At 67.9% G+C, this 55335-nt stretch carries 55 protein-coding genes, 1 tRNA gene and 1 riboswitch (1 of these 57 only partly in view); of the genes, 19 read left to right on the top strand and 37 right to left on the bottom strand.

Features of this window, described 5'->3' with window-relative positions; genetic code table 11:
- The 4 genes from FZ983_RS28950 to FZ983_RS28935 form a co-directional block, all read right to left on the bottom strand.
- Positions 1-695, bottom strand: partial view of an error-prone DNA polymerase gene (locus FZ983_RS28950; RefSeq protein WP_149227945.1) — the 5' end (the start) only. The gene continues 2548 nt to the left of window position 1, outside the view; the window shows 695 of its 3243 coding nt (coding positions 1-695); the start codon lies at positions 693-695; the stop codon falls past the left edge of the window.
- 221 nt (positions 696-916) lie between these two features.
- Complete coding sequence (locus FZ983_RS28945) at positions 917-1438, bottom strand: hypothetical protein (RefSeq protein ID WP_149227943.1); 522 nt, start codon at positions 1436-1438, stop codon at positions 917-919.
- Between the two features lie 25 nt (positions 1439-1463).
- Positions 1464-2030, bottom strand: a complete 567-nt coding sequence (locus FZ983_RS28940) for a hypothetical protein (protein ID WP_149227941.1) — start codon at positions 2028-2030, stop codon at positions 1464-1466.
- Positions 2031-2165: 135 nt separating this feature from the next.
- The gene (locus tag FZ983_RS28935; RefSeq protein ID WP_149227939.1) at positions 2166-3239 is read right to left on the bottom strand and encodes a diguanylate cyclase; all 1074 of its coding nucleotides are present in this window, start codon (positions 3237-3239) and stop codon (positions 2166-2168) included.
- 297 nt (positions 3240-3536) lie between these two features.
- Here FZ983_RS28935 and FZ983_RS28930 point away from each other — a divergent pair, with 297 nt between their 5' ends.
- A complete protein-coding gene (locus tag FZ983_RS28930; protein WP_149227937.1) occupies positions 3537-5429 on the top strand; it encodes a potassium transporter Kup in 1893 nt (630 codons plus the stop codon).
- A 63-nt stretch (positions 5430-5492) separates the two neighbouring features.
- Here the strand turns inward: FZ983_RS28930 and FZ983_RS28925 are convergent, their stop codons facing one another.
- From FZ983_RS28925 to FZ983_RS28895, 7 genes are all read right to left on the bottom strand, one after another.
- On the bottom strand, positions 5493-6089 hold the full coding sequence (locus FZ983_RS28925) for a hypothetical protein (RefSeq protein WP_149227935.1): 597 nt from the start codon (positions 6087-6089) through the stop codon (positions 5493-5495).
- 103 nt (positions 6090-6192) lie between these two features.
- Positions 6193-6507: a type II toxin-antitoxin system RelE/ParE family toxin gene (locus tag FZ983_RS28920; RefSeq protein WP_149227933.1), complete on the bottom strand. Its 315-nt coding sequence runs from the start codon at positions 6505-6507 to the stop codon at positions 6193-6195.
- On the bottom strand, positions 6504-6779 hold the full coding sequence (locus FZ983_RS28915) for a type II toxin-antitoxin system ParD family antitoxin (protein ID WP_149227931.1): 276 nt from the start codon (positions 6777-6779) through the stop codon (positions 6504-6506). The genes FZ983_RS28920 and FZ983_RS28915 overlap by 4 nt, the downstream gene beginning before the upstream one ends.
- Positions 6780-6894: 115 nt before the next feature.
- Entirely contained in the window at positions 6895-7830 is a 936-nt protein-coding gene (locus tag FZ983_RS28910) for an Hsp33 family molecular chaperone (protein ID WP_149227928.1), read from the bottom strand.
- 302 nt (positions 7831-8132) lie between these two features.
- Positions 8133-9086 (bottom strand): ornithine carbamoyltransferase, encoded by a 954-nt coding sequence (gene argF / locus FZ983_RS28905; protein WP_149227926.1) that lies wholly within the window; start codon positions 9084-9086, stop codon positions 8133-8135.
- Positions 9083-10240, bottom strand: coding sequence for an aspartate aminotransferase family protein (locus FZ983_RS28900; RefSeq protein WP_149228038.1), 1158 nt, complete (start codon positions 10238-10240; stop codon positions 9083-9085). The genes argF and FZ983_RS28900 overlap by 4 nt, the downstream gene beginning before the upstream one ends.
- Before the next feature lie 139 nt (positions 10241-10379).
- A complete protein-coding gene (locus FZ983_RS28895) occupies positions 10380-11183 on the bottom strand; it encodes an ABC transporter permease (protein ID WP_149227925.1) in 804 nt (267 codons plus the stop codon).
- A gap of 166 nt (positions 11184-11349) precedes the next feature.
- Here FZ983_RS28895 and FZ983_RS28890 point away from each other — a divergent pair, with 166 nt between their 5' ends.
- Positions 11350-11928 carry a RecX family transcriptional regulator gene (locus FZ983_RS28890; RefSeq protein ID WP_149227923.1) on the top strand — a complete coding sequence of 193 codons (579 nt, stop codon included), beginning with the start codon at positions 11350-11352 and terminating at the stop codon, positions 11926-11928.
- A 298-nt stretch (positions 11929-12226) separates the two neighbouring features.
- Here FZ983_RS28890 and rpmB read toward each other — a convergent pair whose 3' ends face one another.
- The 10 genes from rpmB to hisN all read right to left on the bottom strand — a co-directional run bounded on the left by rpmB (position 12227) and on the right by hisN (position 24055).
- Positions 12227-12526 (bottom strand): 50S ribosomal protein L28, encoded by a 300-nt coding sequence (rpmB, locus tag FZ983_RS28885; protein WP_012973047.1) that lies wholly within the window; start codon positions 12524-12526, stop codon positions 12227-12229.
- Between the two features lie 233 nt (positions 12527-12759).
- Complete coding sequence (locus tag FZ983_RS28880; protein ID WP_149227921.1) at positions 12760-13476, bottom strand: phasin family protein; 717 nt, start codon at positions 13474-13476, stop codon at positions 12760-12762.
- Positions 13477-13687: 211 nt separating this feature from the next.
- Entirely contained in the window at positions 13688-14686 is a 999-nt protein-coding gene (gene meaB / locus FZ983_RS28875) for a methylmalonyl Co-A mutase-associated GTPase MeaB (protein WP_149227919.1), read from the bottom strand.
- 84 nt (positions 14687-14770) lie between these two features.
- A complete protein-coding gene (locus FZ983_RS28870; RefSeq protein WP_149227917.1) occupies positions 14771-16411 on the bottom strand; it encodes an ABC transporter ATP-binding protein in 1641 nt (546 codons plus the stop codon).
- A gap of 172 nt (positions 16412-16583) precedes the next feature.
- The gene (locus FZ983_RS28865) at positions 16584-17669 is read right to left on the bottom strand and encodes an ABC transporter permease (RefSeq protein ID WP_149227915.1); all 1086 of its coding nucleotides are present in this window, start codon (positions 17667-17669) and stop codon (positions 16584-16586) included.
- Positions 17669-18778, bottom strand: coding sequence for a microcin C ABC transporter permease YejB (locus FZ983_RS28860; protein ID WP_149227913.1), 1110 nt, complete (start codon positions 18776-18778; stop codon positions 17669-17671). The genes FZ983_RS28865 and FZ983_RS28860 overlap by 1 nt, the downstream gene beginning before the upstream one ends.
- A gap of 74 nt (positions 18779-18852) precedes the next feature.
- On the bottom strand, positions 18853-20718 hold the full coding sequence (locus tag FZ983_RS28855) for an extracellular solute-binding protein (RefSeq protein ID WP_149227911.1): 1866 nt from the start codon (positions 20716-20718) through the stop codon (positions 18853-18855).
- Between the two features lie 73 nt (positions 20719-20791).
- Positions 20792-22657, bottom strand: a complete 1866-nt coding sequence (locus FZ983_RS28850) for an extracellular solute-binding protein (protein WP_149227909.1) — start codon at positions 22655-22657, stop codon at positions 20792-20794.
- A 74-nt stretch (positions 22658-22731) separates the two neighbouring features.
- Entirely contained in the window at positions 22732-23238 is a 507-nt protein-coding gene (locus FZ983_RS28845) for a hypothetical protein (protein ID WP_149227907.1), read from the bottom strand.
- Positions 23239-23272: 34 nt separating this feature from the next.
- A complete protein-coding gene (hisN, locus tag FZ983_RS28840; protein WP_149227905.1) occupies positions 23273-24055 on the bottom strand; it encodes a histidinol-phosphatase in 783 nt (260 codons plus the stop codon).
- Positions 24056-24272: 217 nt separating this feature from the next.
- On the opposite strand from hisN, the gene nudC reads away from it, so the two are divergent.
- A complete protein-coding gene (gene nudC / locus FZ983_RS28835) occupies positions 24273-25181 on the top strand; it encodes an NAD(+) diphosphatase (protein WP_149227903.1) in 909 nt (302 codons plus the stop codon).
- A gap of 4 nt (positions 25182-25185) precedes the next feature.
- Here the strand turns inward: nudC and FZ983_RS28830 are convergent, their stop codons facing one another.
- The 4 genes from FZ983_RS28830 to FZ983_RS28815 all read right to left on the bottom strand — a co-directional run bounded on the left by FZ983_RS28830 (position 25186) and on the right by FZ983_RS28815 (position 27771).
- Positions 25186-25389 carry an integrase gene (locus FZ983_RS28830; RefSeq protein WP_149227901.1) on the bottom strand — a complete coding sequence of 68 codons (204 nt, stop codon included), beginning with the start codon at positions 25387-25389 and terminating at the stop codon, positions 25186-25188.
- 113 nt (positions 25390-25502) lie between these two features.
- Entirely contained in the window at positions 25503-25811 is a 309-nt protein-coding gene (locus tag FZ983_RS28825) for a hypothetical protein (protein ID WP_149227899.1), read from the bottom strand.
- A 254-nt stretch (positions 25812-26065) separates the two neighbouring features.
- Positions 26066-26932 (bottom strand): prephenate dehydratase, encoded by an 867-nt coding sequence (locus FZ983_RS28820; protein WP_149227897.1) that lies wholly within the window; start codon positions 26930-26932, stop codon positions 26066-26068.
- 65 nt (positions 26933-26997) lie between these two features.
- Positions 26998-27771, bottom strand: a complete 774-nt coding sequence (locus FZ983_RS28815; RefSeq protein WP_149227895.1) for a 3-deoxy-manno-octulosonate cytidylyltransferase — start codon at positions 27769-27771, stop codon at positions 26998-27000.
- A gap of 314 nt (positions 27772-28085) precedes the next feature.
- On the opposite strand from FZ983_RS28815, the gene FZ983_RS28810 reads away from it, so the two are divergent.
- Positions 28086-28625: a cytochrome c family protein gene (locus FZ983_RS28810; protein WP_149227892.1), complete on the top strand. Its 540-nt coding sequence runs from the start codon at positions 28086-28088 to the stop codon at positions 28623-28625.
- 80 nt (positions 28626-28705) lie between these two features.
- On the opposite strand, the gene FZ983_RS28805 is transcribed toward FZ983_RS28810, so the two are convergent.
- Complete coding sequence (locus FZ983_RS28805; protein WP_149227890.1) at positions 28706-29557, bottom strand: DUF4743 domain-containing protein; 852 nt, start codon at positions 29555-29557, stop codon at positions 28706-28708.
- Positions 29558-29760: 203 nt separating this feature from the next.
- Here FZ983_RS28805 and FZ983_RS28800 point away from each other — a divergent pair, with 203 nt between their 5' ends.
- The 4 genes from FZ983_RS28800 to FZ983_RS28785 all read left to right on the top strand — a co-directional run bounded on the left by FZ983_RS28800 (position 29761) and on the right by FZ983_RS28785 (position 36133).
- Positions 29761-30204: a response regulator gene (locus FZ983_RS28800; protein ID WP_247884023.1), complete on the top strand. Its 444-nt coding sequence runs from the start codon at positions 29761-29763 to the stop codon at positions 30202-30204.
- A 920-nt stretch (positions 30205-31124) separates the two neighbouring features.
- Entirely contained in the window at positions 31125-33071 is a 1947-nt protein-coding gene (locus tag FZ983_RS28795; RefSeq protein ID WP_149227886.1) for a PrkA family serine protein kinase, read from the top strand.
- Between the two features lie 147 nt (positions 33072-33218).
- Entirely contained in the window at positions 33219-34511 is a 1293-nt protein-coding gene (locus tag FZ983_RS28790) for a YeaH/YhbH family protein (protein ID WP_149228036.1), read from the top strand.
- Positions 34512-34579: 68 nt separating this feature from the next.
- Positions 34580-36133, top strand: a complete 1554-nt coding sequence (locus FZ983_RS28785; RefSeq protein ID WP_149227884.1) for a SpoVR family protein — start codon at positions 34580-34582, stop codon at positions 36131-36133.
- A gap of 22 nt (positions 36134-36155) precedes the next feature.
- Here the strand turns inward: FZ983_RS28785 and FZ983_RS28780 are convergent, their stop codons facing one another.
- Positions 36156-37007 (bottom strand): hypothetical protein, encoded by an 852-nt coding sequence (locus tag FZ983_RS28780; protein ID WP_149227882.1) that lies wholly within the window; start codon positions 37005-37007, stop codon positions 36156-36158.
- 184 nt (positions 37008-37191) lie between these two features.
- Here FZ983_RS28780 and FZ983_RS28775 point away from each other — a divergent pair, with 184 nt between their 5' ends.
- The 5 genes from FZ983_RS28775 to FZ983_RS28755 all read left to right on the top strand — a co-directional run bounded on the left by FZ983_RS28775 (position 37192) and on the right by FZ983_RS28755 (position 41965).
- A complete protein-coding gene (locus tag FZ983_RS28775) occupies positions 37192-38313 on the top strand; it encodes a serine hydrolase domain-containing protein (RefSeq protein WP_149227880.1) in 1122 nt (373 codons plus the stop codon).
- Between the two features lie 175 nt (positions 38314-38488).
- Positions 38489-40237, top strand: a complete 1749-nt coding sequence (locus FZ983_RS28770) for a long-chain fatty acid--CoA ligase (protein ID WP_149227878.1) — start codon at positions 38489-38491, stop codon at positions 40235-40237.
- Positions 40234-40524: an acylphosphatase gene (locus tag FZ983_RS28765; RefSeq protein WP_149227876.1), complete on the top strand. Its 291-nt coding sequence runs from the start codon at positions 40234-40236 to the stop codon at positions 40522-40524. The genes FZ983_RS28770 and FZ983_RS28765 overlap by 4 nt, the downstream gene beginning before the upstream one ends.
- 72 nt (positions 40525-40596) lie before the next feature.
- Positions 40597-41466 carry a hypothetical protein gene (locus tag FZ983_RS28760; protein ID WP_149227874.1) on the top strand — a complete coding sequence of 290 codons (870 nt, stop codon included), beginning with the start codon at positions 40597-40599 and terminating at the stop codon, positions 41464-41466.
- Positions 41453-41965 carry a hypothetical protein gene (locus FZ983_RS28755; RefSeq protein WP_149227872.1) on the top strand — a complete coding sequence of 171 codons (513 nt, stop codon included), beginning with the start codon at positions 41453-41455 and terminating at the stop codon, positions 41963-41965. The genes FZ983_RS28760 and FZ983_RS28755 overlap by 14 nt, the downstream gene beginning before the upstream one ends.
- On the opposite strand, the gene lipB is transcribed toward FZ983_RS28755, so the two are convergent.
- Positions 41962-42684: a lipoyl(octanoyl) transferase LipB gene (gene lipB, locus FZ983_RS28750; RefSeq protein WP_149227870.1), complete on the bottom strand. Its 723-nt coding sequence runs from the start codon at positions 42682-42684 to the stop codon at positions 41962-41964. The two genes, FZ983_RS28755 and lipB, sit on opposite strands and share 4 nt — an antisense overlap.
- Positions 42685-42858: 174 nt before the next feature.
- Here lipB and FZ983_RS28745 point away from each other — a divergent pair.
- Positions 42859-42943 (top strand) — tRNA-Leu (locus FZ983_RS28745).
- A gap of 115 nt (positions 42944-43058) precedes the next feature.
- Here the strand turns inward: FZ983_RS28745 and FZ983_RS28740 are convergent.
- Positions 43059-43361 (bottom strand): STAS domain-containing protein, encoded by a 303-nt coding sequence (locus FZ983_RS28740; protein ID WP_149227868.1) that lies wholly within the window; start codon positions 43359-43361, stop codon positions 43059-43061.
- Between the two features lie 369 nt (positions 43362-43730).
- On the opposite strand from FZ983_RS28740, the gene mgtE reads away from it, so the two are divergent.
- On the top strand, positions 43731-45173 hold the full coding sequence (gene mgtE, locus FZ983_RS28735) for a magnesium transporter (protein ID WP_149227866.1): 1443 nt from the start codon (positions 43731-43733) through the stop codon (positions 45171-45173).
- A 34-nt stretch (positions 45174-45207) separates the two neighbouring features.
- Here mgtE and FZ983_RS28730 read toward each other — a convergent pair whose 3' ends face one another.
- From FZ983_RS28730 to FZ983_RS28690, 8 genes are all read right to left on the bottom strand, one after another.
- The gene (locus FZ983_RS28730) at positions 45208-45681 is read right to left on the bottom strand and encodes a hypothetical protein (RefSeq protein WP_149227864.1); all 474 of its coding nucleotides are present in this window, start codon (positions 45679-45681) and stop codon (positions 45208-45210) included.
- A 29-nt stretch (positions 45682-45710) separates the two neighbouring features.
- Complete coding sequence (locus FZ983_RS28725; RefSeq protein WP_149227862.1) at positions 45711-46154, bottom strand: PaaI family thioesterase; 444 nt, start codon at positions 46152-46154, stop codon at positions 45711-45713.
- 106 nt (positions 46155-46260) lie between these two features.
- On the bottom strand, positions 46261-47061 hold the full coding sequence (locus tag FZ983_RS28720) for a thiazole synthase (protein WP_149227860.1): 801 nt from the start codon (positions 47059-47061) through the stop codon (positions 46261-46263).
- A 204-nt stretch (positions 47062-47265) separates the two neighbouring features.
- A complete protein-coding gene (gene thiS, locus FZ983_RS28710) occupies positions 47266-47475 on the bottom strand; it encodes a sulfur carrier protein ThiS (RefSeq protein WP_149227858.1) in 210 nt (69 codons plus the stop codon).
- Positions 47472-48653, bottom strand: coding sequence for a glycine oxidase ThiO (gene thiO, locus FZ983_RS28705; RefSeq protein WP_149227856.1), 1182 nt, complete (start codon positions 48651-48653; stop codon positions 47472-47474). The genes thiS and thiO overlap by 4 nt, the downstream gene beginning before the upstream one ends.
- Positions 48645-48744: riboswitch (TPP riboswitch) on the bottom strand. (Overlaps the previous gene by 9 nt.)
- A gap of 158 nt (positions 48745-48902) precedes the next feature.
- A complete protein-coding gene (locus FZ983_RS28700; RefSeq protein WP_149227854.1) occupies positions 48903-51089 on the bottom strand; it encodes a hypothetical protein in 2187 nt (728 codons plus the stop codon).
- A 110-nt stretch (positions 51090-51199) separates the two neighbouring features.
- The gene (locus FZ983_RS28695) at positions 51200-51439 is read right to left on the bottom strand and encodes a hypothetical protein (RefSeq protein ID WP_149227852.1); all 240 of its coding nucleotides are present in this window, start codon (positions 51437-51439) and stop codon (positions 51200-51202) included.
- Positions 51440-51461: 22 nt separating this feature from the next.
- A complete protein-coding gene (locus FZ983_RS28690) occupies positions 51462-51647 on the bottom strand; it encodes a hypothetical protein (protein WP_149227850.1) in 186 nt (61 codons plus the stop codon).
- Between the two features lie 240 nt (positions 51648-51887).
- On the opposite strand from FZ983_RS28690, the gene FZ983_RS28685 reads away from it, so the two are divergent.
- The 4 genes from FZ983_RS28685 to FZ983_RS28670 all read left to right on the top strand — a co-directional run bounded on the left by FZ983_RS28685 (position 51888) and on the right by FZ983_RS28670 (position 54995).
- On the top strand, positions 51888-52601 hold the full coding sequence (locus FZ983_RS28685; RefSeq protein WP_149227848.1) for a response regulator transcription factor: 714 nt from the start codon (positions 51888-51890) through the stop codon (positions 52599-52601).
- 129 nt (positions 52602-52730) lie between these two features.
- Positions 52731-53345 carry a 2-hydroxychromene-2-carboxylate isomerase gene (locus tag FZ983_RS28680; RefSeq protein WP_149227846.1) on the top strand — a complete coding sequence of 205 codons (615 nt, stop codon included), beginning with the start codon at positions 52731-52733 and terminating at the stop codon, positions 53343-53345.
- A gap of 137 nt (positions 53346-53482) precedes the next feature.
- A complete protein-coding gene (locus tag FZ983_RS28675; protein ID WP_149227844.1) occupies positions 53483-54487 on the top strand; it encodes a potassium channel family protein in 1005 nt (334 codons plus the stop codon).
- A gap of 76 nt (positions 54488-54563) precedes the next feature.
- Positions 54564-54995 carry a DUF1489 domain-containing protein gene (locus tag FZ983_RS28670; protein WP_149227842.1) on the top strand — a complete coding sequence of 144 codons (432 nt, stop codon included), beginning with the start codon at positions 54564-54566 and terminating at the stop codon, positions 54993-54995.
- Positions 54996-55335 lie beyond the last annotated feature (340 nt).

Genomic DNA, 55335 nt, shown 5'->3' with positions numbered 1-55335 from the left:
AGGCGCACCATCTCGACCGCCGGCTTCAGGTGGCGCTCGGCATTGGCGGACAGCCGCCAGCCGGCCTCGTTGATGGTGGTGTGATGGCGGATGCAGGTCATCACGTCGGCCAGCGCCCGCCGCCCGGCGCCGTGATAGAGCACGTCGTTGGTGGCGACCAGCGGCACCCCTTCCGCCTCCGCCAGCCCGGCCAGCCAGCGCAGCCGCCGGCCGTCGTCGCCCTGGTAGCGGTGGCTCGCCGCCAGATAGAGCTGCCCGCGCGCCAGCCCGCCGCGCCAGGCGCGCAGCTCGCGCAGGAACGACTCGTCGCGCCGGTCGGGCGACAGCAGCAGGAACAGCATGCCCTCGGCATGGGCCAGCACGTCGGCGCGGGCGATGAAGCATTCCCCCTTGGGCGCCCGCATCTTGCCCAGGGTCAGCAGCCGCGACAGCCGGGCATAGGCGGCGCGGTCGGTCGGGTAGGCCAGCAGGCTGTCGGCGTCGGTCAGGTCCAGCCGGCAGCCGATCAGCGCCCGGATGCCGGCCTTCTTCGCCGCCGCATGCATCTGCACCACGCCGGCCAGCGAATTGCGGTCCGTCACCCCCACCGCCGCCAGCCCGAGTGCCGCCGCGGTCAGCGCCAGCTCGTCAGGGTGCGACGCCCCCTCCAGAAAGCTGAAGCTGGTGGCGACCTGCAGTTCGGCGTAGCGGATCATGGCAAGGCTCCCCGGCGCTGGCGGATGGGTGCGCGCAGGGATGATAGTCCGGGAATGGGATTGGTGTCATTATTGTGGCGGGGCGTGTTGGCTTCGATTGCCCCCATCCTGACCCTCCCCCGCTGGGCGGGGGAGGGGATTAAGTGCTTGTTCGATAGAGCGGCGGCAGTCCCTCCCCCGCCCAGCGGGGGAGGTTAGGTGGGGGTTATCGAAGCCACACCCTACCCCAGATAGGACTCCACGCCCATGACGGTGAAGCCCTTGTTCTCCGGAAACCGGGCGTTGACCTTCTCGCGGGCCTTCTTCTCATCCAGCGCCCAGACCAGGAAGCGGCGGCCGCGCTTCCAGCTGTCCAGCGCGGTGGGAGTGAGGTTGGCGTTGACGCGGGCGCCGTATTCGATGTTGACCACCCGCAGAAGCCAGCCCTGGTCCTTCTGGGTGCGGCGGTCGTCCAGCACATAGATGCGGCGGTCGGCGGCACCGACGGCCTTCAGGCGCTGTTCCAGATCCTCACAGCCCAGCTCGGCCATCGCCTTGCGGCGGCGGGCGTCGCGCAGGTCGCGGGCCTGCTGCAGCGTGACGCGGGCGACCTTCTTGATCCGCTCCACCTGCGCCTGCTTGCGGGAGACGGCGTTGGCGATCCGCTCCTCCGAGGTCTTCAGCCGGCGCATGGCCAGCAGAAGCGACACGGACAAGGAGGCGAGGCCGACCAGACCGGCGAAGATGTAGGGCATGCTGTCCATGGCGCGTCCTTATCTCAATCGGATCTCAACCGGCCTTGGCGATGGGAGCATCGGCGGACAGGAACTCCTGCATCCGGGTCACCGCATAGCCGAAGGCGGGCGGGTAGCGCCGTTCGATCTCTGTCCGCGCCTCAGCCATCGACCGCGCCCACACCTCGATCATCTGCGGCTGGGCCCAAGTGGGGTCGACCAGCGCATGCTGGCTCTGCTGGGCGGCGCCGGTGCCGACATATTTGTTCACGACCATGGCGACGTAGCAGGGGCTGCCCTGGACCTCCTCGCCGATCAGGCGGACCAGCCGTTCGCCGGACTGCCGCGACTCCTCGATCTGGCGTTCCAGCACCTTGCGGCGGCGCAGAACATCCTCCACCGTGCCGTCCAGCTCCTTCAGTTCCCGGATGCGGTCGCCGCGGCGGGCTTCGAACTTCGTTTCCATCTTGGCGCGGCGGGCGATGACGTCGCGCACCCCCTCCGACCCGTGGCGCCGCTCGATGGCGCGCTCACCGAGCACGATGACGAGCTTGCCGATGCCGAACCCCAGGCCCGCCAGCCCGAAGGCGGAGATGAGCGCGTTGCCGTAGTCCTGCCACATGTGCGAACCCCTGATCGGGAGCACCATCCGAATGGATGCCTCCAACGATAGGAGTAACCCCTGGCTTCCCGCCGTTCAATCGCCGCGCTGTAACGATATTTCACATGAAACACCCCACCCCCGGGATCGCAGCGCCTAACCGGGCGCCCGTTCCACCCGATTGCGGCCGGCCTGCTTGGCGTCGCGGAGAGCCCGCTCGGCGCGGTGCAGGGTCTGTTCGACGCCGGGCTCGCCGGGCAGCCAATGGGCGATCCCGATGCTGGCGGTGACGGCGACAGCGACGGTGGCGGCGCGGTCGTCCACGATGATCGGGCTGCCCGCCAGGGCGGCGCGCACCCGTTCCGCCACCACGGCGGCGCCGGCGGAGTCGGTCTCCGGCAGCAGCACGACGAATTCCTCCCCGCCGGAACGGGCGACATGGTCGGAGATGCGCAACGCCGCCCGCATCCGCTTCACCACCGCGCGCAGCACCGCGTCGCCGGCGGCGTCGCCATAGGCGTCGTTGACCGCCTTGAACCCGTCGAGGTCGAGCAGGAAGACCGTCAGAGGCCGGCCATAGCGCCGCGCCCGCGCCAGCTCCGCCGCCGCCAGTTCCAGGAAACGGCGGCGGTTCCACACGCCGGTCAGCGGATCCAGCATGGCCAGCCGGTTCAGGCGGACGGTCGCCTCCTCCAGCGCGCGGCTGCGCTCGGCGAGCTGCCGTTCCAGCGTCTCGAGGGCGGCATAGGCGCGCAGTGCCGTCACCACGCTGGTGAACAGCCGGCGGGCGGTCAGCTCCGTCTTCGCGGTGTAGCCGTCGATCTCGTAGGCGAGGACGAGGTCCTCCTCCGCGACCTGCGCCGGCTGGCCGGTGCGCAGGACGATGCGGACGGCCTGGTTGCCCAAATCCTCCCGGATGGTGCGGACCAGCCGCAGGCCGGCATCCTCCGTCTCCATCACCACGTCGAGCAGGATGACCGCTATGCCGGGCGTTTCCCGCAGGACGCGCTCCGCCTCCGCGGCGCTGGTGCAGTCCAGCAGGCGGACGGGACGGCCGCGGAAGCGCAGGCGGGCCAACGCCAGCCGGGTGACGGCATGCACCTCCGGCTCGTCATCGGCGACCAGCACCAGCCAGGGCGGGGAATGAGGGTCCGGGATGTCGGAGTCGGGTCGGTCCGGGAGCGGTGCTGCGGGGGACTCGTCCGAGGCGAACAGGAAATCGTTGGACATGGCTGCCGGCTCGGAGCTCCGCGCGGTACACGTATGAATGGAAGCATGTCGGCGCTCCGGATGCAACGGTGCCGAGTGCCGCGCCCCGTCCCATGCAAACAGGCTATCGAAAGGGTGAAAATGACGGAGGATCGGACGGGCCGGTGGTGCGTTTCGCCATTCGGTGCTTGCGCGGCCACCGCAAGCCACCTTAGGCATGGCTGTGCATATGCCGATGATCTGCCCGGATGATGTGCCGGGTGGGCCGGCGGCAGTCCTCTACGGATGCAGCGAAACGGGACAGGAGCGGACCTGGTTATGGAAGCAGGCATGGATGGGCGGGAGCATGCGGCGAAGCTGCGCGCGCTCGCGCTGGGGGCGCTGGGTGTCGTCTATGGCGACATCGGCACCAGCCCGCTCTACACGCTGCGCGAATGCCTGACCGAGGGCGGCGGTTTTCCGCTGGTGCCGGAAGTCATCCTGGGCGTGCTGTCGCTGATCTTCTGGGCGCTGATCATCACGGTGACGGTGAAATACGTCGTCTTCGTCATGCGTGCCGACAACCAGGGCGAGGGCGGCATCCTGGCGCTGACCGCGCTGGCGCTGCGCGGTATGCGGCCGGGGCACCGGCGCACCGGCGTCGTCATGGCCATCGGCGTGATGGGCGCCTCGCTGTTCTACGGCGACAGCCTGATCACCCCCGCCATCTCGGTTCTGAGCGCGGTGGAGGGTTTGCATGTCGTGGCCCCCGCCCTGGACGACTACGTCATCCCCATCACGCTGACCATCCTGATCGGGCTGTTCGTGCTGCAGCGCTTCGGGACGGAGAAGGTCGGCCGGCTGTTCGGGCCGGTGATGCTGGTCTGGTTCATAACGCTGGGCGTGCTGGGGCTGTGGCAGATCGTGCGCTATCCCGGCGTGCTGGCCGCGGTCTGGCCCGGCCATGCCGTGGAGATGCTGTTCAACCACGGCTGGCACGGCTTCCTGCTGCTGGGCGCGGTGGTTCTGGCGGTGACGGGGGCGGAAGCGCTTTATGCCGACATGGGCCATTTCGGCCGCAAGCCGATCCGCATCGCTTGGTACGTGCTGGTGCTGCCGTCGCTTCTGCTGTGCTATTTCGGCCAGGGCGCGCTGCTGCTGCATGAACCGGATGCGATCGAGAACCCCTTCTTCCATCTGGCGCCGGACTGGGCGCAGGTGCCGCTTCTGCTGCTGGCGACCGCGGCGACCATCATCGCCGGTCAGGCGGTGATCTCCGGCGCCTATTCGGTGACGCTGCAGGCGATGCACCTGCGCTATCTGCCGCGGATGGAGGTGATGCACACCTCGGAGCATGAGAAGGGCCAGATCTACATGCCGCAGCTGAACTGGCTGCTGCTGGCCGGCGTTCTCATGCTGGTGCTGAGCTTCCAGACCTCCAGCAACCTCGCCGCCGCCTACGGCATCGCGGTGACCGGCACGATGGTGGCGACCACGCTGCTGGCCTACAAGGTCGCGCGCTCGCTCGGCCGCTGGAAGCTGTGGCAGGCGGTGCTGGCGCTGGCGGTGTTCCTGACCGTCGACATGGCGCTGTTCCTGGCCAACCTGGTCAAGGTGGAGGAGGGCGGCTGGTTCCCGCTGGTGGTCGGCGCGGCCGTCTTCCTGCTGATGGCGACCTGGCGGCGCGGGCGCGAGGTGGTGCGCAAGCGGCTGGCCGAGGATGCGCTGCCCTTCGACCTGCTGGTGGAGCGGCTGAAGGGCGGGTCGGTGCAGCGGGTTCCGGGCACCGCCGTCTTCCTGACCGGCAACCCGCGCGGCCTGCCGCCGGGGCTGCTGCACAGCCTGAAGCACTACAAGGTGCTGCACCAGCGCGTCGTGCTGCTGACCGTCGACATCGAGGACGTGCCCCATGTGCCGGACGAGCAGCGCTTCGAGTTGAAGGCCCTGTCCGCCGGATTCTTCCGGCTGATCGTCCATTTCGGCTTCAAGGACGAGCCGGACATCCCGCAGGCGCTGGAGACCAAGCGGATTCCAGGATTGCCGTTCGAGCCGATGGAAACCACCTATTTCGTCAGCCGCGAGACGCTGATCCGCAGCCACGGCAAGCTCGGCCTGCCGCGCTGGCAGGAGCCGCTGTTCATCTTCCTGTCCAAGCTGTCGACCAGCGCGTCGGAATATTTCTGCATCCCGCCCAACCGCGTGGTCGAGCTGGGCATGCAGCTGGAGATTTAGGGCGGATTCGGCCGGGCCAACTCCCGGCGAAGCGATCAGCGCCGGGAAATCACCGCCGGGAAATCACCGCCGCACCATCGGCGCCAGATCCTTGCGGATGCCGGCGTCGAGACGGGCGTTCAGGTCGTCCATCATCCGGCGGGTGATCTCCAGGAAGGTGGCCTCGCGATCGGCCAGCGAGATGTTCTCCGCCACGGTGGTGGAATGGGTGACGGTGGAGCGGGTCACGCCGCGGAAGCCGCCATTGCCGGTGTCCGGCACCTCGCCGGTGATCTCCACCTCGATCCGGCCGTCATAGCGCTGGGCCTGATCATTGCTGAAATAGCCGGTGATGCCCTTCTTGGTCGGCAGCGCCACCTCGACGATGCTGGCGTCGCGGATGGTGACGCGCACGCGGCCTTGACCGCCGGCGGCCTGAAGCCGCTCCGCCGCCCAGCGCCGCACCGCCTCGGCCGGCGGCACCGCGGAGCGTCCCTCCACATGCTTGGCCCCCATCGGGCGGTAGGCGTCGACCACGTCGATGGTGCCGGCATTCAGGGCGATCGGCCCGAAATTGGAGAAATCGACCGGGCGCGGCGCCGGCCGCGGCGGCGTGCTCTGGCAGGCGGCAAGCAGGAGGGTGGCCGTTCCGGCGGCAAGGACAAGGCGGCGCGACAGCATGGGGGCTCCGGGTGAGGGAGAAGTTGGACAAGGGGGCGGCACTATAGCCGGCAAGGCGGGCCGGTGCATCACGCCCATTCCGGTGAACGCCTTCCGGACTTCTTCAGCCGTCCGGGAGGTCGCCGAGCACGACCGGCAGGTCGCGGGCACCGTGAAGGATGCGGACGATCAACGGCGGCCGGCGCTCGGCATTGTAGACGACGATATAGGGAAAGCCGGTCAGGCTGACGAAGCGGTAGGGCGGGGCGGCCAAGTCCGGGCGCTGCGTTCCGACCAGGGTATGGGTGCCGATTCGCTGTGCCGTCCGGGCGAGGGTATCGCGCAAGGCGCGGGCGGCGCCGGGATTGTCCTGGGCGATCCAGCGGATTGCCGTCAGCAGGTCACGGCGCGCAGCCGGCGACAGCAGTGCTGTGGTCATCGGCCGCGGGAGCCGCTGTGGGATGCGGCGCTGGCTTCGATGATCGCATCGGCTTCGGCCAGGACATCGTCGATGGCCACGCTGCCGTCACGGTCGGCTTCGGCCTCGGCCTGGAGCAGCATGGCGTTGAAGGTCCGCCGCCGCTCCTCGGCCTCCTGCAGCAGACGCAGGCCGGAGCGCACCACTTCGCTCACATTGTTGTAGCGCCCGCCTTCGACACAGTCGCGGGCGAACCGCTCCAACTCCGGGGTGAGATGCACGTTGGTCGCCATCGCCGCCGTCCCCATCAAGATCATATGTCAAGCTTTGACATAGAGTATGGGTGAGGCCGGCGGGGAGCGCAAGCGGACGGCCGGCGCCTTCCGGCACCGGCCGCCAACACACTGCTTACGCGCCATACACGCGGTCGAGATCCGCGTCGGTGAAGTGGTAGTCGGTCGAGCAGAACTGGCAGGTCACCTCGACCCGGCCGTCGTCGATCTTCAACTCCTGCACCTCTTCGCGGGGCAGGCTGCGCAGCATGTTTTCCACCCGCTCGCGCGAGCAGCGGCAGCCGAAGCGCAGCGCATGACCCTCATAGATCCGCACGCCGTCCTCGTGGAACAGGCGGTAGAGCAGGTCGGACGCGGCGAGATCGGTCGACAGCAGCTCGTCGCCGGTGACGCTGGCCATCAGCACCATGGCGCGGCGCCAGTCGTCTTCCTTGTCGGACGCGACCAGACCCTGCTCCTGCGGCAGGCGCTGGATCATGATGCCGCCGGTGCGCCACTGGCCGGGCGTGCCGTCCGGCTTCACCTCGCGGTCGACCGAAACGGTCAGGCCGGTGTCGATCTGCTCGGACTGGCGGAAGTAATGCTGCACGCAGTCGGTCAGCGTCTTGCCGTACAGCTCGACGATGCCTTGGTAGCGGTCGGTGTCCTGACCCTGGTCCACCGTGAAGGCGATGTAGCCCTTGCCGAGCAGCGCCGCGGCCGGGGCGATCTCGACGTCCCGCTCGGCCTTGGCGAGCGCTTCCGGGTCAAACTGGGCATAGGCGCGCACGTCGCCGACCGAGGTGACGTCGGCCACCATCAGGCGGATCGGCCCGTCGCCCTTGGTCTGCAGCGTGAAGATGCCCTCGTACTTCAGCATGCTGGCGAGCAGCACGGCCAGCGTCGCCGTCTCCGCCAGGAAGCGGGCGACGGTGGGCGGATAGTCGTGGCGGGTCAGGATCTCGTCGATCGCCGGCCCCAGCTTGATGGTGCGGCCGCGCAGGCGCGACGCCTCGATCTGGAACGGCAGGACGAAATCATCGGTGAGCGGGCGGACGGACGGATCGTCCATAGGGCGGATTCCTTAAGACAGAGACCGGCGATATAGGCGTAGGGCCGAAGATCGGGGTGGGGAGGGGCCGAATCAAGACCGGCAGGGCACCCATGCATGGGGTGGCCTGTGGGTTGGGGAGGTTAGACCCCCACCTAACCTCCCCCGCTCTCAGCGGACCTTCGGTCCGCCTGCCGCGTCAGCACAAAGCATAGCTTTGTGCGAGAGCTGGGCGGGGGAGGGACTGCCGCTGTGCGCCGACAAAGGTCCAATCCCCTCCCCCGCCCAGCGGGGGAGGGTTAGGGTGGGGGCAGAACGCTCCCTCAGTCCAGCACGCCCATGCACCAGCCGAGGATGGCCTTCTGGGCGTGCAGGCGGTTTTCCGCCTCGTCCCAGACCACCGAATGGCGGCCGTCGATCACGCCGTCGGTCACTTCCTCGTTCCGGTGGGCCGGCAGGCAGTGCATGAACAGCGCGTCCGGATGAGCATGGGCCATCAGCGCCTCGTTCACCTGATAGGGGGCGAGGATCGCCGCGCGCTCGTCCACATCGGTGTTGTGCATGGAGGCCCAGGCGTCGGTGATGACGCATTCTGCTCCACGCACCGCCTCTTCCGGCGATTCGGTGACGACCAGACGGCCGGTCCCCTCACGCTCCGCCCAGGCCAGCAACTCCGGCGACGGGCCGTAGACGGTGGGGCAGGCAAGCCGCAGTTCGAAGCCGAAACGCACGGCGGCATGGGCCCAGCTGACCGCGACGTTGTTGCAGTCGCCGATCCAGGCGACGGTCCGGCCGTTGATCGGACCGCGATGCTCCTCGAAGGTCATCAGGTCGGCCATGATCTGGCAGGGGTGGGTCTGGTCGGTCAGGCCGTTGATGATCGGGATGCTGGCATGGGCGGCCAGTTCATGCACCCGCTCCTCGCCGGTGGTGCGGACCATCACGGCGTCGACGAAGCGCGACAGCACGCGGGCGGTGTCGCCGATGGTCTCGCCGCGGCCCAGCTGCATGTCATCGGGCTTCAGCACCACGACGTTGCCGCCGAACTGCTGCATGCCGACCTCGAACGACACGCGGGTGCGGGTCGAGGGCTTCTCGAAGATCAGGGCCAGCGAGCGGCCGGCCAGCAGGGTGGAGTGGGCCAGCCGGTCCTTCTTCAGGTCGGCCTTGATGCGCACGGCATGGTCGAGCAGGCGGCGCAGCGTGGCGCCGTCCATCCGGTCGATGTCGAGGAAGTGCCGAACGCCGTTGTTGGCGCTGTTGTTGTCGCCGCTCATCCCACGCACTCCTGCGCCGTCCGGTCGAGAATCCCGACGGCTTCATTCACTTCGGCTTCGCCGATGTTCAGGGGCGGCAGCAGCCGCACCACATTGTCGCCGGCCGGGACCGACAGCAGGCCGTTGGCGCGCAGCTTCGCCACCACATCGCCCACCGGCTGGCCAAGCTTCAGGCCCAGCATCAGGCCCTGGCCGCGCAGTTCCAGGAACATCGCCGGATGCTTGGCGATCAGCTCCTCCAGGCGGCCGCGCAGAAGGGCCGAGGTCTGAAGGACGGTGTCCAGGAAGCCCGGCGCCAGCATGACGTCCAGCACGGCGTTGCCGACGGCGGTCGCCAGCGGGTTGCCGCCATAGGTGGAGCCGTGGGTGCCGGCGGTCATGCCCGACGCCGCACGTTCCGTCGCCAGGCAGGCGCCGAGCGGGAAACCGCCGCCGATGCCCTTGGCGACGCACATGACGTCCGGCGTGATGCCGGCCCATTCATGGGCGAACAGCTTGCCGGTGCGGCCCATGCCGCACTGAATCTCGTCCAGGAACAGCAGCAGGCCATGCTCGTCGCACAGCGCGCGCAGGCCCCGCAGGAACTCCACCGAACCGGCGCGGATGCCGCCCTCGCCCTGGATCGGTTCGACGCAGATGCCGCCGGTGGCGGGCGTGATGGCGGCGCGCACGGCGTCGAGGTCGCCGAAGGGAACCTGGTCGAAGCCGTCCAGCAGCGGGTCGAAGCCATGCACCAGCTTCTCCTGCTTGGCAGCCGAGATGGCGCCCAGCGTGCGGCCGTGGAAAGCCTGCTCGAAGGTGATGATGCGGTTCTTCTGCGGGTTGCCGGAGTCATAGTGGTACTTGCGGACGGCCTTGGCGCCGCATTCCCACGCTTCCGCACCGGAATTCGTGAAGAACACCGTGTCGGCGAAGGTGACCTCGGTCAGGCGCTTGCCGAGGCTCTCCTGTCCGGCGACCCGGAACAGGTTGGAGGTGTGCCACAGCTTGTTCGCCTGCTCGGTCAGCTTTTCCACCAGATAGGGATGCGCGTGACCCAGGGCGTTCACCGCGACGCCGGCGGCGAAGTCGAGGAATCGTCGCCCGTCGGTCGCGTAGAGATACGGACCTTGACCACGCTCGAACACGATGTCGGCGCGGGCGTATGTGGGCATAACGACGGGGATCACGGCTTTGGTCTCCCAAAAAGGAAAATCCGGCGGCCATGGCTGGCCGCCGGGAACGGCAAATATCCGAAGATCGATCGGTTCTGTCAACGGATAGGGCGGAAAAGACGCAGGACTTTCCGGTGTTTCACGCCTTCAGCTTGTAACCCGTCTTGAACATGCGCCAAGCCAGCCACCACAGCCCGGCATTCACCCCCAGCATCACGATCACGCCCAGCCAGCGCGACCCGTCCGACGTGCCGATGAAGCCATAGCGGAAGCCGTCGATCATGTAGAAGAACGGGTCGAAATGGGCGATCCACCAGAAGACCGGCGGCAGGGTGTCGACCGAATAGAAGGTGCCGGACAGGAAGGACAGTGGCGTCACCACGAAGTTGGTCACCGCGGCTATGTTGTCGAACTTCTCCGACCAGACGCCGCCGACCAGACCCAGCAGCGACAGCAGCATCGACGCCATCACCGCATGGAACAGCACGAAGCCCGGATGCGGCATGTGCATGGGGATCACGGTCCAGATGGCGAGGCCCGTCACCAGACCGACCACGATGCCGCGGGTGACGCCGCCCAGCACGAAGCCGCTGACCAGTTCCATCGGCGACAGCGGCGGCATCAGGATGTCGACGATATTGCCCTGGACCTTGGCGATCACGATGGAGGAGGAGGTGTTGGCGAAGGCGTTCTGCACCATCGCCATCATGATCAGGCCGGGCGCCAGGAATTGCAGGAAGGGCGTCTCCCCAACCATCCGCACGGCGGAACCGAGCGACAGGGCGAACACCGCGTAATACAGCAGGGTAGTCACCACCGGCGCCCAGACGGTCTGCTGGTGCACCTTGACGAAGCGCCGTACCTCGCGTGCGTAGAGCGTCCACAGGCCGATCCAGTTGACGGAACCGACGTTGCGCGGCATGGGAGGAAGGGGAAGGGTCATCGCGTCACGATCTGCCTTTAGGGACCCGGCGCCGGCGGCCATGGCCGGAGGAACCGGGGCTGTTTCGCCAGGAAAGGGCGCCGGGAAGGTCACGGACTGCCGGGAAGGTCACGGACTGTACGTGCGGCCCTCCCATCCGGCAACCGCCGCCGCCGAAGGGACTGCCATGAACACCGACGACAAGCGCCCATCTTCGCCGGCCCGCAAGCCGCCCAAGCGCGTCACGCCCCAGTATCTGGAGAACGCGGCGCTGCATTATCTGGAGCGCTTCGCCAGTTCGACGGCCAACCTGCGCCGGGTGCTGATGCGCAAGGTCGACCTGTCGGCCAAGGCCCACGGCACCGACCGCGAGGAGGGCGCCCGCTGGGTCGACGAGTTGCTGGCCCGCTATGTCCGCAGCGGCCTGCTGAACGACGAGACCTATGCCCGCATGCGGACGGAGAGCCTGCACCGGCGCGGCGCCTCCACCCGGCTGATCGCCCAGAAGCTGGCCGGCAAGGGCATCGGCCGCGACGAGGCCGACAAGGCGCTGGACAGCCTGCGCGAGGATGTCGGGCCGGATTTGGATTTGACCGCGGCGCTGGCGCTGGCGAAGCGGCGGCGGCTGGGTCCCTACCGGCGGCCGGAGCAGCGCGCGGCGCATCGCGAAAAGGACATGGCGGCGCTGGGACGGGCCGGCTTCGGGTATGAGATCGCGCGGCGGGTGGTGGATGCGGAGGACCCCGAGGAGGTGTTGGGGGAGTGAAAGTTAGACCCCCACCTATCCTCCCCCGCTGGGCGGGGGAGGGACTACCGCCACTCTCCCGCACAAGCACTAGCTCCCTCCCCCGCCCAGCGGGGGAGGGTTGGGGAGGGGGGCTAACGCTGCACACCGTCAACCACCCAACCCCGGAAACGACGAAACGCGCGGCACCCTTTCGGATGTCGCGCGCCGCTCTCTTACCGGGAGTCGGAATCGTCCTGTACGCGTCCTAAATCTCGTCAGCGGAGCGGCAAGCGCCCCGCCTCAGCACACCAAACGCGCCCCGGATGCCGGGAAGCGATCAGGCCGCGGCCTGCTGCTTCTCCTGGGCCTTGGAAATCCGGCGCTTGATGCGACGGGCATCCAGGCTCAGCACGGCGTCCTTAGCATCGAGCAGGAAGGCGTCGAGGCCGCCCTTGTGCTCGATCGAGCGGATCGCGTTCACCGAGAGGCGCAGACGCACCAGCTGCCCCAGGCTGTCGCTGAGCAGCGACGTTTCCTGGAGGTTCGGCTGGAAGCGGCGGCGATTCTTGTTGTTGGCGTGGCTGACGTTGTTGCCAAACTGCGTGCCCTTGCCGGTCACGGAGCACCGACGTGCCATCGGACTGATCCTTTACTTTAGCAAATGAAACCCGGTAACGGACGGCCTGCCGCCCGAAGGAGGCCGCTATATAGTCGAACAAAAGCGCCGTCGTCAAGCCGGGATCCGCGACGAACCCATCAAAACCTGAGTCGTCGCGGGAAAGTGGAGAGTCGAAGCGTAGCGGCCTCTTCGATCTGGCGAAGAGACGCGCCGCGCCCGGTCTTTCTCTAAATGCCTTGTCCTGACGGGTGTCAGTTCACGGCGGTGGAGGTCTTCGACGCCGGCTTGGCGGCGCGGCGGGGCGCCGGCTTGGCCGCGGCCTTCACCTCGGCGGCGATGGCGGCGGCGGGAGCAGCCTTCTCGGCCTTCACAGCCTCGACCAGCTTCTCGACCGGAACCTCGACCGGCTTGGCGGCGGCGGCGACCGGAGCGGTCTCCGCGGCCTTCACCGGGGCGGGCTCCGGAGCAGCCTCCGGGGCCTCGACGACCGGGGCCGGAGCGGGAGCCTCGACCTTAGCCTCAACCTTGGGGGCTTCCACCTTGGGAGCCTCGACCTTCGGCATCTCGACCACCGGGGCGGCGACCGTCACCGGGGCCGGCGTCGGAGCCTCGCCCTTCGGAGCCGGAGCGGCAACCGGGGCCGCATCGACGGCCGGCGCCGGCAGGGTGGTGATCTCGGCGGCGATCTTGGTGGAGACGTCCAGGAAACCCTGCACGCTCTCGGTCACACGGGCCTGGGTCGTGGACAGCCAATCGCGCTGCAGCGCGGCCAGATCGGCCGGGGTGCGGGCCTTGCCCAGCCCGGCGGCCAGACGGCTGGCGTCGTTGACCGATGCGGTCACGCCGTCGAACCAGCGGCGGTAGCCGTCCTGGACCAGGGTGGCGACGCGCGCGGATTTGGCGGCAGTAGTCTGGGCGTTGGTCTTGAACAGGGTCAGGACGGCGGCGGGGGTCGGCTGAGCGGTCATGGCGTTGTCTCCCGTAGAAAAGGCACATTGGCGGAAACGGAAAGGCCGCTCCGGCGTAACCCCAGGAGACCGCGGGCACCCCGGCCCAAGCGACATGACGAATCGACAAGGTCGAATCGGCGCATGTCGCCCCTTTCCCGCCCGATGCAGAATAGCCCTACGGGTGGTGCGGCGCAACGAATTTGTTGCGGTGCAACATAAGCTGAAGGGGTTATGCGCCGCCCGTCTGGTCGAGGAAGCGCCCCAGGAGAGTGTGGGCCGCCGCCGCCGGGATGGTCGTGCCGGCGGTCACCTCCGCTTCGAGTCGCGCCAGATCGGCCCGCACGGCCGGATGGGCGCGGAAGCGGTCGATCAGCGTCTCGCGGATCTCGCTCCACAGCCAGGCACGTGCCTGTTCGGCCCGGCGGGTGGCGCGGGCGCCGTTGGCTTCGGTCAGGGCCTTGTGCTCGCCGATGGTGTCCCACACCGTGTCGATTCCCATCTTCTTCACGGCGGAGCAGCTGAGCACCGGCACCCGCCAGTCGCCATGGCGCAGCAGGGCCAGCGCGTGGCGATAGTCGGCCACCGTGTGGCGGGCGGTGGCGGCGAGGTCGCCGTCGGCCTTGTTGACGACCACGAGGTCGGCCAGCTCGACGATGCCCTTCTTGATGCCCTGCAGTTCATCGCCGCCGGCGGGCAGCAGCAGCAGCATGAACAGGTCGACCATGTCGGCGACCGCGGTTTCCGACTGGCCGACGCCGACCGTCTCCACCACGATCACGTCGAAGCCGGCGGCCTCGCAGATCAGCATCGCCTCGCGCGTGCGGCGCGCCACCCCGCCCAGCGTCGCACCGGCGGGCGAGGGGCGGATGAAGGCGTCGGCTTCGCGCGACAGGTCGACCATGCGGGTCTTGTCGCCCAGGATCGAGCCGCCGGTGCGCTGCGACGACGGATCGACCGCCAGCACCGCGACCTTGTGCCCCAGCCCGATGACATGCAGCCCGAACGCCTCGATGAAGGTCGATTTGCCAACCCCCGGCACGCCAGAGATTCCGAGTCGCACCGAGTTGCCGGTGTAAGGCAGCAGCGCCGCCAGCAGCGCGTCGGCGGTGGCGCGATGGTCGGCGCGCGTCGATTCGATCAGCGTGATCGCCCGCGCCAGCGCCCGCCGGTCGCCCGACCGGACGGCTTCTGCGAGGAGGGCGGCGTCTTGCGGGGTGGTGTCGGTCATAGCATCGGCGTCGGCTGCTGCGAGGGGACGGCTACCCTAACCGCGGAGCGGTCGCGGATAAAGCCTATGCCTCACGCCGATGCCTCAGGTCCGCACCGCCGGCGACTCCACCGCCTCCAGGTTCAGCGCGGCGGCGAGCAGGGCGCGGGTGTACTCCTCGCGCGGCTCCTCGAAGATGCGCTGGGTCGGACCCTGTTCGACCACCTTGCCGTCCTTCATCACCATGACGTGGCTGGACAGCGCCCGAACCACCCGCAGATCGTGGCTGATGAACAGGTAGGCGAGGTTGTGGCGGGCCTGGATGTCGCGCAGCAGATCGACGATCTGCGCCTGCACCGACATGTCCAGCGCCGAGGTCGGCTCGTCCAGCACGACGAATTTCGGCTTCAGAACCAGGGCGCGGGCGATGGCGATGCGCTGGCGCTGGCCGCCGGAGAACTCGTGCGGGTAGCGGTTGCGGGCTTCGGGCGGCAGCCCGACCTCCTCCAGCGCGCGGGCGACCATCGCCTCGCGTTCGCTGCGATCGCCGATGCCGTGGATGCCCAGCCCCTCGCCGATGATCTGGCCGACCGACAGGCGGGGCGACAGGCTGCCATAGGGGTCCTGGAAAACGATCTGCATCTCACGGCGCAAGCCCCGCAGGCGCTTCGGCTGCCACCCCTGGATGTCGGTGCCGTCGAAGCGGATGGCGCCCTCGCTGGCGTGCAGTCGCAGCAGCGCCAGACCGAGCGTGGTCTTGCCCGATCCCGATTCGCCGACGACGCCGACGGTGTGGCCGCGGCGGACCGCCACGTCGACGCCGTCCACCGCCTTCACATGGCCGACGGTACGGCGCAGCAGCCCCTTCTTGATCGGGAAATGCACCTTCAGCTTGTCGGCGGCCATGACCTCCGCCGCATCCTCCGGCGGCGACAGCGGGTTACCGCGCGGTTCGGCCGACAGCAGCTTCTGGGTGTAGGGATGGCGCGGGCGGATGAACAGGTCGTCGACCTTGGCCTGCTCGACGATCTCGCCCTGGTTCATCACGCAGACGCGGTCCGCCATCTTGCGCACCACACCCAGGTCGTGGGTGATCAGCAGCAGCGCCATGCCGAAGCGGCTCTGCAGATCCTTCAGCAGCGCCAGGATCTGCGCCTGGATGGTGACGTCGAGCGCCGTCGTGGGCTCGTCGGCGATCAGCAGGTCGGGTTCGTTGGCCAGCGCCATGGCGATCATCACACGCTGGCGCTGGCCGCCCGACAGTTCGTGCGGGTAGGCGGTCAGCCGCTTTTCCGGATCGGGCAGGCCGACGAGGCGCAGCAGCTCCAGCGTGCGGGCGCGGGCGGCGCCGGTCGACAGGCGCTTGTGCAGGACCAGGGTCTCGTTGATCTGCCGCTCGATGCTGTGCAGCGGGTTCAGCGAGGTCATCGGTTCCTGGAAGATCATGGCGATGCGGTTGCCGCGCACCTGCCGCAGGGTCTTCTCCTCGGCGCCCAGCAGTTCGGTGTCGCGGAAGCGGATCGAGCCGGCGGGGTGATGCGCCATCGGGTAGGGCAGCAGCTGCAGGATCGACAGGGCCGTCACCGACTTGCCGGATCCCGATTCGCCGACGAGCGCCACCGTCTCGCCCTTCTGGATGTCGAAGGACACGCCCTTGACGGCCTGCGTCGCACCGGCACCGGAGCGGAAATCGACGCGCAGGCCCCGCACGGACAGCAGGTCGGGGTTGGGGGGCATGATGGTCATGTCGGGCTCTCGGGCTGTTGGGCCTTCTTCGTTGGCGGGAGGTGCGTGGCGCGTGCCCCCTCCCTAACCCTCCCCCGCTTCGCGGGAGAGGGAACTCCGCCGCATTTCTCCAAAGCTCCTGCCCCCTCTCCCGCGAAGCGGGGGAGGGATGGGGAGGGGGCAATCCAGGCCATCACTCCGCCGCCTCCTTGCGCGCCGCGGTCGCCGCGCTGGCCTCTCCCGGCAGCGCCGTCGACATCTGGGCGATGGTCTTGCGCGGGTCGAAGGCGTCGCGCACCGCCTCGCCGATGAAGATCAGCAGGCTCAGCATGATCGCCAGCACGAAGAAGGCGGTCAGGCCCAGCCAGGGCGCCTGCAGGTTGGCCTTGCCCTGGGCCAGCAGCTCGCCCAGCGACGGCGAGCCGGGGGGCAGGCCGAAGCCGAGGAAGTCCAGCGCCGTCAGCGTGGTGATCGAGCCGTTGAGGATGAAGGGCATGAAGGTCAGCGTCGCCACCATGGCGTTGGGCAGCACATGGCGCACCATGATGGTGACGTCGCCGGCGCCCAGCGCGCGGGCGGCGCGCACGTAATCCAGGTTGCGTGCCCGCAGGAACTCCGCCCGCACCACATGGACGAGCGCGGTCCAGGAGAACAGCAGCAGCAGCCCCAGCAGCCACCAGAAGGTCGGCGTCACCACGCTGGCGAGGATGATCAGCAGGAACAGGGTGGGCAGCCCCTGCCAGATCTCGATGAAGCGCTGGAACAGCAGATCGGTCAGCCCGCCGAAATAGCCCTGGACCGCACCCGCCGCCACACCGACGACCGAGGAGAAGGCGGTCAGCACCAGACCGAACAGCACCGAGATGCGGAAGCCGTAGATCAGCCGCGCCACCACGTCGCGCCCCTGGTCGTCGGTGCCCAGCCAGTTGTCGGCGGACGGCGGGGCGGGGGCGGGGACCGGCAGGTTGTAGTTGATGGTGCGGTAGCTGTAGGGAATCGGCGGCCAGACCATCCAGCCCTTGGCCTGGATCAGGTCGCGGACGTAAGCGTCGCGGTAATCGGTCTCCGTCTCGAACTCCCCGCCGAAGGTGGTCTCCGGATAGGTCTGGAAGACCGGCCAGTAATACTGGTTCTCGTATTCGATCAGCAGCGGCTTGTCGTTGGCGATGAACTCCGCCCCCAGCGAGAGGAAGAACAGCACCAGGAAGATCCAGAAGGACCAGAAACCGCGGCGGTTCGCCTTGAAATTGGCCAGCCGGCGCCGGGTCAGCGGAGTCATCACACCCTCCGCGATTCGAAGTCGATGCGGGGATCGACCATCACATAGGTGATGTCGCCGACCAGATTCATGATCAGCCCCAGCAGCGTGAAGAAATAGAGCGTGCCGAACATCACCGGATAGTCGCGGTTGATCGCCGCCTCGAAGCCCAGCAGCCCCAGCCCGTCCAGCGAGAAGATCACCTCGATCAGCAAAGCGCCGGTGAACAGGATGCCGATGAAGGCGCCGGGGAAGCCTGCGATGACGATCAGCATGGCGTTGCGGAAGACATGTCCGTACAGCACGCGGTTCGACGACAGGCCCTTGGCCCGCGCGGTGGTGACGTACTGCTTGCCGATCTCCTCCATGAAGGAGTTCTTGGTCAGCATGGTCAGCCCGGCGAAGCCGCCGATCACCATGGAGATCACCGGCAGTGCCATGTGCCAGAAATAGTCGATGATCTGTTTGTACCAGGGCAGGTCCGCCCAGTTGTCCGACACCAGCCCGCGCAGGGGGAACCAGTCGAGATAGCGCCCGCCGGCGAACACCACGATCAGCAGCACCGCGAACAGGAAGCTGGGGATGGCGTAGCCGACGATGACCACGCCGGAGGTCCAGACGTCGAAGGGCTGGCCGTCGCGCACCGCCTTGGCGATGCCCAGGGGTATGGAAACCAGATAGACGATCAGCGTCGTCCAGATGCCGAGCGAAATCGACACCGGCATCTTTTCCAGAACCAGATCGACCACCCGGCGGTCGCGGAAGTAGCTGGTCCCGAAATCGAAGACGATGTAGTTCGACATCATGTGGATGAAGCGTTCGTGGATCGGCTTGTCGAAGCCGAATTCCTTCTCCAGCTGCTTGATGAAGGCAGGGTCCAGGCCCTGGGCACCGCGATACTTGCCGCCGCTGTCGCCGGCGGTCTGATTCTGGCGCTGGGCGGTGTTGGCGTCGCCGCCGGCGGTGCCGCCGATGCGGGACGTCGCCTCCACCGCGGTGCCCTGGACGCGGGCGATCATCTGTTCGATCGGGCCGCCGGGGGCGATCTGAACGATCAGGAAATTGATCACCATAATCCCGAACAGGGTGGGGATGATCAGCAACAGGCGGCGGATGATGTAGGCCAGCATCGCGGGTGTCCCGACCCTCCCCAATCCTCAAGGATAAGACAGCTTAAACCAGACCGTTGCGCAGGTCAGACAGTTTAGGGAGCCGTGCGGCGCGCGCTGTTGGCCAGCTTGGCGTTCTTGTCCGCATCGATCCACCAGCTGTCCGTGAAGCCCAGACCGTATTTCGGGGCAACCGCCGGATGGGAGAAACGGTTCCAATAGGCGACGCGGTAGACGGTATCGTGCCAGTGCGGGATGACGTACCAGTTCCACAGCAGCACGCGATCCAGCGCGCGGGTGGCGGTGATCAGCGCGTCGCGGTCCGGGGCGGCGATCAGCGTTTCGACCAGCTTGTCGATGGCCGGGTTCTTGATGCCGATGGCGTTACGGCTTCCCGGCTGGTCGGCGCGCGACGATTCCCAGTAATCGCGCTGCTCGTTGCCGGGCGACAACGACTGTGCGAACCGCTCGATGATCATATCGTAATCGAAATTATCGGTACGGTTCTGGTACTGCGCGCTGTCCACCACGCGGATCTGCGCCTCGATGCCGGCGCGCTCCAGATTGCGGACGAAGGGCTGGACGATGCGCTCCATGTCGGCCTGCACCAGCAGGATCTCGAAGCGGAAGGGCTGGCCCTGCGCGTTGACCAGCTTGCCGTTCTTCAGCTCCCAGCCGGCCTCCTTCAGCAGGCCCAGCGCGGTGCGCAGGTTGCCGCGGATGTTGCCGCTGGCGTCGGTCTTCGGCGGCTCGTAGGGCTTGGTGAACACCTCGTCGGGGATCTGGCCGCGGAAGGGCTCCAGCAGCTTCAGTTCGGCGGGGGAAGGCAGGCCGGTGGAAGCCAGTTCGGTGTTGGCGAAATAGCTCTTGGTGCGCTGATAGAGGCCGTAGGACAGGTTGGCGCGCGTCCATTCATAGTCGAACAGGTAATTCAGGGCCTCGCGCACGCGGCGGTCCTGGAAGATCGGCCGGCGGATGTTGAAGACGAAGGCCTGCATCCCCTGCGGGTCCTCGTGCTTCAGTTCCTCCTTGATGATCTGGCCGTTCTGCACCGCCGGGACATTGTAACCGGTGGTCCAGTTCTTCGACGAATTCTCCAGCCGGAAATCATAGGCGCCGGCCTTGAACGCCTCGAACGCCACGTCGAGGTCGCGGTAATAGTCGTAGCGGATGCGGTCGAAATTGTAGCGGCCGCGGTTGATCGGCAGGTCCTTGGCCCACCAGTCCTTCACCCGCTCATAGGTGATGGCGCGGCCGGGCTGCACGTCGACCACCTTGTAGGGTCCGCTGCCGATCAGCGGCTCCAGCGTCGTGGTGGCGAAGTCGCGGTCGGCGAAGGCATGCTTGGGCAGCACCGGCAGCTGGCCCATGATCACCGGAAGCTCGGGGTTGTTACCATTCCGGAATGAGAATTTGACCGTGCGCTCGGCGGTCTTCTCCGCCTTCGTCACGTCGGCGTAGTAGGTGCGGTAGACCGGATGGCCCTTCTCCCGCAGCGTGTCGAAGCTCCAGATCACGTCGTCGACGGTGACCGGCTTGCCGTCGTGGAAGCGGGCTTCGGGCCGCAGGGTGAAGGCGACCCAACTGCGGTCGTCGGCGACCTGGATGGTTTCGGCCAGCAGGCCGTACTCGGTGATCGCCTCGTCGCCGTTGCTGGTGGTCAGCGTCTCGAACGGTAGGCTGGAACCGGCGGCGGCCTGCCCGCGCAGGATGAAGGGGTTGAGATTGTCGAAGCCGCCGAAGGCCATCAGCTTGACCTCGCCGCCCTTCGGGGCGTCGGGATTGACGTAGTCGAGATGCTGGAAGTCCGGCCCGTATTTCGGCTTGCCGTGCAGGGCGAGGGCGTAACTGCCCTTTTCCTGCGCCGCGACGGGTGCCGTCAGCAGCAGAAGCGCCGCCATTGCCGTCCCCGTCATCGCAGCCGTCACGCCGGTGCCCAGCCACCGCATCCGACAAGTCATGCCCGATCCCCTCCCTCGCTTGTTCTGCAAAAGCCGTTCAGACTGATGGAGTTAGCCCCGCAATGGGGCGTCATCAAGGCTGCGCCGCCTTCCCTGCCGCATCGACCCACCAAGTCGCCGGGAAATTGGTGCTGCGATAATCCTGGTCGTATTTCGGCCAGACCGTCGGGTGCGCCAGCCAGGCCTTGTGGGCGATCCAGCTTTCGGCGTTGTACCACTGCGGCACCATGTAGAAGCCCCACAGCAGAACACGGTCGAGCGCGCGCGTGGCGGCCTGAACGGAGTCCAGATCCTTGGCGGCCAGCGCCTTTTCGATCAGCGCGTCGGCCACCGGGTCATGGATGCCGGAATAGTTCGCCGATCCCTTGATGCCGGCGGCGGCGGAGCCGAAATAGCCGCGCAGTTCGGTGCCCGGCGGGGTGAAGAAGCTGAGATTGACGACGATGGCGTCGAAATCGAACTCGTCCAGCCGCGCCTGATACTGGGCGGTGTCGACGATGCGCAAGGATGCGTCGATGCCGACCCGGCGCAGGGTTTCGATGTAGGGCTGGGTGACGCGGGTCAGCGCGCCGGTGCCGTCGAGGAACTCGATCGTCATCGCCTCGCCGGTCTTCACATTGGTCAGCTTGCCGTTGCGGGTCTCCCAGCCGGCCTCCTTGAACAGGCGCGTCGCCTCGCGCACCTGGGCGCGGTTGTTGCCGCTGCCGTCGGTGGTGGGCAGGGTGAAGGGCTGGGTCAGCAGCCGTTCTGACAGCTGCGCCTTGAAGGGCTCCAGCAGCGCCAGCTCCGCCGGGCCGGGCGGACCCTTGGCCCCGAAGTCGGAATTGGGGAAGTTGCTGAGTGTGCGGCTGTACTGGCCGTACAGGATGTTCTTGCGGATCCAGTCGAAATCGAACAGCAGGGCCAAGGCCTCGCGCACCCGCGGGTCGGCGAACTTGTCGCGGCGGGTGTTCAGGCGGTAACCCTGGGCGCCCAGAGGCAGTTCGCTAGGCACCTCCAGCTTCAGGACGCGGCCGTCGCGCGCGGCGGGGAAATCATAGCCGGTGGTCCAGCGTTGCGCCCTGTATTCGCCGCGGAAGTCGTAGGCGCCGGCCTTGAACGCCTCGAACATCACGTCGTCGTCGCGGTAGAAGTCGTCCTTCACCGTGTCGAAATTGTAGAAGCCGCGGGCGGTCGGCAGATCCTTCGCCCACCAGTCGGCCACGCGCTCGTAGGTGATGGAGCGGCCGGGATCGACCGTTTTGATCCGGTAAGGACCGCTGCCCAGCACCGGCTCCAGCGTCGTCTTGGAGATGTCGCGCCCCTGCGCCGTCCACCAATGCTTGGGCTGCGGCGCGAAGGTGACGGCGAAGTCGATGATCGGCTTGATCTCCCCCGTGCCGGTCAGGGTGATCTTGAAGCGGCGCTCGTCCAGCGCCTCCACCTTGGCGGTGTGGTCGAGGAAGGACTTGATGAAGGGGGCGCCGTGGGCCTGGATCGCATCCCAGGTGAAGACGACATCGGCGCTGGTGATCGGCGTGCCGTCATGCCAGCGGGCGCCCTGGCGCAGCGTGAAGACCGCCCAGCCGTAATCGTCGGGCACCTCCACGCTTTCCGCCATATGGGCGTAGGCGGCGTCCAACTCCCAGCCGGAACCGACCATCAGCGTGTCGGAGATCAGCCCCAGCGTCCGCGGCCGCACCCCGCGCAGGATCAGCGTGTTCAGGCTGTCGTAGGTTCCCGGCTGCGATTCGGCCAACCCGACCGACCCGCCCTTGGGTGCGTCAGGGTTGACGTGGGGGAAATGGGTGAAGCCCGGCTTGAACTGCGGCTCCCCGAACTGCTTCAGCGCGGTGACGGTCTTTGTCGCTGCCTGTGCCGATGTGAAGGCGGCCGACGTGAAGGCGGCCGGCGCAGCGAGGGTCAGGATCGTGGCGGCAACGGCGAGAAGGCGGCGCATCGGCAATCCTGTGTCGGGAGCGGGCGTTCTGGTTAGATTGCCACGTCCGCTCCCCGGTCAAGCGCTATTCCGTCTCAAGCTCCGCCGTTTCGCGCAGCCCGCCAATGGTCGGCCATGCGGTCCATCAACTGGCGATAGCGGCGGTCGGTCCGCATCAGCTTGCGCACCGACTTCCCGTTGCGCGGGTTGGCCAGCATCCAGGCTTCCGCCGCCGCCTGATGTTCGGGGTGGATGGACAGCAGGTAGATGGCGGCCTGTTCCGGAGCCGTAATGGTCGTCTCCTTCAGCCTTTCCAGGATCGCCCCGACATAGAGCGGCAGGACCTTGCGGAAATCCTCCGGGCCGCCGTCGGCCTCCGCGGCTTCCACCGGTGTGGCGCCGTCGCTCATCAGGGCCTGCCGTTCGGCCGCGGGCAGGGCGAAGAAGGCGTCGAGACCCAGCAGCAGGTCGCAGACGGTCTTCTTGCGCACCAGCCAGTTCGACCCACCCGACACCCGCGCCGCCAGACCTTCCAGGAATGGCCGCAGCTTTTCTGGCGACGTTTCGAATACGGAACGGGCGGGCGGGGCGATGGTGGTCATTTCGGTTTCCGAATGGACGTTTAACGGCGAGGGATCAGCCAGCCAGAACCTTCATGGCGTCCCGGTGGGTTTGCGGGTCGCCTGCGGCGATCACCCGGCCGCTGGAGCTAGCGTCGAGCGGCTTGCCCTCCCAATCCGTCATCAGCCCACCGGCCCCGGTCACCACCGGCACCAGCGCCGCGAAGTCGTAGAGCTTCAGCCCCGATTCGACGACGAGGTCGTAATAGCCGGACGCCAGCAGGCCGTAGGTGTAGCAGTCGCCGCCATAAGACGCGGTCTTCACCTTGGCCGCGATGCGGCGGTAAGCCTCGTAATCGTTGCCCGGGAACAGGTCGGGGGAGGTGGTGCCGAAGATGGCGGCGCTCAGACCGCCGGGGCAGGGGCGCACGCGCACCGGTTGACCGTTGTGGGTGGTCGGCCGGCCTTCGACGCCGATCCAGCGGTCGCCGACGATGGGCTGGTCGATGATGCCCATCACCGGACGGCCACGGTGCAGCAGCGCGATCAGCGTGCCGAAGATCGGCCGGCCGGTGATGAAGGACTTGGTGCCGTCGATGGGGTCGATCACCCACACCCATTCGGCGTCCAGGTTCTTGGTGCCGTGCTCCTCGCCATAGATGCCGTCATCCGGGCGCTGGCTTTCGATGATGGTGCGGATGACATGCTCCGCCTCGCGGTCGGCGATGGTGACCGGCGAGGCGTCTGCCTTGTCGTCGATGGCGACGGGGGTGCGGAAATAGCGGCGGACCACGCTGCCGCTGGAGTCGGCCAACCGCTGGGCGAGCGCCACCATCGGGGCGGGGCAGGGTTCGGTCATGGTCGCTCCTTGAAGCTGCTGTCGATATGAGTGCCGCATCCTAACGGCGTGGGCCCGCCCCGGAAACCCGAAAGCGCCCCGCCCACGCTGCCGGGGGCGGAACCGCCGCCGAACGACCGGTCTGCGGGCAACCGGACTGGGGGCAACCGGTCTGCGGGCAACTGGCCTTAAGGCGGGGCTTTCCGCCCGTCACGGCTTGTGGCAGCCTCCATCGGCCATGACGAACCGACCCAACATCTACGCCGCCACGCCGATCGACCGCGCCTCCCTCCGCCGCAAGGACGAGGATTGGCTGACGGAGGCGTGGCTCGCCCCCGCATCCCGCGTTCTGCCGGTCTGGCACAGCAAGAGCTTCGTCGCCGGCCCGGCCGATGCGCCGCGCGCCGTGCTGCTGCCCGCCGAGGGGCTGGATGCGGTGCCGATCTTCCTCGGCCTGATGGAGGATGGCGCTCCGCTCTTCACCGTCGACCTGTCGATGGTGGAGGAACCGGACGCCTTGCCCGCCCTGCGGGGACACGGCCGCTTCGAGGATCTGCGCGCCGCCGGCCCGCTGATGCCGGAGGGGGAGGCGGCGCTCTGCGCCTATGCCCGCGGCATGGTCTGGTGGAACGCCCGCCACCGCTTCTGCGGCGTCTGCGGCTCTCCGGCGGCGTCGGCGGAGGGCGGGCATGTGCGGATCTGCACCAACCCCGATTGCGCCACCCACCATTTCCCGCGCACCGACCCGGCGGTGATCATGCTGGTCCATGACGGCCGCGACCGGATCGTGCTGGGCCGCCAGAGCCGCTTCCCGCCGGGCATGCACTCGGTGTTGGCCGGCTTCGTCGAGCCGGGCGAAAGCCTGGAGGACACCGTCGCCCGCGAGGTGTTCGAGGAGGTCGGGCTGACCGTGACCAACATCCGCTACCGCTCGTCGCAGCCTTGGCCCTTCCCGTCGTCGTTGATGCTGGGCTTCACCGCGCGGGCCACCAGCTTCGACATCGACACTGGCAACGACGAGTTGGAAAGCGCCCGCTGGTTCGACCGCGAGTTCCTGCGCACCCACACGCCGGACGAGACCTTCCGCCTCGCCCGCCCCGACTCGATCGCCCACCGCCTGATCCGGGAATGGATGGCGGAGGGGTAAGGGATCAGTGGATGAACAGCTTCACGAAGATGCCGATCTGAAAGGCAAGAACGAAGCCGAGCATCCACTTCATGAGATTCATGTCGGATTTCAGCGCCCCGACATCGTCGTCCCGTTTGCTGAGAGCGGCGGCAGCTTTCACGGCTTTGGCCTCCGGCACATCGATGGACCGGAACGCCTCATAGACTTCGCTCTGCAGCGTGGTCATGAGGCGCCGCTCCGGTCCCTTGCCATCAGAACAGAATATAAGATGATCGGTGCCGTCCGTCCGTTCAACGGTCGAATGGTCGCGGTTCCATCATCCGCCGGGGAACTGACCCCTCAATGCCGCCGCTGCGGCCCCACCGCGCGCACCGGCGACGTGCGGCGGTCGAAGGGGTTGGGGTGGCGGGTGCAGGTGTCGTTGTAGAGCGCCATCAGCGATGCCGCTTCTGCCGCATGGCGGCGGTCGGCGCTGCACAGGTTGTCCCACACCATCTGGCGGACGGCCGCGTCGCCCCAGGGCTCGTGCAGCAGGGAGGCGCCCTTTTCCAGGGCGGTCATGAAGGGGAGATGTTCGTGGGCGGCGATCTGTGCCACCTCGTCCGCCTCCAGGTTCGCAAGGCCCAAACAATCGTCCATCGTGAGCATGGCAACCTCCATCCGTGGCGCCATGGCCGTCGGCGGGGTTTCACCCGTCAGCCGCCGTGGTGTTTTGTTGTATTTGTAAGCATATGAAGCCGGTGCTTGCCGGTCTTCATTGTATAACAACTTCCGCTAATCTTGCCCAGAACCCGCCCTGCGCGGCCATGGCTAAGTCGCGTCACTGCGGCGGAATGACGCGCAACTTGGCCGCGGGTACGAAAAGACTTGCGGCGTTGCGGGAGAGCGCCAGCGGGAGGAGGTCAATCCTCGCCGACGCGCTGGCTTTCCTGGTAGCGGAAGGGATTGGCCGGGTAGACGCCGAGGATCTTCACCTCGCGGGCGAAGAAGTCCAGCTCCTCCAGGGCGAGGCGCAGGGGACGCTCGTCCGGGTGCCCCTCGACGTCGGCGTAGAACTGGGTCTGGGTGAAGTGGCCGCCGACCATGTAGCTTTCCAGCTTGGTCATGTTGATGCCGTTGGTGGCGAAGCCGCCCATCGCCTTGTACAGCGCGGCCGGCACGCTGCGGACGCGGAAGACGAAGGTGGTGATCGTCTTGCAGGACCCCAGTGCCGGCAGCTTCGGCTCGCGCGCCAGAATCAGGAAGCGGGTGGTGTTGTGGGTGGCGTCCTCGATCCCGCTCTTCAGGATGTCCAGGCCATAGATCTCCGCGGCCAGCGAGGACGCGATGGCGGCATGGCGCGGGTCGTTCATCGCGGCGATCTCCCGCGCCGCGCCTGCCGTGTCCGCATGGTTGATCGCCTGCAGGCCCAGGCTGCGGATGGCGGTCTGGCACTGGGACAGCGCCTGGATGTGGCTGCGCACCGTCTCGATGCTGTCCAGCGTGGCGCCCTTCGGCGCCAGCAGCTGGTGGTTCACCCGCTGGAAATGCTCGCCGATGATGTGCAGGCCGCCTTCCGGCAGCAGATAGTGGTTGTCGGCGACGCGGCCGGCGATGGAGTTCTCCACCGGAATCATCGCCAGCGATGCCCGCCCCTCGCGCACCGCGGCGAAGGCGTCCTCGAAGGTGGCGCAGGGCATGGTCGTCATGGTCGGCCGCGCGTTGCGGCAAGCCAGGTCGGAATAGGCGCCGGGGAAGCCCTGGAAGGCGATGATGTTGGACGTGGGCATGGACGGAGTTCCCCCGGCGGATCTTGAAGGCGTCAGCCGCTCTTGCGGGCGGATGGCATCGGGTTTCAGCCGCCCTTGCGGGCGGACAGGAGAGCACAGGCGCGCTCCAGGTCGGCGGGAGTATCGACACCCAGCGGAACCGCGTCAACGACCGCCGCGTCGATCCGCATGCCGTCGGCCAGGGCGCGCAACTGCTCCAGCCGCTCGCGCTGCTCCAGCACCGAGGGCGGCAGCGACACGAATCGCTCCAGCGCCGCCCGGCGGTAGGCGTAGAGGCCGATGTGGTGGTAGAGCGGCCCGTCGCCGGTCGGCGCGGTGGCGCGGGTGAAATAGAGCGCGCGGCCCTGCCGGGATCCAGCCGGCAGCTCCAGCACCGCCTTGACCACGTTGGGGTCGGTCCGTTCCTCCTCCCGCGTGATCTCCACGACCAGGGTGGCGATGTCGACCGCGGGGTCGGCCAGCGGCGCGAAGACGGCGCGCACGCTCTCCGGCTCGATGGTCGGAAGGTCGCCCTGCACGTTGACCACCGCGTCGTGCCGCCCCTCCGGGTCGATCAGCCGCAGCGCCTCGAAGATGCGGTCGGAGCCCGAGGGATGGTCGGGGCGCGTCAGCACCGCGGTGCCGCCGGCGGCCTCTACCGCGCGGGCGATCTCGGCTTCCGCGCAGGCGACCACCACCGGGCCGATCGCCGCCTCCATCGCGCGGCGCAGCACATGGACGATCATCGGCGCGCCCAGGATGTCGGCCAGAGGCTTGCCCGGCAGCCGGGTGGAGGCCATGCGCGCCGGAATCACCACGATTGGGTTGGCGGGGCGGGTGGGGCTGGAGGCGGTCGGCATGGCGCGGAAGCTCCGGAGCAAAGTGTATCGGGTCCGCCAGGGCGGGCCGGAGGGGGGTGGTCGCGGGTGAAACATGGACGCCTGTGCGGCGTCAAGTGCCGGTATGACCCGAAAGGGTGACGTTTTGCGATGCAGCGTACTGCGCAAGTAAATTAAGTGGTTGGTGACTGCGACAAATTTGTATGCGACCTTTTTTCGCGGTCCGCCGGGCTATGACAAGCTTCGGACCGCAGGCTATGGTGACCGCGGCGCGTTCAGCCGCGGGCGGGAGAAACGCCGAGTGCACTGAAATTAGGGAAAAAAGGGGCTCATCAATGAGCATGGAGTGGAACAAGATTTTCGGCGCCGTGCTGCTGGCCGGGCTGATCGCGATGCTGGCCGGATTCGCCTCCAAGGTGCTGGTTCATTCGAAGCCGCTGGAAAAGAGTGTCTACGTCGTCGCGACCCCCGAGGGGGCAGCGCCCGCCGCCGACAAGGGTGCCGCTCCTGCCGGCCCGGCGCCGATCGCCCCTCTGCTCGCCGCCGCAAGCCCGGAGAACGGCCAGAAGGTCGCCAAGGCCTGCGCCGCCTGCCACAGCTTCGACAAGGGCGGCGCGAACAAGGTCGGCCCGAACCTGTACGGCATCCTTGGCGGTCCGAAGGGCCACATTCAGGGCTTCAGCTATTCCGACGCCCTGGTGAAGACCGGCGGCAGCTGGACCTATGACGAGCTGAACAAGTTCCTCTACGACCCGAAGGGCTATGCCCCCGGGACCAAGATGACCTTCGCCGGCCTGAAGAAGGACGACGACCGCGCCGCCGTCATCGCCTATCTGCGCTCGCTGGCCGACAGCCCGCAGCCGCTGCCGCAGTAAGGAAAAGGTACACGAAAAAGGCCCCGCTCTCGCAAGAGGGCGGGGCCTTTTGTTCGACCGGTGCCGGAGGGCCGTTCCGCCTATCGGCGCAGGCCGCAGGCGATCTCCAGATAGTCGGGGTCGTTCTCCGGGGTCAGCCAGCCGTGGCGGATCAGGAAGTCGGTCACCACGAGGTTGACGTTGAACTTCCAGTCGCCGGTACCGCGCACCGACTCCGCCACCTTGTCCAGCGGCCAGAGTTCGAAGACCTCCACCTCGCCGTCGGTGTTGACCGGGGTGAGGCCGGGCGGAAGCTCCAGGTCGTAGACGAACAGGCGGTCGCGCTTCAGCCCGGCCGGAGTCTCCATCGTGTAGCTGATGGCGCCGACCGGCACGGCGCGCCGCGCGGTCTCCGCATCGAGCCCGGCCTCTTCCGCCGCCTCCTTCTCCAGATTCTCGGCCAGCGTCAGGCCGATCGGCTGACCGCCGGCGATCAGGTTGTCGAGCTGGCCCGGCGCCACCTCGCGGTCGCGGGCGCGCCGGCCGACCCACAGCAGCAGCCCGCCGGATTCGTCGCGCACATAGCCGTTGATGTGCAGGCCGAAGGCTTCGATGCCGAAGGCGCCGACGGCGGCGCGATCGAGACGGGCCAGCGGCTCTGCCCCCCAGCGCGGCAGGACCGGGTAATACTCCCCGCGCAGTGCCTTCACCGTTCCCTGTTCGACCAGATAGGCGGCGGCATGGTCGAGCAGGGTCGAGCGCGCCTCGAAGTCGCGGATCTCGGGGGCGATGCTCAGCCGGTCGGGGGTGACGACGAAGCCGGGATCGACGCCGGGCAGCGCCTCGGCCAGGGCATGCCGCACCCAGCCTACGGTATGGCCGTCCAGCTCGAAGGGGCGGAAGCCGGACAGATCGTGCGCGTTGCACGCGCGGATGTGATCGAGGAAGCTCATGGTGTCCATCTAAATGGGGCTGGGGTGGTGGTGCAACCGCTCATCCTGGGCACTCCGCTCCAGGGCACCCCGCTCCAGGGCGTTCCGGGCCGAACAATTCGGGCATCTTGCGCCGCTCTGGTTGCCATCGTACACAGGTTCAGAGACGAAATGACTGCCGGCGCCGGCCGCCGGGCGGTCGCGCAGCGAAAGGGCGGGGCGTGGTGGCGGACCGATCGGCTGAGGGCGCGGCTGCGCAGGAGACGGAGACGCCCTTCGGCGCCCTGTCCGTCCTGGTGGTCGAGGACGAATCCTTCACCCGCATGGTGCTGGCGAAGATGCTCGGCACCCTGGGCGTCCAGGCGGTGCATCAGGCCGCCGATGGCGAATCGGCGCTGGCCGCCGTCGCCGCCCATGCCCCCGATCTGGTGCTGTGCGATGTGGAGATGCAGCCGATGGACGGCTTCGGCTTCGTCCGCGCGCTGCGCGCCAGCCCCGAGTCCCGCAGCCGTTCCCTGCCGGTCGTCTTCATGAGCGGCCGCGTCGACGACGACCGCGAAGCGGCGGCCCGCGCCAGCGGTGCCGCGCTGGTCCTGGCCAAGCCGGTCACCCCGGCCAGCCTGCGCGTCGCGCTGTCCGATGGGATGAGAGCGGCGCTGCCGGTCTGACGGTTGCCCGCCTGAGGGTTATTGTCCGAAAGTCCGCTTTACGACCTGCGATTGCCCGCTTCGGCGGCAGTCCGCGACCGGCGCCGCCCATGCCCAAAAAATTCCCATTCTGTGGCATGCCTGCCAAGTGCTTGAAACAGTTCGGCAATCGAACGGTAACCTTCCACCGCGCCCAATGGGTGCCCCATCATCACCCAATTTCCGCCTTGTTGATGGGGACGATTGGGACGCAACATGATCTCTAAGAGGTGTTGCGGTGCCCCGGTCCTGCGATGAGGCCGACCGCAATTCCCCTTACTGGATTTTGTTAAGGTTTGGAGCTCAGCATCGACGGTAAGTCCCTGCGCCGTGCTTGGTCGAGGCGGCGCGCTTTCCTGAGGAGGCCGATGGCGTGATCAAGAGCGCCCGATCGAACCGCAGCGGGTCGAATCTCGAAGGGCTACTCTCCCCGACTGGATGGGCAACGACGATTGCCGCCGGTTTCACGCCGTCTCTCTCCGATACTGTCTTTTTTCTTGCGCCGAACCTTCCGCATGCGCGGCCGATACGCGCGCAGATTGAACGGGTGCGCTCGCCGCACCAACACTGGCCGTGGGACCTAGGTCCTATGGCAGAGGCCGGCTCCACAGCGGGCTTTCCGGCTATGGAGCCTGAGTGCCTGGAAAGCTCTAGGTGGAGCATTACATTCAAAAATGACTCGTTCGGGGGTTGCCGCGTCGCAGGACGGACGGCTCCCGGCCTTCACAGGACCGTTCCTTACATCAGACCGCTGGCTTCTACCGCTGAGCGGGGAGGCTGTGGACCCGACGAGGTCCGCGTCTTCCCTGGAGTGCCCCTTGGATCGCGGCATGCGCCGCGGCCTGCCGCCGCAGCCACCGGCGGCGCCCCGGCGCATCGGACCAGATAAGACGGAGCGACGAATGTTCCCGGCCGACGAACTGTTCACGCGCTACACGCAGAATTACGAGACCCGCCGCGAAACCGAGATGTCCCTGATGGACTATCTCCAGCTGTGCCGCGACGACCCCATGTCCTACGCCTCGGCCTCCGAACGGATCCTGGCCGCCATCGGCGAACCGGAGGTGGTCGACACCGCCCGCGACCCGCGCCTGGGCCGCATCTTCATGAACCGGACCATCAAGGTCTATCCCGCCTTCTCCGAGTTCTACGGCATGGAGGAGACGATCGAACGGATCGTCGGCTTCTTCCGGCACGCGGCGCAGGGGCTGGAGGAGCGCAAGCAGATCCTCTACCTGCTGGGCCCGGTCGGCGGCGGCAAATCCTCTCTCGCCGAGCGGCTGAAGTCGCTGGTGGAGAAGTGCCCGATCTATGTCCTGAAGGCCGGCAAGGAGATCAGCCCGATCTTCGAAAGCCCGCTCGGCCTGTTCAACCCGGACGAGATCGGCGACGAGCTGGAGGAACGCTTCGGCATCCCGAAGCGCCGCCTGACCGGGCTGATGAGCCCGTGGGCGGTCAAGCGCCTCGACGAATTCGGCGGCGACATCAACCGTTTCAAGGTGGTGAAGCTGCATCCCAGCAAGCTGCGCCAGATCGGCGTGACCAAGACCGAGCCGGGCGACGAGAACAACCAGGACATCTCGTCCCTGGTCGGCAAGGTCGACATCCGCAAGCTGGAGATCTACAGCCAGAACGATCCCGACGCCTACAGCTTCTCCGGCGGCCTGAACCGGGCGACCCAGGGCATGCTGGAATTCGTCGAGATGTTCAAGGCGCCGATCAAGATGCTGCACCCCCTGCTGACCGCGACGCAGGAGGGCAACTATGTCGGGTCCGAGAACATCGGCGCCATCCCCTTCCAGGGCGTGATCCTGGCCCACTCCAACGAGGCAGAGTGGCAGACCTTCAAGAACAACAAGAACAACGAAGCCTTCATCGACCGCATCTGCGTGATCAAGGTTCCCTACTGCCTGCGGGTGGCGGAGGAACAGAAGATCTACGAGAAGCTGGTCAACGGCTCCGATCTGGCGACGGCGCCTTGCGCTCCGGCGACGCTGGAGATGCTGGCCCGCTTCTCGGTGCTGTCGCGCCTGCGCGAGCATCCGAACAGCAGCGTCTACAGCAAGATGCGGGTCTATGACGGCGAAAGCGTCAAGGAGACCGATCCCAAGGCCAAGTCGATGCAGGAGTACAAGGACCAGGGCGGCGTCGACGAGGGCATGGGCGGCATCTCCACCCGCTTCGCCTTCAAGGTGCTCGCCTCGACCTTCAACTACGACTCGACGGAGATCTCGGCCGATCCGGTGCATCTGATGTATGTGCTGGAACAGGCGATCCGGCGCGAACAGTTCCCGGAGGAGACGGAGAAGAAATACGTCGAGTTCATCAAGGCCGAACTTGCCCCGCGCTATGCCGAGTTCATCGGCAACGAAATCCAGAAGGCCTATCTGGAATCCTACTCCGACTACGGCCAGAACCTGTTCGACCGCTATGTCGATTATGCCGATGCCTGGATCGAGGATCAGGACTTCAAGGATCCCGACACCGGGCAGCTGATGAACCGCGAGCTGCTGAACCAGGAACTGACCAAGATCGAGAAGCCGGCGGGCATCGCCAACCCGAAGGACTTCCGCAACGAGGTGGTCAAGTTCGCCCTTCGGGCGAGGGCGGCGAATGCGGGGCGCAACCCGTCCTGGACCTCCTACGAGAAGATCCGCGAGGTCATCGAGAAGCGGATGTTCAGCCAGGTCGAGGATCTGCTGCCGGTGATCAGCTTCGGCTCGAAGAAGGACGGCGAGACCGAGAAGAAGCACACCGAGTTCGTCACCCGCATGATGACGCGCGGCTACACCGAGCGGCAGGTCCGCCGGCTGGTCGAGTGGTACATGCGGGTCAAGCAGGCGGGCTGAGTTCGGTAGACTGCTTCAGCAGGCTGCGGGGGCGCGTAATTGCCGCGGGGCGGGGTGTTGCAACGCCCCGCGGCAACCCCACTGTCATAGAATGCTGTCAGAGTTCGAAGGCCGCGTGACGAAACGGGTGGGAGGGCCATCCCCTTGATGAACATCATCGACCGTCGCCTGAACCCGCAGGGCAAGAGCCTGGCCAACCGCCAGCGGTTCCTGCGCCGTGCCAAGGAACAGGTGGTCAAGGCGGTCCGCGACGCCTCCGGCAAACGGGGCATCCAGGATATCGAGAACGGCGAGAAGGTGACGATCGCCGCCGGCGGGGTGCGCGAACCCTCCTTCCACCGCGCCTCCCAGGGCGGGGTGCGCGACTATGTCGTGCCCGGCAACAAGGAATATGTGGAAGGCGACACCATCCAGCGCCCGGACGGCGGCGGTGGCGGCCGCGGCAGCGAGGGCAGCGCCGACGGGGAGGGCGAGGACGAGTTCCGCTTCGTCCTGTCGCGCGACGAGTTCCTGGACATCTTCCTGGAGGATCTGGAGCTTCCCGATCTGGTGAAGCAGAAGGTCAAGCAATCGGAATCGCACTCGCTGACGCGGGCCGGCTATTCGGTGTCGGGATCGCCCGCCAACCTGAACCTTGTCCGCACCATGCGGAACAGCCTGTCGCGCCGCATCGCGTTGAAGCGCCCCAAGCGCGACGAGATCCGCGAGCTTGAGGAGATGCTGCGCGAGGCCGAGGAGGCCGGCGAGGACGCCGAGCAGATCCAGGCGCTGCGCGAACAGCTGGAACACATCGTCCTGCGGTCCCGCCGCATCCCCTTCATCGACCCGATCGACGTCCGCTACAACCGCTTCGAATCGGTGCCGAAGCCGATCGCCCAGGCGGTGATGTTCTGTCTGATGGACGTGTCGGGCTCGATGACCGAGCACATGAAGGATCTGGCCAAGCGCTTCTTCATGCTGCTGTACCTGTTCCTGCGTCGGCGCTACCGCTCGGTCGACATCGTCTTCATCCGCCACACCCACGAGGCCAAGGAGGTGGACGAGGAAACCTTCTTCTACTCCACCGAGACCGGCGGCACCGTGGTGTCGACCGCGCTGGAGGAGATGCAGAAGGTGGTGCAGGAGCGCTACCCGGACAGCGAATGGAACATCTACGCCGCCCAGGCGTCGGACGGCGACAACATGTCGTCGGACAACGCCAAGTCGGCGACCCTGCTGCGCGACGTCATCCTGCCGATGTGCCAGTATTTCGCCTACATCGAGGTGGCGGCGGAACACAACATGGGCCTGTCGGCATTGGGCCGCGAGACCGAACTGTGGCGCACCTACAAGCAGGTGCAGAGCCCGGAACGCCCGCTGGCGATGCGCCGCGTCCGCTCCCGCCGGGAGATCTTCCCGGTCTTCCGCGAGCTGTTCGCCCGCGAGAAGGCAGGGGCGTAAGGGGTCATAAGGAAATCACCGCCACCATCCCGTATAGGGGGCAGGGGGGCGGCAGGGGGAGATCGAGAATGACCGCTGTGATCACCAGACCCGAGGCGCTGCTGTATGACGGCGTCGAGTGGGATTACGACAAGATCAAGCGCGTCTACGACGCCATCGAGCATATCGCGCTGAAGGAGATGGGCCTCGACGTCTATCCCAACCAGATCGAGGTCATCACCGCCGAGCAGATGCTCGACGCCTATTCGTCCATCGGCATGCCGCTGATGTACAAGCACTGGTCCTTCGGCAAGCATTTCGCCCGCGACGAAATGATGTACCGCAAGGGCTATCGCGGTCTGGCCTATGAGATCGTCATCAACTCCAGCCCCTGCATCAGCTACATCATGGAAGAGAACACCATGACGATGCAGACGCTGGTGATCGCCCACGCCGCCTTCGGCCACAACCATTTCTTCAAGAACAACCAGCTGTTCCAGCAATGGACCGATGCTCAGGGCATCCTGGACTATCTGGAATTCGCCAAGACCTACATCACCCATTGCGAGGAACGCTACGGCCATGCCGCGGTGGAGCGGGTGCTGGACGCCGCCCATGCGCTGATGAGCCAGGGCGTCCACAAATACCCGAAGAAGCGCTCCGACCTGCGGACCGAGCAGCGGCGCGAGCGCGAGCGGCAGGAATATCAGGACCAGACCTTCAACGATCTGTGGCGCACGGTGCCGAAGCCGACCGCCGGCCAGCGCCCCGCCAAGTCGGTGTCGGAGCGCAAGAAGCTGCTGGGATTGCCGGAAGAGAACATCCTCTATTTCCTGGAAAAGAAGGCGCCGCGGCTGGAGCATTGGCAGCGCGAGATCCTGCGCATCGTCCGCCACATCTCCCAGTATTTCTATCCGCAGAAACAGACCAAGGTGATGAACGAGGGCTGCGCCACCTACGTCCATTACCAGATCATGAGTCGACTGCACGAGACCGGCCAGATCAGCGAAGGCGCCTTCCTGGAGTTCCTGCACTCGCACACGTCCGTCGTGTTCCAGCCGGAATTCGACGACAAGCGCTTCTCCGGCCTGAACCCCTATGCGCTGGGCTTTGCGATGATGCAGGACATCGCCCGCATCGCCGAGAAGCCGACCGACGAGGACCGCCAGTGGTTCCCCGACCTCGCCGGGCGCGGCGACGGTATGGCGGCGGTGCGCGAGGCCTGGGCCAACTTCCGCGACGAGAGCTTCGTCCTGCAGTATCTCAGCCCGCACCTGATGCGGAAGCTGAAGCTGTTCAGCGTGCGTGACGACGCCGAAGACCCCTATCTGCTGGTCGATCACATCCACAACGAACGCGGCTACCGCGACATCCGCAAGAAGCTGGCCCGCCAGTACGACCTGGGCTATCTGGAGCCGGACATCCAGATCGTCGACGTCGACCTTGCCGGCGACCGCAAGCTGATCCTGCAACACCGTGTCACCAATGGCGTGCTGCTGGACGAGAGCGACGCCAAGGCGGTGCTGCGCCACATCGCCAATCTCTGGGGCTACGAGGTGCAGCTGATCGAGGTGTCGGCCATCTCCGAGGCGATCCTGAAGGAACACGCCGTCACCGCGCCGAGCGGAGTCGGGGTGGTGTAACCGGAGACATGACGGACGGCGGTCATCGTTCCGGTTCCGGTTTGATGCCCGCCTCCTTCATCGCGTGCGTCAGGTCCAGCACGACGGTGCTGATGTCCGGGAAGGACAGCGCCACCGCCCGGCGGTCGGGGTCGAGCCGCACCACATGGGCGATCTGGCGGCCGCCGATGGGGTGGCTTGCTTTGTCTGTACCGGCCACTTCCGGTATGTCCGGGCAATGCAGCTCCAGCCGCAGCTTGTCGCCTACGGCGTGGGCGAAGTCCTCCGGCGGCAGATCGACCAGCAGGCCGCGCGTCGACCAGTTGATCGTCCGGCAGCGCCGGCCCTCCGCCTCCACCACCAGGACCGGGTCCATGTAGCGGATGGAGCGGCGGCGTTCGATGCCGTTCGGCGGTTTGGCGCCGACGTCGTGCTGGTCCAGCTTGCGTTTGGCCGCCTGCTTGGTGCGCTCGTCCACCCCGTCCTTGCTGGTCATCAGCGTGGCCTGCACGCGCCGCTCGACGCCGTGGCGGAACTCGTCGTCGGCGCCGAAGCGCAGGGCCTTGGCGAAATGGTCCTTGGCCCGGGTCAGCAGTGCGTTGCGCCCCTTCTCGTCGCCGCGATGGCCGCAGCGTTCGGCCTGGACCAGCAGCGAATCGACGCTGCGCTGATAGGCGCCGCGCTGGATGGCGCGGGCCAGTTCGCGGAACTCGGCGGCGCGCAGGCTGGGAAATTCGCGAGTTTTCAGCAGCCCGGCCAGCCCTTCGGCAAGCGCGTCGACACGGGCGGGGTCGCCGGCTTCCGCCTCCCGGCGCAGGGTCCGGATCGACTCCTCCGCCTTGCGGAGCAGTTGGTCTTCCAATTTACGGCGCTGGTCGGCGTCCATCACGGGCATGGCCCGGCCCTCCACAGGGGCTGTCGCACAAGGATAGCTCAGGTGACCGGCAGGCAACAGCTGCCAGTTGTGGTTAACGGCCCACTTGCGGAGCGCCCCAGTGGGAGCGGACCGGATTTCCTTTTGCCGCGAAACAGCCTTCTTATCGGTGACGACAAGCAGGACAAGCGGGCGGGAGCGGGCGATGGGCAAGGACGACAGCAACGCGGCGAAAACCGATATGGACCTGGCGCTGCTGAGGGCCGCCCTGACCGGCCTGCTGGAGGAGGAGAGCCCGAGGGCTGCCCCTGCCGGCACCGCACTGGTCTCCATCCTCCGCGGGCGCGGCGGCGATGCGGAGCCTCTGCGCACGCTGGTGCTGCGGCGGCGCGCGGTGCGTGGCGAGAAGGAAGGCGATGGGAAGGGAGGCGGCGATCCGGCGGAGCGGCGTGCCCTGGTCTACAGCCTGACCAAGACCATCCTGGCCGCCGCTGTGCTGCGGCTGGCCGCGCGCGGCACCGTCGACCTGGACGGGCCGGCGGAGCGCTGGCTGCCCGAGCTGGCGGGCCGGCCGGGGGCGGTCACCGTCGCCCAGATTCTGATGCACCGGGCCGGGTTGCCCGATTATGGCGGGCGGGCCGACTATCACGCCGCCGTCGCCGCCGGCGGCGAGCCGTGGAGCGGCGACGAATTCCTGGCCCACTGCGGTGTGATCGGAGGAACTGATGGTCCGCCGGTCGGCAGCTTCGCCTATTCCAACATCGGCTACCTGCTGGTCGGCCGGCTGCTGGAGCGGGCGGGCGGCCTCCCATTGGCGGAGATGCTGGCGCGCGAGGTCTTCGCCCCGCTCGGCCTGTCCAGCGCGGCGCTGCTGCGCGACCGGTCCGACCTGAGTGGACTGTTCTTCGGGCCAAGCCCGACCTTCGGCGGCCGGCCGGTGGCGGCGGCCTATCATCCCGGCTGGGTGGCGCATGGGGTGGTGGCGATGACGGTGTCCGATGCCTGCCGCCTCGTCCATGGCCTGAGCGAGGACTATCTGCCGGGTGCGCTGCTGCGGCGGATGCGCGATGCCCTGCCGGTCGGCGGACCGATGGCCGGCCGGCCCTGGGTGGAACCGTCCTATGGCCTGGGCCTGATGATGGAGCTGGACCCGGCGGCCGGACCTTACTGGGGCCACACCGGCGGCGGTCCGGGGGTGACTCCGGTCGCCTACCACTCGCCGGGGCCGATTCCGGTTTCCGTTGCCGTCTTCCTGGACGGCGAGGATGGGAACCTCGCCGAATGGATGGCGGTGGAGGTGCTGCACCGTCTGCGAAACGGGCGTTAGGCGGGCGTCCGCATCCCTCTGTTCATCTCCCGCTGGTTCCCCCCGCTTGTTCGGACTTTGCGCGTAACCATCTCCTCTCCAGGGGACAATCCTCCACTCTGCAGCGTAGGCTTCGGGGTGTGGCGGAGCCGGGGGAAACCGGTATCCGGAAACGAATATTGGGGAGGAATCGCGCATGGGAGAAGCCGCCCGCACACTGCCCGACCATCCATGGCTGGCTTCCTACCCGCCGACGGTGGACTGGGCGATGCCGATCCCGGTCCGGCCGCTGACGGAGCTGCTGGACGGTGCCGTGGCCCGCCATGGCGCCAAGTCCTGCCTGAACTTCCTGGGCAAACGCACCAGCTATCGCGAGCTGGGGCAGCTGGTCGACCGCGCCGCCCGCGGCTTCCAGGCGATCGGGGTGGGGAAGGGCACGCGGGTCGGGCTGTTCCTGCCCAACACGCCCTATTACGTCATCGCCTTCTTCGGCATCCTGAAGGCCGGCGGCACGGTGGTGAACTTCAACCCGCTCTATGCCGAACGCGAACTGGTCCACCAGATCGGCGACAGCGACATCGACCTGATAGTCACGCTGGACCTGAAGCTGCTGTACGACAAGATGGCGCGGATGCTGGCCGAGACCGGGCTGAAGCGGCTGGTGATCTGCCGCATGGCCGATATCCTGCCCTTCCCGAAGAACTGGCTGTTCCCCATCGCCAAGAAGGCGGAGATCGCGGCGGTCCCGCGCGACGACCGCCACATCCCCTTCGCCCGGCTGATCGCCAACGATGGCCGGCCGGTGCCGGTCGCCATCGACGCGCGCGAGGACGTGGCAGTCCTGCAATACACCGGCGGCACCACCGGCGTGCCGAAGGGCGCGATGCTGACCCACGCCAACCTCTATGCCAACACCATCCAGTGCGCGACCTGGTACGCGGCGAAGGAGCGCAAGCCCGGCGAGGGCGAGGAGGACGGGCAGGAACGCATGCTGGGCGTGCTGCCGCTGTTCCATGTCTTCGCCATGACCGCGGTGATGAATTTCGGCCTGCATCTGGGGGCGGAGATCGTCCTGCTTCCACGCTTCGAGCTGGAGCAGGTGATGCGCACCCTGCAGAAGGAGCGGATCACCCTGTTCCCCGCCGTCCCCACCATCTACACGGCGATCAACCACCACAAGCACCTGAAGGACTTCGACCTGTCCTCCATCCGCTTCTGCATGTCGGGCGGGGCGCCGCTGCCGCTGGAGGTGAAGGAGGCGTTCGAGCGCACCACCGGCTGCACGCTGGTCGAGGGCTACGGCCTGTCGGAAAGTTCCCCCGTCGCCACGGTGAACCCGGCGGTGCTGCACAGCGACAAGAAGGGCTCCATCGGCCTGCCGCTGCCCGGCACCATCGTGGAGATCGTCAGCCTGGAGGAGCCGCGCCGCGTGCTGCCGCCCGGCGAGAAGGGCGAGGTCTGCATCCGCGGGCCGCAGGTGATGAAGGGCTATTGGCGCCGGCCGGACGAGACGGCGCAGACGCTGGTCGACGGCCGGCTGCACACCGGCGATGTCGGGGTGATGGACGAGGACGGCTACACCACCATCGTCGACCGCATCAAGGACATGATCCTGTGCAGCGGCTTCAACGTCTATCCGCGCAATGTGGAGGAGGCGATCTACCTGCACCCCGCCGTCGCCGAATGCGTGGTGGCCGGCATGCCGGACGAGTATCGCGGCCAGACGGTGAAGGCCTATGTCCGGCTGGACGAGGGGCAGAGCCTGACCGCCGAGGAGCTGCACGCCTTCCTGAAGGACAAGCTGTCGCCCATCGAGATGCCGAAGGTCGTGGAATTCCGCCGGGAGCTGCCCAAGACGATGATCGGAAAACTGTCCCGCAAGGCCCTGCTGGACGAGGAGCAGAGCAAGCGTGACGCCGCCGCGGCGACTGGCGGTTCCGCATGAGCGGCGCCGGGCGAAAGGCGGTGCGCGTCCGCGTCCAGGGCAAGGTGCAGGGCGTGTGGTATCGCGGCTGGACCGTCGATACCGCGGGCAGGCTGGGTCTGACCGGCTGGGTCCGCAACCGCAGCGACGGCACGGTGGAGGCGCTGTTCGCCGGCCCCGCCGACGCCGTCGACCGCATGCTGGAGTCCTGCCGCCGCGGCCCGCCCTCGGCCATCGTCCGCGACGTGGTATCCGAACCGGAGCAGGACCCCGGCATGGCCGGCTTCGAACAGCGGCCGACGGCGTGAGGTCCGCATTAGCGTTCCGCTAACCATGACGGCGGCATGCTGGCTGTCGCCGTGGTTTGAGGAACCGCCAGGATGACCGCAAGGAAGCCGGATGTGGCCGGCATGAAGGCCATGCTCACCGGCGTCTTCGCCAAGGCGGCGGAGGCGAAGGGCAAGGCCGTGCGCGGTGCCAAGGCTGCACCGGCACCGAAGGCTACGGCCGTGCCTGGGCGTGACGCGGCCATCCGCCTCAGCCTGGAGCCGCAGGCGGCGGAGGATGCGCCGGCGCGGCCGTCCGAACCGTCGGGCGTCGATCTTGCCGACCGGCTGGAACCGGCGATCCAGGCGCTGGCCCGCGACCTGGGCCGGCTGCTGGCCGCCTTCGGCATGGACGGAACCGATGGCGTGGAGAGGGCGCTGGTCGACCGGTTCGGCGACGCGGAGCGCCGGGCTGCCGTTGCGGCGCTGGATGGACGGACAGGCGAATTGCGGCCGCTGGCGGAAGGTGGCCGGCAGGATGTGGCGGTCGAGTTGAGCGGGATCGGCCTTGCCCTGGCCGATGGACAAGTGGATGTGAAGCTGGACGACGCTGTGCTGATGCTGGCCTGGGTGCCGTCGGAAGGCAAGGGGGAGGGGCTGGCGGGTGTGCTCGGCGTCCTTCGCTCCGCCATCCGGCCGGGCAAGGGGCTGACGGTCGCGACCGACCGGGTCGCCATCGACGATCTGGGCAGCGTCATGGACATGTTGTCCCAAGCGATGGCGAAGGCGCCGCAAGGGCTGGAAGGCACGCTGACCCTGTCGCCGCTGGGCGCGCCGGAGGAGGAACGCGGGACGTTGGAGCTGACCCTGTCGCTCTCCGGGCGGCTGGGTGAAGCGGCGTCCGCAGCGCCTCCCCAACCGAGGACGGCGAAGGAAAAGCCGGTCGGCGAGATCGAGGAGCGTGGGTTCGATGTCCGGATTTGAAACGCGCCTTCTCGCCGCCGTTCTGCTGTGTGGGCTGCTGCTTCCGGGCGCTGTCCCGGCGCTGGCCGGTGCGCTTGAGCGGACGGAGCCCGGCCATCAGGCGCCGCCGCAGCCGGGCTCCAGCCTGCCCATCGCGCCGCCCATTGTGCAGTACCCGCTGCCGCCGCAATGGATGACGATCCGGTCCAAGGAGGATTGGCGCAAGGCCGGCAAGTTCGAGAAGGAATTGAGCCGGGACTGCGCCGCCCTGCGCTTCACCGAGATCACGCCGCTGCGCTTCCGCGCCTATTTCAAGGGGGAGGTGCTTGGCGTCGCCTTCGGCCACGGGCTGAACCTGAACGATCCCGACCGGAAGGCGGACCGGAAGAAGATCTACCTGTTCCGCAACGGCGATTCGACCGCCTGCACCGTGCAGTCGATGGACAACCAGGATCCGCGCGTGAACCCCGCCGGCGATCAGGCCACCACCCCGGCCGCCGGCGGGTTCCAGAAATATTAGGCCTCTTCACCCCGCATCGCGCCGCCGAACACCTCCGGCCACGCCGCGATCAGGGCTGAGTCGACATCCTCCATCGTCACCAGCTGGCCCAGCGCCACGATGGAGGTGACGCCATGCTCGGCGATGCCGCAGGGGACGATGCCGCTGAAATGGGACAGGTCCGGCTCCACGTTCAGGGCGATGCCGTGGAAGCTGACCCAGCGCCGCACCCGCACGCCGATGGCGGCGATCTTGTCCTCCTGGCCCTTCAGCCCGCCATAGGGCTGCTTGTCGACCCAGATGCCGACGCGGCCCTCGCGCCGCTCGCCCTTGATGTTGAAGGAGGCGAGCGTGCGGATGATCCACTCCTCCAGGTCGCGGACGAAGCCGCGGATGTCGGCGCCGCGCGCCTTCAGGTCCAGCATGACGTAGGCCACCCGCTGGCCCGGCCCGTGATAGGTGTACTGGCCGCCCCGGCCGCTGCGGTAGACGGGGAAGCGGTCGGCCTCCAGCAGATCCTCGTCCCGCGCGCTGGTGCCGGCGGTGTAGAGCGGCGGATGCTCCAGCAGCCAGACCATCTCCGGCGCAGTGCCGGCGCGGATCGCCTCGACGCGGGCCTCCATCTCGGCGATGGCGTCGGGGTAGGGCACCGGCTCGTCGGAAATGCGCCACTCGATCGGCTGCGGGGCGGCGGTGCCGGGCTGGGGATGACTGGCGGACAGGCTGGTCGGGAGGGTCATTCGATAAGGTCTCTGGCGGTGTCGGCTGCAGTGTCGGCGAAGCGGCCGGAGGGCCGCTCCGAATTTTTCTTCGCGGACGATGATTGTAGCGCTTGATCGACCGTCGGGAAGCTGATATCTACCCGCTCCACCCGATGAGGCGCGCAAGCGGACGTCGGGAACTACCAGCCTGATGCGGTCGTGGCGGAATTGGTAGACGCGCAGCGTTGAGGTCGCTGTGGGGCAACCCGTGGAAGTTCGAGTCTTCTCGACCGCACCACTCTCCCATGCAGATGGGACCATCCCGGGGATACGGGACTGACGAAAAGCCCGCAGGTCGCAAGATCGAGCGGGCTTTTTCGTGTTCCGGCCTCATGCCGCCGGCGTGCCGGGCATCACCGGAACTCGATGTAGCGGTCGAGCGCGGCGCGGCGCAGAGCGCGGACGATGTGTGGAGCGGCACCGCTGGCGACGATGTGGCCGCCGGCCTCGCGGCAGCGGTTCGCCAGGATGAACATCATGCCGATGGCGGCGGAGTCGATGAAGGTGACGAAGCGCAGGTCGATCGGCACCACCGGGTTGGCGGCAAAGTCCCAATCGCGCAGCATGTCGTGGAAGCGGTTGCCGTCCTCGTAGGTGCAGCGGCCCGACAGCAGGATGCCGTCGCGGTCGCCGACGGTGGTGAAGGCATACTCCATAGGCGCGTCCGGCCCCTCTCCCCGTGATGCGGCACGCCGTGATGGGAACACGAAGGGTTGTTGCGGTGCAAGGGGATGCCAGGGGTGTTGTGGGAAAAGCACCGTAAACGGCCGTTCCACGCCCCGACCGGGCTGGACAAACGGGGGCGGCGCCTCTATGTCGGGGGCGCCCCCGCCGGTGCAGTTCCCGTCCTCTGCGCCGGGACCATGGTACCGCGCGGAGGCCTTCCACAACCCGCAAACCCCGAACGCCGCCCTCGAACGCCGCCGGCCCACCGTCCGATGTCGCGGAGCCGCGTTGCCGTTGCCGTGCCGTCGGTGTCCATTCCGGCATTCGGGCGTTGCCATCGTCGAAGGGAGGGTGCCGGCATGCACACCGATCCCCACACGCCGGACCTGCGGCCGGACAGCGCCGCCCATCCCCATGCCCATGGACATCATCCCATGGGCCATGAGGCGGAGGACGAACGTCCCTACGGCGTCGATCCGGAGTTCGTGGAAGAGATCGTCGCCCTGCTGCGCGCCCGCGAACGCGACGCCGTTCTGGCGCGGCTGGAGGAGCTGCACGCCGCCGACATCGCCGACCTGATCGAGCAGGCCGACCCGGCCGAGCGCGCCGACCTGATCGACCTGCTGCCGGCGGAGCTGGACGGCGAGGTGCTGTCCTACCTGAACCCGGACCTGCGCGAAGCGCTGATCGAACGGTTCGAGCCGCAGGAGCTGGCCGCCGCCGTCGCCGACCTCGACACCGACGACGCCGTCGAGCTGATCGAGGATCTGGACGCGGAGACGCGGGCGCAGATCCTGGCGAACCTGCCCGACGCCGAACGCGCCCTGGTGCAGGAGAACCTGACCTACGACGAGGACAGCGCCGGCCGCATGATGCAGCGCGAGCTGGTCGCGGTGCCGGAATTCTGGACGGTGGGCAAGACCATCGACTTCGTCCGGGCGGCGACCGACACGCTGCCGGAGGATTTCTACGACATCTTCATCGTCGACCCGATGCACCGGGTGGTGGGGGCGGTGCCGCTGTCGCGCCTTCTGCGCCAGCGCCGGGCCGTGCGCATCGCCGATCTGGTCACCGGCGAGGTCGACGTCATCCCCGCCACCATGGAGCGGGCGGAGGTCGCCAACCTGTTCCGCCAATATGCCCTGGTCTCCGCCCCCGTGGTCGATCCGTCCGGCCGGCTGATCGGCGTCATCACGGTCGACGACGTGGTCCGCATCATCGACGAGGAGGCGGAGGACGACCTGCGCAAGTTGAGCGGGTCGGGCGACACCGGCGTGTTCAGCGGCATCGCCGACATCGCCCGCGGCCGTGTCGGCTGGCTGACCGTCAACCTCGCCACCGCCTTCCTGGCGTCGGGCGTCATTTCGATGTTCGAAGGCACCATCGAGCAGATCGTGGCGCTGGCGGTGCTGATGCCCATCGTCGCTTCGATGGGGGGCAATGCCGGGACGCAGACGCTGACCGTCGTCGTCCGCGCGCTGGCGACGCACGACCTGTCGTCGGCCAACGCCATGCGGGTGGTGGGCAAGGAGCTGCTGGTCGGGCTGATCAACGGCGGCATCTTCGCCGTGATGGTCGGGGTGATCGCGCTGGTCTGGTACGGACCGATGATCGGCATCGTCATCGGGCTCGCCATGATCATCAATCTGGTGGTGGCGGGGCTCAGCGGCGCGCTGATCCCGCTGGGGCTGGAAAAGCTGGGCGTCGATCCCGCTGTGTCCAGCGCGGTGTTCCTGACGACCATCACCGACGTGATCGGCTTCCTGGCCTTCCTGGGGCTGGCGTCGGCGTTCCTGCTGTAGGGCAGCCCCAGAAAAAGCCGGGAAGAGGGGCGCCTTACAGGGTGGTGGCGCTGCAGTAGGCCCAGTCCTCGCCCTGCAGCCCGAAGAAGGCGACGACCGGCTTGGCGCCGGACCGGTCGACGACGACGCGGAAACGGCTGCCGGTGCAGGCGCCCTGGGCCTGCTTGGCGAAGGGCAGCTTGACGTGCTTGGACTTCAGGCAGGCGTCCGACATCTTCGGCGGGGTTGCCGGGCCGTCCACCTTCTTGCCGTTCAGCACCATGTAATAGTTGGTGGCCAGACCGCCCTTCACGTCGGCCTTCACCTCGATCTTGCCGAAGCGCGACTTGTAGAGGCCGGTTTCCTGCTCGCCGTCCGGGGTGCCGCTCGGCAGCGGACGGAAGGAGATGGCGGCGCAGGAGGGCGGATCCTTCGCCTCCGCCGGGGTGGAGACTGCGGCAAAAGCCGCGAGGCCTCCGGCCAGCAGAAGGGCGGCCTTGAGGGCGGACGGCAGGCTTGCGGACGGCATGGGAAACCCCTTTCGAACCGGTTGGACCGTCATTTCGGCATCACGCAGAAGGTGGTCTGCTGCATCAGGGCGCAGTCCTTCTCCACCCCACCGTCCAGCATCGACACCTCGACCTGGGTGATGACCAGGGTGCGGCCCGGCTTCACCACGCGGGCGCGGGCGATCATGACGTCGCCCTTGGCCGGCGACATCAGGTTGATCTTGAACTCCACCGCCAGCACCTCCGCCCCGGCGGGCATCAGGCTCAGCGCGGCATAGCCGCCGGCATTGTCGGCCAGCGTGCTGACCATGCCCGCATGGAAGAAGCCGTGCTGCTGCGTCAGGTCGGCGCGGAAGGGCAGCCGCATCTCGCAGAAGCCGGGCTCCATCGCCGCCATCTCGATGCCGAGCGTCCTGCAGATCGGCTGCTGTTCGAAGGACGCGAGGCAGCGCGCCTTCCAGTCGGGGGTACGGGGTTCGAAAATGGCGGGCACGGTCGGAAGGTCTCCGGCTTGAGGGGCGGTGCGCGACAGCCTGCGTCAGCCGCCGCGCCGGATCAAGCGGCCGATTGGACAACCGCAAGAGGCACGCCCTTCGCCGTCAGCTGCCGATCAGCCCCATCTGCGGGCTGGACGGCTCGGCATAGGCGCGCATCGGCATGCGGCCGGCCAGATGGGCGCCGCGCCCGGCGCGAACCGCGTCACGCATCGCCGCCGCCATCCGCACCGGATCGCGCGCCTTCGACACGGCGGTGTTCAGCAGAACCGCGGCACAGCCAAGCTCCATCGCCAGCGCCGCGTCGGACGCGGTGCCGATCCCGGCGTCCAGCACCACCGGCACCGGGCTGCGGGCGCAGATCGTCTCGATGGCGTGCGGGTTGCGGATGCCCAGGCCCGATCCGATGAAGGCGCCCAGCGGCATCACCGCCGCCGCGCCCAGGTCGGCCAGCTTGCGGCAGGTGACGGGATCGTCGTTGCAATAGGGCAGCACGACGAAGCCGTCGTTCACCAGTTCCTCCGTCGCGCGCAGCAGTTCCTCCACGTCGGGATAGAGCAGTTCGCGGTCGCCGATGACCTCCAGCTTGATCCAGGGGGTGTCCAGCGCCTCGCGCGACAACTGGGCGGTCAGCACGGCCTCCTTGGCGGTCATGCAGCCGGCGGTGTTGGGCAGCAGCCCGACCGGGCCGGTGGGCCGCCCGGCGGTGGCGCGGGCCAGCACGTCGACGAGGCTTTCCGAATAGCCGTCCAGGCTGATGCGCCGGATCGCCAGCGTGACAAGCTCGCTGCCGCTGGCCTCCAGCGCGTCGAGCATCACCTGCTGGTTCGGATAGCCGGCGGTGCCGAGGAACAGCCGCGAACCGAAGCTACGCCCGGCGATGGTGAGGGTGTCGGTTTGGGACATGGGGGGAGCCTTTTCGAAGGCCCTCTCCCGAGGCCACCAGCCCGAGGAAGTCCCCCTCTCCCCCCGGGGAGAGGGTCGGGGTGAGGGGGATGCACCGCGTGGCCATTCCGAGAATCCACGCCTTGCGCCCCCCTCACCCTAACCCTCTCCCCGGGGGGGAGAGGGGATTCTTCCCGAGCCGGTCGCGGGAGAGGGAAATACGGGTCAGCCGCCCTGGATGGGGCGGACGATTTCCAGGCTGTCGCCGGGCCGGAGCGGGGTCTCAAGCCAGCGGCGGCGGGGAACCACGGCGCCGTTCAGGGCCACGGCGACGCCGGGCGTGCCTTCGGCGATGCCGCGCGCGGCCAGAAGCTCGGCGACCGACGCGGCGGACAGCGGTTCTTCCTGGCCGTTGACGCGGAGGAGGGCGCTCATGCGGCGGCTCCCGCCGCAACGAAGCGGTCGGCGGCGAAGGGGCGCAGCAGCGGGTCGGTCTCGCCGGTCAGCACCAGCCGGGCGATGCCGTCGGCGGTGACCGGGGTCAGCAGGATGCCGTTGCGGTGGTGGCCGGTGGCATGGATCAGGCCGGGAATGCCGCTCTCGCCCAGGATCGGCGCGTCGTCGCGGCTGCCGGGGCGGAAGCCGGCCCAGGCCTCTTCGATCGGCAGTTCGGCGATGCCGGGCAGGGCGCGCCACGCCCCTTCCAGCAATGCGAACTGGCCGCCGGCGGTCAGCCGGTCGTCGAAGCCGCGCTCCTCCGTCGTGGCGCCGATCAGCAATCGGCCGTCCAGCCGCGGGATCAGGTAGGTGCCGGGTGTCCAAACCACATGGCGCAGCAGCGGCAGCCGCGGGTCCATGCGCAGGCAGACCATCTGCCCCTTGACCGGCCGCACCGGCGGCTTCGCTGCGGGCGGCAGCCCGGGCACGCCGGCCGACCAGGCCCCGGCGGCCAGAACCACCCGGTCGGCCCGGTGCAGAGTTGCAGCAACACGGACGCCGACCGCGCGGCCCCCCTCCACCGCCAGAGCCACCTCGCCACAGTGTTCGTGCAGGCGGGCACCGGCGGCCAGGGCGGCGCGCTGCAGGGCGGCTGCCACCTTGCGGTTGTCGACCTGATGGTCGCCGGCACAGAACAGCGCACCGGCAACGCCCGGCTGCAGGAATGGCTCGCGCCGCCGCACCTCGGCCCCGCTCAGCCACTCCACCGGCAGGCCGAGGTCGCGCTGGAAACCGTGCAGGAAGCGGATTTTGGCGGCATCGTCGGCGTTGAGCGCGATGACCATGGTGCCATCGGTGCGCAGGTCCACCGCCAAGCCGCTCGCCGCCTCCAGGTCGCGGGCGAAGTCCGGCCACAGTGCCTGCGAGGCGCGGGTCAGCGGCAGCAGCCCGTCCTCGCCCGGTTCGGTTTCGACGCAGGCGGCCAGCATGCCGCCGGCTGCATGGGTGGCGCCGCGGCCAGCCTGCCCCCGTTCGAACAGATCGACGCGGCAGCCGGCCGACGCCAGCCTCCAGGCGATGGCAAGGCCGATGCAGCCGGCGCCGATGACGGCGACCGAAGGACGGCTCCCGGATTCGGAACCGGAAATAGAAAACGGATCTGGCGCATGGATCATGCGGCGGCTCCCTTCGCTGGAATTACCCAGACAGGTTCGATGGGTGTGTTCTCAGCCGCGCGACCACCGCACGGCACCCCAGGCCTATGGCTTGCCTTATGCCAATGTTTCGCTGGCCCTACAAGCGGAATCGGCGCCCGGCCCATCGGGTCGGGCGACCCCATGCCACGGCCCTCGATGAGGACCGCCGAGGCGGGGCATGGCTTTGAAAGCTCCCTAGCCCCGAATCGAAGGCGCCGATCGCCGTCCTCAGATCGCCAGCGCCTTCACCCGCTCGCGCAGGGTCTGACGGGCGGCTTCCGCTTCGCCGCGGGCGGTCATCAGGTCGCGGGCCAGCGCGTCGAGGCGGTTTTCGGCCTCTGCCATCTTCGCCAGCGTGCGCTTGTGCAGGTCGCTGCCGGCGGGCAGGGCCTTCAGGTTCTCACGCAGGCGGTCCTGGTCGGCGATGCGCTCCGCCCGGTCGCGCTCCAGCTCGGCGATGCGGCGCTCCTTTTCGGCGACTGCGGCGCGCAGGCCGGCCAGTGTGGTCAGTGCCTGACGCACCTCTGCCGGCAGTTCGGCCGCGTCGGCGCGGGCGGCGATCTGGTCGGCCGTCAGGTCGGTCAGCACGATCCGCTCCTGCCGCGGCCGCTCCAGCGTGGCGGTCAGCGTCACCGTCTTGCCAGCCGGCACCGCCAGCGGCAGGCGGTAGGCGGCGGCCGTCGCGTCCGGCTTGCCGCCCGCCGGCTCGGCAAGCTCCCAGCCGGGGCGGCGCGGATGCTCGATGATCAGGCTGCGGTCACCGTCGGGCGCGCCGGCGACGGTGTAGGTCGTGCTCTGCCGGTCGGTCACCGACAGGGTCAGCACGCCGTCGGCGATGGTCGCGCGGGACAGACGGCGTCCCGGCTTCTCCTCGCGGTCGATGGTCACCGCCTGATCGACGGCGAAGGACAACAGCCGGCTGTCGCCCGCCGGCAGCGTCGCCATGCGGGCGTCGCCGACATAGGCGCTGGCCGCGCCGCCGCTTCCATCCGACTTCGAAGCGCGGTCGTAGAAGGTCAGCAACCCCGGTGGCAGCGCGGTGTCGCCATCGTTGCGCAGCCGCAGCGAGGCCAGCGGGTGGCGGCCGTCGCTGGCGGGCTGGTAGAGCGCCACCCGCTCCACCGGCAGGGCGCGCGCGGCGATCGGCATCATCAGGGTCCCGCCGTTCGGCACGCTGACCGGCTGCGGATAGCGGAAAAGCACCTGGGCGCCCTCGGCGGCCCCGGCCTCGGCACTGCGCACGGCGGCGACGGCCGGCGTCCCGGCGGCGGAACCATAAGGTGCGGTTTTCGCCAGCGGCTCGGCCATTGGAGCCGGGGCGGGAGCGGCCATGGCAGCGGCCGGCGGCGGCGCGGCGCGCGAAGACTCGGCCTGCGGGCGCATCGCCGCGCGGGCCTCGTCAAGGGTCACCGTGCCCTCATCGGCGCTGGGCAGCACCCGGCCGAGGACCTCCACCGGCACTTCCGGACGCTCGACGAAATAAGGCGTGTAGAGCGCCTGGCGCAGGGTGACCGGGTTGCCCGACACCACCGTCAGGTCGACGCCGCGCCAATCCTCGCCGCTGAGATTCTCCAGCACCGCCCAGCCCTGCAGCGCGCCCTTCCCATCCTGGGCCTTTCCATCAGAGGCCTGCCCGTTCTGTGCAGCGGCGCCGTCGGTGCCCAGGCTGAGCCGGTAGGTCGCCTTCCACAGCGGGGTCGCCGCGACATAGCCGACGCGGACCCGGCGCTCGCCGGCCGTCTGGGGGTCGCGGGGCGCGTTGCTGTGCACGGTCAGCCGCCGCCGTTCGCGCCGGGCATTGTCCGCCACTGCCGACAGCGCCTTGTCGATCTGGGCCTGCACCGCCGGATCGGTGAAGCGCAGCGTGTCGGCCTCCTCCAGCACCAGTTGGCGCAGGCCCTCGGCGGTCATCAGCGTCACCCGGTGCCGCGTGGCGGTGGCGCCGTCGTTGCCGGGCAGCCGCACCGTCTCCTCGGTCACCGACATCAGCCGGCCGGTCAGCTGGTGCGATCCGCCGGCCGTGACCTCCGCGCCCTGCATGGCGCTCAGCAGCGCGGCGGGGGAGGTCAGGTCGCCGGGCGAGAAGGGCAGCTCGCGGAAGGCGGTGTCCAGCGGCTCCGCCCCGGGCAGGCCGATGGTGCCGACGCCCCCCTTGTCGTCATAGACCACGATGCTCTTCAGCACGTCGTCGACCTGATCGCGCCGAACCTCCAGCGACAGGTCGGCGTCGCCGGTCACCGTCGCCTCATATTCGAAATAACCGACGCCGCCGGTGGACAGCAGGACCCTCGTCAGCGCCAGCTGCCCGCTTCCCGGCCCATTGCCACCAGGTCCATCGGCCGTTCCGGTCGCCGCCAGGGCGCCCGGTGCCGCCATCAGAAGGGCGGTGGAGGCGAGAAGGATGGCGCGGGTCATGATGGGTCTCTCCGTTTCTGTGACTCCCGATCACCGGCTTAGGCGTGAAATCGGGCGGGAATAGGGAGAGCGTCGCAGCCCCGCGACCGGGTGCCATGAGGCGGATGCCGTCAGGGCACGGCCGTCAGCCAGCGTTCCATCATCAGATGCCACAGCGGTGCGGGAGCCGGCGCGGCCGGACGGGGCGGGACGGCCGGTCCGCAGGGCGTATGGTGTGGGGAATGGTGGGCGCAACGCTCCTGCGCCGGACGGCGGTTGCCGTCGGCGGGCAGGCGCCGTGCCGTCCTGGCGGTCGGGGACGGGGCGCGCTGGGGTGGCGCCAGCGGTGCCGGGGCGTTGCAGCCGGGCATGGTCGCGCTCTCTCGCCGTCCGTCAGCCGAACCGGCCGACCGAGCGCGCCGAGTCGAGGTGGCGCCTCGCCTCGCCCAGCAGCAGCCGGTGCTGTGCCAGCGTTTCGCGGATCGACCCGTGCTGTCCATAGACCCGCACCTCGTTCAGCAGACGATCGGCGCGGTCGAGCAGGGCCAGACGCTCCAGGCAATGATCGACGTTCGACATGGCGGTGCTTCCCCATCACGGCTTTGGTCCGGCGCGCGGCCGTCCCCTGTTCGATGGTCGGCATTTAAACCGCAGCGTGTTTCTGGTTAATGTCCGTGAAGGGGTGATTTTGTGTCGCCGGTGCAGAACGCGATTTCAACCAACTCACGCGGAGGGCAAGGCAGCGGCGGCCGTTACGGGGTTGTAACGCATTGCGTGGCGCTCGCGCGTGAGATAAGAAGGTTTGGGGAGGTAACAGGCATGCACATTCTCGCGGTCGACGACGATGAGCCGATTCGGGAGCTTTTGGCCTCATATCTGGCGGGGGAAGGCTACCGGGTCACCACGGCGCACGACACCGCTTCGGCCAAGCAGGCCCTGGACGGCGATCCTGTCGACCTCGTGGTCTGCGACCTGCGCCTGCCCGACGGCGACGGACTGGGCCTCGTCCGTCAGATCCGCACCGAATCGCAGATCCCCGTCATCATCCTGTCGTCCAAGGACCAGGATGTCGACCGCATCGTCGGGTTGGAACTGGGCGCCGACGACTACCTGACCAAACCCTTCAACCCGCGCGAACTGCTGGCCCGCATCAAGGCCGTGCTGCGCCGCGTTTCCAACGACGCGCGTCCGCCGCGCAACCCGGACGAGCTGCGGGCCGTCGTGCAGTTCGCCAACTGGGAACTCGACCTCACCGCCCAGCGCCTGCGCGGGCAGGAGGGGCGCGAGGTGGAGCTGACCAAGGCGGAGTTCGGCCTGCTCGCCGCCTTCGTGAAGCGGCCGCAACGGGTGCTGACCCCCGACCAGTTGCTCGACCTCACCCGCGTCGACGGGGCGGAGGTGTTCGACCGCTCCATCGACGTGCTGATCCTGCGACTGCGCCGCAAGATCGAGGCGAACCCGAAGGAGCCCCGCATCATCAAGACCGAGCGCGGTGCCGGCTACGTCTTCGACGCCAAGGTGCGCACGGTCTGAACGGTCGCGAGCCGGGGAGCGGTCCATACTTCCCTCCGATGCCCCCCAGACGCCCCCTGGACGCCGATTCCCGCCCGCGTTAACCTTTCCGCAAAACCTGCCCGATCAAGCAGCGGAGAGGAAACGCGCGTGCCGGATCCCATCGATTTCTATTTCGACTTCGCTTCGCCCTACGGCTATTTCGCCAGCCTGCGCATCGACGAGCTGGCGGCGAAGCATGGCCGCGCCGTCACCTGGCGCCCGGTCCTGCTCGGCGCCATCTTCAAGGTGACTGGCATGAAGCCGAACCTGCAGCAGCCGTTGCGCGGCGAGTATCTGACCCATGACGTCGGCCGCATCGCCCGCCTGACCGGCGCGCCCTTCACCTTCCCCGACTCGGCGCCGGTCAACGGCGTCGCCGCCTCGCGCGCCTTCTACTGGCTGACCGACGAACATCCGGAGCAGGCGAAGCTTCTGGCCCGCGCGCTTTATCATGCGCATTTCGCCGAAGGGCGCGACATAGGTCCGGCCGAAACGGTGGCGGAGATCGCCGGCCGGACGCTGGGCAGCCTGGGCATCGATCGGGCGGCGGTGACGGCGGCGCTGCAGGATCCGATGGTCAAGGACCGGCTGCGCACGGAAACCGACGATGCGGTGGAGCGCGGCGTCTTCGGCTCCCCCTTCGTCATCGTCGACGGCGAGCCCTTCTGGGGCTGGGACCGGCTCGACATGGTCGATCGCTGGCTCGCCACCGGCGGCTGGTGACCCTGGCAAGGCTCCGCACCTTGTCGCAGCTGCGGAAAACACTGACGGTTGGGGCGGGCGAACCGCTATAAGTGTGGGGTAAGACTTTCGTCGCGGCGTCGGCGATGGCGCCAGCTCCAGTTCCGGTTTGCCGCCCCATGGACCAGATCGTTCCCGACCGCCGTCCCCGGACGGCCAGCCCGTCTTCCGCGGCGCCTCCCGCCGGTTCCCATGCCAACCGGGGGGCGTCCAAGTCCTGGCTGGGCGGCGCGTTGCTGACGGCATTGCTGCTGGGCCTGATTGCGCTGTCGATCCGCTCGGTCTCGGGTAACCTGACCTTCGTTCTGCTGGGATCGGTCGGTCTGGTGGTCGGCGCCTTCCATTATCTGTTTCCGGGCAGCCAGTTCTTCACGCTGGCGCTGACCAATTTCATCGGCGTCTACGCCTGCATCTTCGTCTTCTTCCTGGAAAGCAATTTCCACAACATCAACCCGCTGGCCCAGGGCATCGCCTTCGTGCTGCCGCTGATCGCCTTTCTGGGCGGCGCTTGGTGGCGGGCGGAGGACATCCGGCGGATCGTGATGTCGCGGCGCCTGCGGGAAGGCGGCCATTTCGACCGCATCTTCCTGTGGATGGCGCCGGTGTGGGGTATCGGCGCCCTGACCTTCCTGGTGCCGGCACAGGACATGGAAGCGCAGGCGGTCGGTGCCGTCTTCCTGCTGGCCATGTCGGCCATCGCCGCCATCGTGGCGCTGGTGTCGCGGGACATCGCGGTCTTCCTGCTCGATGCCGGCCTGCTGTTCGAAGGCTTCTTCCAGCAATCCGCCCGCTTGGTCCTGCCCGCCTTCGCCTTCCTGACCTTCTATTCGCTCTGCATCATCCTGTTCGGCGCCATCTACACCATCATGGACCGTTTCATGGCGGAGCCGAACTTCGTCATCGAAGGCGTCCGGCGAGACATCAGCTTCGCCGAGGGCATCTATTTCTCCATCGTGACCTTCGCCACCGTCGGCTACGGCGACATCCATCCGGTGTCCGGCCCGGTGCGCCTGATCTGCGGTGTCGAGATCATCATGGGCGTGCTGCTGCTTCTGTTCGGCTTCAGCGCCATCATCGGCCATGCCCGGCCGGTCGGACGCCAGGACCGCAACGACCCGCTCTGAAGGCGGGCGACAATCGCGCATAGCGCGCTATGTTAAGGGCTCTTCCGTCCTTCACGTCAGAGACGTCACAGCCTTCATGCCTCTCCACCTCATCAAGCTCGCCGTCGGTGTCCGCGACTTGGACCATCTGGCGGAGCTTCAGGACCGCCGCGCCACTGTCGCCGCCGGCGGCGAGACCCGCATCCCCGTCTACACCCGCCGCCTGCCCAAGCGTGGCGACGAGCTGCTGGCCGGCGGCTCGATCTACTGGGTGATCAAGGGCAGCGTCCTGGTCCGCCAGCCGATCCTCGCCATCGACACCGATACCGACGAGGAGGGGGAAAGCTACTGCACCCTGCAGCTCTCCGCCGACCGTGTCCCGACCGTGCCGACCGCGCACCGCCCGTTCCAGGGCTGGCGCTATCTGACGGCGGAAGCGGCTCCCCAGGATCTGTCCGCGGCGGGCGGGGCAGGGGACGAACTGCCGGCCGAGATGGCGGCGGAACTGCGGGCGCTCGGCCTGCTCTGACGGAACCATCCGTCCGGTCAGCCAACACAAAAGTGCAATGGGCGGTAAAAAACCGCTTGCGTGGTTTGGGGGAGGGCGCCTATAACCCGGTCCACCGACGGCGGGGCGCTGAACGACAGCGCGGCGCCGACGGAGAAACGGAAGAGAAAACAGCAACTTAGCGGTTCGACCTTCCGGCTTCGACCGAAATACCTCCGGCCCACTCTGGTCCGATCCCCGAAGAGGGAGGCGGAAGAGCGGCCGGTGCGGCACGTTTCAGTGCTGCGGGTTCTTTGACAAGTACATACCGTGTTGTGAGAAGGGATGCGCAGGCGGCGGCAGTTGGTAGCCGTTGCGGCCT

Origin of the sequence: Azospirillum sp. B21 (genome assembly GCF_008364825.1) — a bacterium.
GTDB lineage: Bacteria > Pseudomonadota > Alphaproteobacteria > Azospirillales > Azospirillaceae > Azospirillum.
Note: the sequence above shows the minus strand (reverse complement) of the source record. Positions and strands in the feature narration are given on the sequence as shown.

Excerpts from the sequence above, each read along its gene's own strand:
- FZ983_RS28795 (WP_149227886.1), top strand. The coding sequence starts at position 31,125 with ATGTTCCCGGCCGACGAACTGTTCACGCGCTACACGCAGAATTACGAG.
- FZ983_RS28740 (WP_149227868.1), bottom strand. The coding sequence starts at position 43,361 with ATGGAGTATGCCTTCACCACCGTCGGCGACCGCGACGGCATCCTGCTG.
- FZ983_RS28815 (WP_149227895.1), bottom strand. The coding sequence starts at position 27,771 with ATGCCGACCGCCTCCAGCCCCACCCGCCCCGCCAACCCAATCGTGGTG.
- FZ983_RS28790 (WP_149228036.1), top strand. The coding sequence starts at position 33,219 with ATGAACATCATCGACCGTCGCCTGAACCCGCAGGGCAAGAGCCTGGCC.
- FZ983_RS28915 (WP_149227931.1), bottom strand. The coding sequence starts at position 6,779 with ATGGCGACCAACGTGCATCTCACCCCGGAGTTGGAGCGGTTCGCCCGC.
- FZ983_RS28690 (WP_149227850.1), bottom strand. The coding sequence starts at position 51,647 with ATGTCGAACGTCGATCATTGCCTGGAGCGTCTGGCCCTGCTCGACCGC.
- nudC (WP_149227903.1), top strand. The coding sequence starts at position 24,273 with ATGACGAACCGACCCAACATCTACGCCGCCACGCCGATCGACCGCGCC.
- FZ983_RS28780 (WP_149227882.1), bottom strand. The coding sequence starts at position 37,007 with ATGCCCGTGATGGACGCCGACCAGCGCCGTAAATTGGAAGACCAACTG.
- FZ983_RS28765 (WP_149227876.1), top strand. The coding sequence starts at position 40,234 with ATGAGCGGCGCCGGGCGAAAGGCGGTGCGCGTCCGCGTCCAGGGCAAG.
- FZ983_RS28895 (WP_149227925.1), bottom strand. The coding sequence starts at position 11,183 with ATGACCCTTCCCCTTCCTCCCATGCCGCGCAACGTCGGTTCCGTCAAC.
- FZ983_RS28685 (WP_149227848.1), top strand. The coding sequence starts at position 51,888 with ATGCACATTCTCGCGGTCGACGACGATGAGCCGATTCGGGAGCTTTTG.
- FZ983_RS28755 (WP_149227872.1), top strand. The coding sequence starts at position 41,453 with ATGTCCGGATTTGAAACGCGCCTTCTCGCCGCCGTTCTGCTGTGTGGG.
- argF (WP_149227926.1), bottom strand. The coding sequence starts at position 9,086 with ATGAGCGGCGACAACAACAGCGCCAACAACGGCGTTCGGCACTTCCTC.
- FZ983_RS28920 (WP_149227933.1), bottom strand. The coding sequence starts at position 6,507 with ATGACCACAGCACTGCTGTCGCCGGCTGCGCGCCGTGACCTGCTGACG.
- FZ983_RS28670 (WP_149227842.1), top strand. The coding sequence starts at position 54,564 with ATGCCTCTCCACCTCATCAAGCTCGCCGTCGGTGTCCGCGACTTGGAC.
- lipB (WP_149227870.1), bottom strand. The coding sequence starts at position 42,684 with ATGACCCTCCCGACCAGCCTGTCCGCCAGTCATCCCCAGCCCGGCACC.
- FZ983_RS28910 (WP_149227928.1), bottom strand. The coding sequence starts at position 7,830 with ATGGACGATCCGTCCGTCCGCCCGCTCACCGATGATTTCGTCCTGCCG.
- FZ983_RS28850 (WP_149227909.1), bottom strand. The coding sequence starts at position 22,657 with ATGCGCCGCCTTCTCGCCGTTGCCGCCACGATCCTGACCCTCGCTGCG.
- thiO (WP_149227856.1), bottom strand. The coding sequence starts at position 48,653 with ATGATCCATGCGCCAGATCCGTTTTCTATTTCCGGTTCCGAATCCGGG.
- FZ983_RS28825 (WP_149227899.1), bottom strand. The coding sequence starts at position 25,811 with ATGCTCACGATGGACGATTGTTTGGGCCTTGCGAACCTGGAGGCGGAC.
- FZ983_RS28770 (WP_149227878.1), top strand. The coding sequence starts at position 38,489 with ATGGGAGAAGCCGCCCGCACACTGCCCGACCATCCATGGCTGGCTTCC.
- FZ983_RS28845 (WP_149227907.1), bottom strand. The coding sequence starts at position 23,238 with ATGACCACCATCGCCCCGCCCGCCCGTTCCGTATTCGAAACGTCGCCA.
- FZ983_RS28945 (WP_149227943.1), bottom strand. The coding sequence starts at position 1,438 with ATGGACAGCATGCCCTACATCTTCGCCGGTCTGGTCGGCCTCGCCTCC.
- FZ983_RS28870 (WP_149227917.1), bottom strand. The coding sequence starts at position 16,411 with ATGACCATCATGCCCCCCAACCCCGACCTGCTGTCCGTGCGGGGCCTG.
- FZ983_RS28940 (WP_149227941.1), bottom strand. The coding sequence starts at position 2,030 with ATGTGGCAGGACTACGGCAACGCGCTCATCTCCGCCTTCGGGCTGGCG.
- meaB (WP_149227919.1), bottom strand. The coding sequence starts at position 14,686 with ATGACCGACACCACCCCGCAAGACGCCGCCCTCCTCGCAGAAGCCGTC.
- FZ983_RS28935 (WP_149227939.1), bottom strand. The coding sequence starts at position 3,239 with ATGTCCAACGATTTCCTGTTCGCCTCGGACGAGTCCCCCGCAGCACCG.
- FZ983_RS28830 (WP_149227901.1), bottom strand. The coding sequence starts at position 25,389 with ATGACCACGCTGCAGAGCGAAGTCTATGAGGCGTTCCGGTCCATCGAT.
- FZ983_RS28760 (WP_149227874.1), top strand. The coding sequence starts at position 40,597 with ATGACCGCAAGGAAGCCGGATGTGGCCGGCATGAAGGCCATGCTCACC.
- FZ983_RS28930 (WP_149227937.1), top strand. The coding sequence starts at position 3,537 with ATGGAAGCAGGCATGGATGGGCGGGAGCATGCGGCGAAGCTGCGCGCG.
- FZ983_RS28720 (WP_149227860.1), bottom strand. The coding sequence starts at position 47,061 with ATGTCCCAAACCGACACCCTCACCATCGCCGGGCGTAGCTTCGGTTCG.
- FZ983_RS28785 (WP_149227884.1), top strand. The coding sequence starts at position 34,580 with ATGACCGCTGTGATCACCAGACCCGAGGCGCTGCTGTATGACGGCGTC.
- FZ983_RS28890 (WP_149227923.1), top strand. The coding sequence starts at position 11,350 with ATGAACACCGACGACAAGCGCCCATCTTCGCCGGCCCGCAAGCCGCCC.
- FZ983_RS28865 (WP_149227915.1), bottom strand. The coding sequence starts at position 17,669 with ATGACTCCGCTGACCCGGCGCCGGCTGGCCAATTTCAAGGCGAACCGC.
- FZ983_RS28860 (WP_149227913.1), bottom strand. The coding sequence starts at position 18,778 with ATGCTGGCCTACATCATCCGCCGCCTGTTGCTGATCATCCCCACCCTG.
- FZ983_RS28880 (WP_149227921.1), bottom strand. The coding sequence starts at position 13,476 with ATGACCGCTCAGCCGACCCCCGCCGCCGTCCTGACCCTGTTCAAGACC.
- FZ983_RS28695 (WP_149227852.1), bottom strand. The coding sequence starts at position 51,439 with ATGCCCGGCTGCAACGCCCCGGCACCGCTGGCGCCACCCCAGCGCGCC.
- FZ983_RS28925 (WP_149227935.1), bottom strand. The coding sequence starts at position 6,089 with ATGCTGTCGCGCCGCCTTGTCCTTGCCGCCGGAACGGCCACCCTCCTG.
- mgtE (WP_149227866.1), top strand. The coding sequence starts at position 43,731 with ATGCACACCGATCCCCACACGCCGGACCTGCGGCCGGACAGCGCCGCC.
- FZ983_RS28820 (WP_149227897.1), bottom strand. The coding sequence starts at position 26,932 with ATGCCCACGTCCAACATCATCGCCTTCCAGGGCTTCCCCGGCGCCTAT.
- FZ983_RS28775 (WP_149227880.1), top strand. The coding sequence starts at position 37,192 with ATGGGCAAGGACGACAGCAACGCGGCGAAAACCGATATGGACCTGGCG.
- FZ983_RS28700 (WP_149227854.1), bottom strand. The coding sequence starts at position 51,089 with ATGACCCGCGCCATCCTTCTCGCCTCCACCGCCCTTCTGATGGCGGCA.
- FZ983_RS28855 (WP_149227911.1), bottom strand. The coding sequence starts at position 20,718 with ATGACTTGTCGGATGCGGTGGCTGGGCACCGGCGTGACGGCTGCGATG.
- FZ983_RS28805 (WP_149227890.1), bottom strand. The coding sequence starts at position 29,557 with ATGAGCTTCCTCGATCACATCCGCGCGTGCAACGCGCACGATCTGTCC.
- FZ983_RS28675 (WP_149227844.1), top strand. The coding sequence starts at position 53,483 with ATGGACCAGATCGTTCCCGACCGCCGTCCCCGGACGGCCAGCCCGTCT.
- FZ983_RS28810 (WP_149227892.1), top strand. The coding sequence starts at position 28,086 with ATGAGCATGGAGTGGAACAAGATTTTCGGCGCCGTGCTGCTGGCCGGG.
- FZ983_RS28730 (WP_149227864.1), bottom strand. The coding sequence starts at position 45,681 with ATGCCGTCCGCAAGCCTGCCGTCCGCCCTCAAGGCCGCCCTTCTGCTG.
- hisN (WP_149227905.1), bottom strand. The coding sequence starts at position 24,055 with ATGACCGAACCCTGCCCCGCCCCGATGGTGGCGCTCGCCCAGCGGTTG.
- FZ983_RS28900 (WP_149228038.1), bottom strand. The coding sequence starts at position 10,240 with ATGCCCACATACGCCCGCGCCGACATCGTGTTCGAGCGTGGTCAAGGT.
- thiS (WP_149227858.1), bottom strand. The coding sequence starts at position 47,475 with ATGAGCGCCCTCCTCCGCGTCAACGGCCAGGAAGAACCGCTGTCCGCC.
- rpmB (WP_012973047.1), bottom strand. The coding sequence starts at position 12,526 with ATGGCACGTCGGTGCTCCGTGACCGGCAAGGGCACGCAGTTTGGCAAC.